General features: G+C 51.8%; 55 protein-coding genes and 1 tRNA gene (1 of these 56 running past the window's edge). 37 read left to right on the top strand and 19 right to left on the bottom strand.

Annotated features, from left to right (window positions below; translation table 11 throughout):
* From AB7C91_RS06680 to AB7C91_RS06665, 4 genes are all read right to left on the bottom strand, one after another.
* A protein-coding gene (locus AB7C91_RS06680) for an HD domain-containing phosphohydrolase (protein ID WP_428590048.1) crosses the window boundary here: on the bottom strand, positions 1-665 show its beginning. The gene continues 1,336 nt to the left of window position 1, outside the view; 665 of the gene's 2,001 nt are visible here — the first part of the coding sequence; the start codon lies at positions 663-665; its stop codon lies beyond the left edge, outside the window.
* A 9-nt stretch (positions 666-674) separates the two neighbouring features.
* A complete protein-coding gene (locus AB7C91_RS06675) occupies positions 675-1,583 on the bottom strand; it encodes a diguanylate cyclase (RefSeq protein WP_332447326.1) in 909 nt (302 codons plus the stop codon).
* Between the two features lie 123 nt (positions 1,584-1,706).
* Entirely contained in the window at positions 1,707-3,800 is a 2,094-nt protein-coding gene (locus tag AB7C91_RS06670) for a glutamine synthetase III (RefSeq protein ID WP_332447327.1), read from the bottom strand.
* Positions 3,801-4,309: 509 nt separating this feature from the next.
* Entirely contained in the window at positions 4,310-4,450 is a 141-nt protein-coding gene (locus tag AB7C91_RS06665) for a hypothetical protein (RefSeq protein WP_332447328.1), read from the bottom strand.
* 16 nt (positions 4,451-4,466) lie between these two features.
* Between AB7C91_RS06665 and AB7C91_RS06660 the strand changes: the two genes are divergently transcribed.
* The 14 genes from AB7C91_RS06660 to AB7C91_RS06595 all read left to right on the top strand — a co-directional run bounded on the left by AB7C91_RS06660 (position 4,467) and on the right by AB7C91_RS06595 (position 18,360).
* Positions 4,467-5,615 (top strand): hypothetical protein, encoded by a 1,149-nt coding sequence (locus AB7C91_RS06660; protein ID WP_332447329.1) that lies wholly within the window; start codon positions 4,467-4,469, stop codon positions 5,613-5,615.
* Entirely contained in the window at positions 5,584-7,089 is a 1,506-nt protein-coding gene (locus AB7C91_RS06655) for a glutamate synthase-related protein (RefSeq protein ID WP_332447330.1), read from the top strand. The genes AB7C91_RS06660 and AB7C91_RS06655 overlap by 32 nt, the downstream gene beginning before the upstream one ends.
* Positions 7,090-7,098: 9 nt before the next feature.
* The gene (locus tag AB7C91_RS06650) at positions 7,099-7,527 is read left to right on the top strand and encodes a 4Fe-4S dicluster domain-containing protein (RefSeq protein ID WP_332447331.1); all 429 of its coding nucleotides are present in this window, start codon (positions 7,099-7,101) and stop codon (positions 7,525-7,527) included.
* A 1-nt stretch (position 7,528) separates the two neighbouring features.
* On the top strand, positions 7,529-8,764 hold the full coding sequence (locus AB7C91_RS06645; protein WP_332447332.1) for an NAD(P)/FAD-dependent oxidoreductase: 1,236 nt from the start codon (positions 7,529-7,531) through the stop codon (positions 8,762-8,764).
* The gene (locus AB7C91_RS06640) at positions 8,761-9,486 is read left to right on the top strand and encodes a glutamate synthase (RefSeq protein ID WP_332447333.1); all 726 of its coding nucleotides are present in this window, start codon (positions 8,761-8,763) and stop codon (positions 9,484-9,486) included. The genes AB7C91_RS06645 and AB7C91_RS06640 overlap by 4 nt, the downstream gene beginning before the upstream one ends.
* Positions 9,487-9,501: 15 nt before the next feature.
* Positions 9,502-10,782 (top strand): glutamine synthetase family protein, encoded by a 1,281-nt coding sequence (locus AB7C91_RS06635; protein WP_332447334.1) that lies wholly within the window; start codon positions 9,502-9,504, stop codon positions 10,780-10,782.
* A gap of 8 nt (positions 10,783-10,790) precedes the next feature.
* Positions 10,791-11,363, top strand: a complete 573-nt coding sequence (locus AB7C91_RS06630; RefSeq protein ID WP_332447335.1) for an ANTAR domain-containing protein — start codon at positions 10,791-10,793, stop codon at positions 11,361-11,363.
* A 23-nt stretch (positions 11,364-11,386) separates the two neighbouring features.
* Positions 11,387-12,991 (top strand): CTP synthase, encoded by a 1,605-nt coding sequence (locus tag AB7C91_RS06625; protein WP_428590039.1) that lies wholly within the window; start codon positions 11,387-11,389, stop codon positions 12,989-12,991.
* A gap of 39 nt (positions 12,992-13,030) precedes the next feature.
* Positions 13,031-13,103: transfer RNA gene (locus tag AB7C91_RS06620), tRNA-Ala, on the top strand.
* A 126-nt stretch (positions 13,104-13,229) separates the two neighbouring features.
* A complete protein-coding gene (locus AB7C91_RS06615) occupies positions 13,230-13,904 on the top strand; it encodes an HAD family hydrolase (RefSeq protein WP_332447337.1) in 675 nt (224 codons plus the stop codon).
* Entirely contained in the window at positions 13,901-15,217 is a 1,317-nt protein-coding gene (locus AB7C91_RS06610) for a sugar ABC transporter substrate-binding protein (protein ID WP_332447338.1), read from the top strand. The genes AB7C91_RS06615 and AB7C91_RS06610 overlap by 4 nt, the downstream gene beginning before the upstream one ends.
* Positions 15,218-15,280: 63 nt before the next feature.
* Positions 15,281-16,168 (top strand): sugar ABC transporter permease, encoded by an 888-nt coding sequence (locus AB7C91_RS06605; protein ID WP_332447339.1) that lies wholly within the window; start codon positions 15,281-15,283, stop codon positions 16,166-16,168.
* Between the two features lie 13 nt (positions 16,169-16,181).
* On the top strand, positions 16,182-17,018 hold the full coding sequence (locus AB7C91_RS06600; RefSeq protein ID WP_332447340.1) for a carbohydrate ABC transporter permease: 837 nt from the start codon (positions 16,182-16,184) through the stop codon (positions 17,016-17,018).
* Between the two features lies 1 nt (position 17,019).
* Positions 17,020-18,360, top strand: a complete 1,341-nt coding sequence (locus AB7C91_RS06595; protein WP_428590033.1) for a phosphodiester glycosidase family protein — start codon at positions 17,020-17,022, stop codon at positions 18,358-18,360.
* On the opposite strand, the gene AB7C91_RS06590 is transcribed toward AB7C91_RS06595, so the two are convergent.
* Complete coding sequence (locus AB7C91_RS06590) at positions 18,339-19,523, bottom strand: MFS transporter (RefSeq protein WP_332447342.1); 1,185 nt, start codon at positions 19,521-19,523, stop codon at positions 18,339-18,341. The genes AB7C91_RS06595 and AB7C91_RS06590 overlap by 22 nt on opposite strands.
* 6 nt (positions 19,524-19,529) lie before the next feature.
* Entirely contained in the window at positions 19,530-19,820 is a 291-nt protein-coding gene (locus AB7C91_RS06585; protein ID WP_332447343.1) for a helix-turn-helix transcriptional regulator, read from the bottom strand.
* Positions 19,821-20,088: 268 nt separating this feature from the next.
* Here AB7C91_RS06585 and AB7C91_RS06580 point away from each other — a divergent pair, with 268 nt between their 5' ends.
* From AB7C91_RS06580 to AB7C91_RS06570, 3 genes are read left to right on the top strand one after another with little or no spacing between them, the layout of a single operon-like run.
* Positions 20,089-20,739 carry a hypothetical protein gene (locus AB7C91_RS06580; RefSeq protein WP_332447344.1) on the top strand — a complete coding sequence of 217 codons (651 nt, stop codon included), beginning with the start codon at positions 20,089-20,091 and terminating at the stop codon, positions 20,737-20,739.
* Between the two features lie 4 nt (positions 20,740-20,743).
* Positions 20,744-21,796, top strand: coding sequence for a lysylphosphatidylglycerol synthase transmembrane domain-containing protein (locus AB7C91_RS06575; RefSeq protein ID WP_332447345.1), 1,053 nt, complete (start codon positions 20,744-20,746; stop codon positions 21,794-21,796).
* A complete protein-coding gene (locus AB7C91_RS06570; RefSeq protein WP_332447346.1) occupies positions 21,786-23,999 on the top strand; it encodes a glycosyltransferase in 2,214 nt (737 codons plus the stop codon). Before AB7C91_RS06575 ends, AB7C91_RS06570 begins: the two co-directional genes overlap by 11 nt.
* 48 nt (positions 24,000-24,047) lie before the next feature.
* Here the strand turns inward: AB7C91_RS06570 and AB7C91_RS06565 are convergent, their stop codons facing one another.
* The 5 genes from AB7C91_RS06565 to AB7C91_RS06545 form a co-directional block, all read right to left on the bottom strand.
* Complete coding sequence (locus tag AB7C91_RS06565) at positions 24,048-25,331, bottom strand: TRAP transporter large permease (RefSeq protein ID WP_332447347.1); 1,284 nt, start codon at positions 25,329-25,331, stop codon at positions 24,048-24,050.
* Positions 25,331-25,819, bottom strand: coding sequence for a TRAP transporter small permease (locus tag AB7C91_RS06560; RefSeq protein ID WP_332447348.1), 489 nt, complete (start codon positions 25,817-25,819; stop codon positions 25,331-25,333). Before AB7C91_RS06560 ends, AB7C91_RS06565 begins: the two co-directional genes overlap by 1 nt.
* 216 nt (positions 25,820-26,035) lie before the next feature.
* Positions 26,036-27,061: a C4-dicarboxylate TRAP transporter substrate-binding protein gene (locus tag AB7C91_RS06555; protein WP_332447349.1), complete on the bottom strand. Its 1,026-nt coding sequence runs from the start codon at positions 27,059-27,061 to the stop codon at positions 26,036-26,038.
* Positions 27,062-27,085: 24 nt separating this feature from the next.
* Positions 27,086-28,114, bottom strand: a complete 1,029-nt coding sequence (locus tag AB7C91_RS06550; protein ID WP_332447350.1) for a zinc-binding alcohol dehydrogenase family protein — start codon at positions 28,112-28,114, stop codon at positions 27,086-27,088.
* 269 nt (positions 28,115-28,383) lie between these two features.
* Positions 28,384-29,028: a GntR family transcriptional regulator gene (locus tag AB7C91_RS06545; RefSeq protein WP_332447351.1), complete on the bottom strand. Its 645-nt coding sequence runs from the start codon at positions 29,026-29,028 to the stop codon at positions 28,384-28,386.
* Between the two features lie 294 nt (positions 29,029-29,322).
* Here AB7C91_RS06545 and AB7C91_RS06540 point away from each other — a divergent pair, with 294 nt between their 5' ends.
* Together AB7C91_RS06540 and AB7C91_RS06535 are read left to right on the top strand one after the other, a co-directional pair.
* The gene (locus AB7C91_RS06540; RefSeq protein ID WP_332447352.1) at positions 29,323-29,667 is read left to right on the top strand and encodes a PadR family transcriptional regulator; all 345 of its coding nucleotides are present in this window, start codon (positions 29,323-29,325) and stop codon (positions 29,665-29,667) included.
* The gene (locus tag AB7C91_RS06535) at positions 29,660-30,640 is read left to right on the top strand and encodes a hypothetical protein (RefSeq protein WP_428590024.1); all 981 of its coding nucleotides are present in this window, start codon (positions 29,660-29,662) and stop codon (positions 30,638-30,640) included. The genes AB7C91_RS06540 and AB7C91_RS06535 overlap by 8 nt, the downstream gene beginning before the upstream one ends.
* On the opposite strand, the gene AB7C91_RS06530 is transcribed toward AB7C91_RS06535, so the two are convergent.
* Positions 30,594-32,783 carry a DUF4954 family protein gene (locus AB7C91_RS06530; RefSeq protein WP_332447354.1) on the bottom strand — a complete coding sequence of 730 codons (2,190 nt, stop codon included), beginning with the start codon at positions 32,781-32,783 and terminating at the stop codon, positions 30,594-30,596. The two genes, AB7C91_RS06535 and AB7C91_RS06530, sit on opposite strands and share 47 nt — an antisense overlap.
* A 282-nt stretch (positions 32,784-33,065) precedes the next feature.
* Between AB7C91_RS06530 and AB7C91_RS06525 the strand changes: the two genes are divergently transcribed.
* The 7 genes from AB7C91_RS06525 to AB7C91_RS06495 all read left to right on the top strand — a co-directional run bounded on the left by AB7C91_RS06525 (position 33,066) and on the right by AB7C91_RS06495 (position 41,065).
* Positions 33,066-34,139 carry an alpha/beta hydrolase gene (locus AB7C91_RS06525; RefSeq protein WP_332447355.1) on the top strand — a complete coding sequence of 358 codons (1,074 nt, stop codon included), beginning with the start codon at positions 33,066-33,068 and terminating at the stop codon, positions 34,137-34,139.
* Positions 34,140-34,228: 89 nt separating this feature from the next.
* On the top strand, positions 34,229-35,227 hold the full coding sequence (locus AB7C91_RS06520; protein WP_332447356.1) for a LacI family DNA-binding transcriptional regulator: 999 nt from the start codon (positions 34,229-34,231) through the stop codon (positions 35,225-35,227).
* 40 nt (positions 35,228-35,267) lie between these two features.
* Positions 35,268-36,530, top strand: coding sequence for an ABC transporter substrate-binding protein (locus AB7C91_RS06515; RefSeq protein WP_332447357.1), 1,263 nt, complete (start codon positions 35,268-35,270; stop codon positions 36,528-36,530).
* 55 nt (positions 36,531-36,585) lie between these two features.
* A complete protein-coding gene (locus tag AB7C91_RS06510) occupies positions 36,586-37,458 on the top strand; it encodes a sugar ABC transporter permease (RefSeq protein WP_332447358.1) in 873 nt (290 codons plus the stop codon).
* Positions 37,455-38,273: a carbohydrate ABC transporter permease gene (locus AB7C91_RS06505; RefSeq protein WP_428590018.1), complete on the top strand. Its 819-nt coding sequence runs from the start codon at positions 37,455-37,457 to the stop codon at positions 38,271-38,273. Before AB7C91_RS06510 ends, AB7C91_RS06505 begins: the two co-directional genes overlap by 4 nt.
* Before the next feature lie 5 nt (positions 38,274-38,278).
* On the top strand, positions 38,279-40,327 hold the full coding sequence (locus AB7C91_RS06500) for a hypothetical protein (protein ID WP_428590015.1): 2,049 nt from the start codon (positions 38,279-38,281) through the stop codon (positions 40,325-40,327).
* 3 nt (positions 40,328-40,330) lie between these two features.
* Positions 40,331-41,065 carry an endonuclease/exonuclease/phosphatase family protein gene (locus AB7C91_RS06495; RefSeq protein WP_332447361.1) on the top strand — a complete coding sequence of 245 codons (735 nt, stop codon included), beginning with the start codon at positions 40,331-40,333 and terminating at the stop codon, positions 41,063-41,065.
* Between the two features lie 2 nt (positions 41,066-41,067).
* Here the strand turns inward: AB7C91_RS06495 and AB7C91_RS06490 are convergent, their stop codons facing one another.
* From AB7C91_RS06490 to AB7C91_RS06480, 3 genes are all read right to left on the bottom strand, one after another.
* Positions 41,068-41,781: a GntR family transcriptional regulator gene (locus AB7C91_RS06490; RefSeq protein WP_332447362.1), complete on the bottom strand. Its 714-nt coding sequence runs from the start codon at positions 41,779-41,781 to the stop codon at positions 41,068-41,070.
* A 65-nt stretch (positions 41,782-41,846) separates the two neighbouring features.
* Complete coding sequence (locus AB7C91_RS06485) at positions 41,847-42,806, bottom strand: zinc-binding alcohol dehydrogenase family protein (RefSeq protein ID WP_332447363.1); 960 nt, start codon at positions 42,804-42,806, stop codon at positions 41,847-41,849.
* A 40-nt stretch (positions 42,807-42,846) separates the two neighbouring features.
* Entirely contained in the window at positions 42,847-43,896 is a 1,050-nt protein-coding gene (locus AB7C91_RS06480) for a zinc-binding alcohol dehydrogenase family protein (protein ID WP_332447364.1), read from the bottom strand.
* Positions 43,897-44,123: 227 nt separating this feature from the next.
* Here AB7C91_RS06480 and AB7C91_RS06475 point away from each other — a divergent pair, with 227 nt between their 5' ends.
* From AB7C91_RS06475 to AB7C91_RS06465, 3 genes are all read left to right on the top strand, one after another.
* The gene (locus tag AB7C91_RS06475) at positions 44,124-45,140 is read left to right on the top strand and encodes a TRAP transporter substrate-binding protein (protein ID WP_332447365.1); all 1,017 of its coding nucleotides are present in this window, start codon (positions 44,124-44,126) and stop codon (positions 45,138-45,140) included.
* A gap of 69 nt (positions 45,141-45,209) precedes the next feature.
* Positions 45,210-45,740: a TRAP transporter small permease gene (locus AB7C91_RS06470; protein ID WP_332447366.1), complete on the top strand. Its 531-nt coding sequence runs from the start codon at positions 45,210-45,212 to the stop codon at positions 45,738-45,740.
* Between the two features lie 13 nt (positions 45,741-45,753).
* On the top strand, positions 45,754-47,052 hold the full coding sequence (locus tag AB7C91_RS06465; RefSeq protein WP_332447367.1) for a TRAP transporter large permease: 1,299 nt from the start codon (positions 45,754-45,756) through the stop codon (positions 47,050-47,052).
* 116 nt (positions 47,053-47,168) lie between these two features.
* On the opposite strand, the gene AB7C91_RS06460 is transcribed toward AB7C91_RS06465, so the two are convergent.
* Both AB7C91_RS06460 and AB7C91_RS06455 read right to left on the bottom strand, forming a co-directional pair.
* On the bottom strand, positions 47,169-47,888 hold the full coding sequence (locus AB7C91_RS06460; protein WP_332447368.1) for an SGNH/GDSL hydrolase family protein: 720 nt from the start codon (positions 47,886-47,888) through the stop codon (positions 47,169-47,171).
* 139 nt (positions 47,889-48,027) lie between these two features.
* Positions 48,028-48,630: a hypothetical protein gene (locus AB7C91_RS06455; protein ID WP_332447369.1), complete on the bottom strand. Its 603-nt coding sequence runs from the start codon at positions 48,628-48,630 to the stop codon at positions 48,028-48,030.
* A gap of 917 nt (positions 48,631-49,547) precedes the next feature.
* Between AB7C91_RS06455 and AB7C91_RS06450 the strand changes: the two genes are divergently transcribed.
* On the top strand, positions 49,548-49,901 hold the full coding sequence (locus tag AB7C91_RS06450) for a MarR family winged helix-turn-helix transcriptional regulator (protein WP_332447370.1): 354 nt from the start codon (positions 49,548-49,550) through the stop codon (positions 49,899-49,901).
* An 8-nt stretch (positions 49,902-49,909) separates the two neighbouring features.
* A complete protein-coding gene (locus AB7C91_RS06445) occupies positions 49,910-52,414 on the top strand; it encodes an FAD-dependent oxidoreductase (protein ID WP_332447371.1) in 2,505 nt (834 codons plus the stop codon).
* A gap of 7 nt (positions 52,415-52,421) precedes the next feature.
* Here AB7C91_RS06445 and AB7C91_RS06440 read toward each other — a convergent pair whose 3' ends face one another.
* Entirely contained in the window at positions 52,422-52,625 is a 204-nt protein-coding gene (locus tag AB7C91_RS06440) for a SlyX family protein (RefSeq protein WP_332447372.1), read from the bottom strand.
* A gap of 167 nt (positions 52,626-52,792) precedes the next feature.
* Here AB7C91_RS06440 and AB7C91_RS06435 point away from each other — a divergent pair, with 167 nt between their 5' ends.
* The 4 genes from AB7C91_RS06435 to AB7C91_RS06420 all read left to right on the top strand — a co-directional run bounded on the left by AB7C91_RS06435 (position 52,793) and on the right by AB7C91_RS06420 (position 55,207).
* Positions 52,793-53,761: a WYL domain-containing transcriptional regulator gene (locus AB7C91_RS06435; protein WP_332447373.1), complete on the top strand. Its 969-nt coding sequence runs from the start codon at positions 52,793-52,795 to the stop codon at positions 53,759-53,761.
* Between the two features lie 58 nt (positions 53,762-53,819).
* Positions 53,820-53,981, top strand: coding sequence for a rubredoxin (gene rd, locus AB7C91_RS06430; protein ID WP_332447374.1), 162 nt, complete (start codon positions 53,820-53,822; stop codon positions 53,979-53,981).
* Positions 53,982-54,058: 77 nt separating this feature from the next.
* Positions 54,059-54,547 carry a pyridoxamine 5'-phosphate oxidase family protein gene (locus AB7C91_RS06425; protein WP_428590004.1) on the top strand — a complete coding sequence of 163 codons (489 nt, stop codon included), beginning with the start codon at positions 54,059-54,061 and terminating at the stop codon, positions 54,545-54,547.
* Positions 54,548-54,628: 81 nt separating this feature from the next.
* The gene (locus tag AB7C91_RS06420; RefSeq protein WP_428590001.1) at positions 54,629-55,207 is read left to right on the top strand and encodes a nitroreductase family protein; all 579 of its coding nucleotides are present in this window, start codon (positions 54,629-54,631) and stop codon (positions 55,205-55,207) included.
* A 6-nt stretch (positions 55,208-55,213) separates the two neighbouring features.
* Here AB7C91_RS06420 and AB7C91_RS06415 read toward each other — a convergent pair whose 3' ends face one another.
* Positions 55,214-56,527 (bottom strand): MFS transporter, encoded by a 1,314-nt coding sequence (locus AB7C91_RS06415; RefSeq protein ID WP_428589998.1) that lies wholly within the window; start codon positions 56,525-56,527, stop codon positions 55,214-55,216.
* Between the two features lie 78 nt (positions 56,528-56,605).
* Between AB7C91_RS06415 and AB7C91_RS06410 the strand changes: the two genes are divergently transcribed.
* Positions 56,606-57,394, top strand: coding sequence for a nitroreductase family protein (locus AB7C91_RS06410; RefSeq protein WP_332447378.1), 789 nt, complete (start codon positions 56,606-56,608; stop codon positions 57,392-57,394).
* Positions 57,395-57,435: 41 nt separating this feature from the next.
* Positions 57,436-57,671, top strand: a 236-nt coding sequence (locus tag AB7C91_RS06405) for a response regulator (protein WP_428589995.1), incomplete at its 3' end; no start/stop codon positions are given.

Genomic DNA, 57,671 nt, shown 5'->3' with positions numbered 1-57,671 from the left:
CCGGTGGTGAGATTGGTAAGCGACATTCCGATCGGGGCCTGTTCAAACATGGTCTTGAACAATCGTTCGCTTTTTTCCAAAGCGGTGATGGCCTGCATGCGATGTGCTTGGTTGAACAGAAGCAGGCTCAACAGATAGGTACCCACCGGATAATAGACCAGAATAGGAAACGACATGGCCGAAATCACGGAAAACCGCAAGGGCGAAGGCATGAGCAGCATGCAGGCAAGCATGACCAAATGGGCGAACACCCCGACCATATAGTATTCTATCCCATGGCTTTGGTCTTCGGCCATGATGGACTCATACCGAATCCGGTGCCACATCACCCCGATGCAACTACTGCTGAGAATGGTGGCAAGACCGGCCCAAATTCCGCCTCCTCCATAGATGATGCGGAAGCATCCCATCATCACCGCCCCGATGGCAGTAGGCAGCAAGCCGAACACCATACCCGAGACGGTCAAAAGGATGGTACGAGAATCGAACACCACTCCTTCAAACAAGACAAAGGGGTTGAGCATCAATAGAATGCCCAAAAATCCTATGATGATGCCGATTGTGATCCGATGGGAGTTCAGGCGTTTCAGATTCCTGAAAGGATATGTGGCGAAGAACACACTCAAAGAGAGCAGCAAGGCAATATTGAACAATACATTGACCATGAGCCCTCCTTACTTGCTGATGAACATCCTCACCAAGTTTCTTCCCGCTTCCTTTGCCTGATAGAGAGCTCTGTCCGCATCATGGACCAATTCCGTCCCATCAAGGGTATTTCCATCGACCCGGGCGATACCGACGCTCATGGTGGCTCTGATTTGAAGATCCTGATACCGGAAGACATATTCCTGCACTTCGCTTCTCAAACGTTCCCCGAGATCCATCGCATCCCGGTCACTCATGTCGGTCAAGGCGACGACGAACTCATCGCCTCCGAAACGGGCGATGGTCTGGTTCTGCTTCAAAACCTTTTTGGCGATCGCCGCAAATTCCTTGAGCACCACATCCCCTGCCAAATGTCCGTACTGGTCATTGATGGATTTGAAATGATCGATATCACAGATCATGATATGCGCTTCAGACTTATTCAGAAGGTGCATCTGCACCCGTTCGAGAAAGTAGCGACGGTTATACAGACCGGTCAGCGGGTCGAGATAGGAAAGCTCCTGCAACCGCTTGTGGAGATTGCGCCGTTCGGTGATGTTGATCAGCATCACCGTTACCGCCCGTTTGCCCTGGTAGGGTTTCTCCAACGGATACATCCTGGCTTCAAACCACTGCACCCCACCCGGCCCCTCGAAGATCGGAAGCTGTACTCGATCGGTCTCCAATTTGTAATTGAACGTATTCAGGGCCTTGATTTGCATGGTGAACCGGACCTGCTCCATAAAGAAGTCTGCAAAGTCCCGGGGCATGAACGTATAGATGTTTTTGCCTTTCAGCGGTCTTCCGTCGTCATACAACGACCGCTCCGTCCCTCCGAACACCTCAAGGTAGGTTCCGTCCTCGCTGATCACGAAGAATGGGTCGGGGATAGTGTTGAACAATGAGAAGGTTAGACCGGCAAGATCGTCTTGGTACATGCCACCTCCTGAAATTTGCATGAAGACCTTCCCTACTCTAGCATGAATCCAAGTCACTGCAATAGGGAACCTCCCTGCAAATACGCAAGGAGGTTCGAGGAGGAGGAGTCGAGAGCGAGATAATTAGACAGAATACAGCAATTGTTCATAGGTCGGAATCGGCCAGAAGGCTTCACTCGTCATCAATTCCGCCGCATCACAGACCGAACGGACTTCAGCCATGGCAGGGATTACCTGCTCATGATAGAACCGGGCGGCTTCGGTAATCTGGCAGATCATCCTGGCTTGGAGAGTCTTCTCCTCCAAGGCAATCACAAAAGCCTGGAGGGAATCGGTGAGTCGACTCAACTCGGCGATACTCTGTTTCTCATAGGAGAGCGCCAAAGACGGTACCGCATTGAGTTTGTCGGTCACCGTTTTCGCCAATGCACCGGTAAAGGCACTGAGGGAAGGAAGAATCTGCTTACGGACCATGTCCACCAAAGTGAGCGCCTCGATGTTGATCGTCTTGGCATAGTTGTCCATGACGATCTCGTACCGGCTGTGGATTTCCGTTTCGCTTAGGACTGAGAATTTTGAGAAGAGTGCAATACTCTTCTTCGAGATGAATGCAGGAAGGGCATCGACGGTGGACTGGAGATTTGAAAGTCCTCTAGCCTTGGCTTCCTCCACCCACTGCGGTGCATAGTTGTTCCCATTGAATACGATGCGACGATGCTTGCGATAGGTATCCTTCACCAAGGAGGACAAGGAGGCGGAGAAATCCTTTGCACCTTCAAGCTGGTCGGCGAACAACGCAAGCTTGTCGGCTATGATCGTATTGAGCACAAAATTAGGACCGGAAACCGAGAAGGAAGAGCCAAGCATCCTGAACTCAAACTTGTTTCCCGTGAACGCAAACGGACTGGTACGGTTGCGGTCAGTGGTATCCTTGGGGAATGGAGGCAGCAGACTGACTCCCAACAGCATCGAAGTACGGGCCTTGTTGGGGCAATCGGTGCCTTCAGCCAAGGCATCCAAAATTCCTGTCAACTCCTCACCGAGGAACATGGATACGATGGCAGGCGGAGCTTCGTTTGCTCCCAAGCGATGGTCGTTGCCCGCACTTGCCACCGAGACTCTGAGCAGATCCTGGTATTCGTCGACTGCGGCGATGACCGCCACCAAAAACAGCAGAAACTGCGCATTGTCCTTTGGGTTGTCGCCCGGTTCAAGCAGGTTGAAACCGGTATCGGTGGAAATGGACCAGTTGTTGTGCTTGCCTGAACCATTTACCCCGGCAAACGGTTTCTCGTGCAACAGACAGACCAATCCATGGCGATCGGCAATCTTCTTCATCATCTCCATGGTCAACTGGTTGTGGTCGACGGCAATGTTGCTGGTGGTGAAGATGGGAGCAAGCTCATGCTGTGAAGGGGCGACTTCATTGTGCTCGGTTTTCGCAAAAATACCCAGCTTCCACAACTCCTCATCCAATTCGCGCATGAAGGCGGAGACCCTGCTCTTCAGGTTTCCGAAGTAATGGTCTTCCATCTCCTGACCTTTCGGAGGACGTGCCCCGATGAGGGTACGACCGGTATTGATGAGATCTTTGCGCTTCAGGTACAAGCTCTTGTCGATCAAGAAGTATTCCTGTTCAGGACCAACGGTAGTCACCACCCGCTTTACTTCGGTCTTGCCGAAAAGCTTGAGAATGCGCAGGGCCTGGGTGTTGATGGCCTCCATGGAACGGAGCAAGGGTGTTTTCTTGTCCAGGACCTCGCCGCTGTAGGAACAGAAGGCGGTAGGGATGCACAGGGTGTTTTCCTTGATGAATGCGTAACTGGAAGGGTCCCAGGCAGTATACCCACGGGCCTCAAAGGTTGCTCTGAGACCGCCGGAGGGGAAGGAGGATGCATCCGGCTCTCCCTTGATCAATTCCTTGCCGCTGAATTCCAGGATAGCCGAGCCATCCTTGGCCGGGGAAATGAAACCTTCATGCTTCTCGGCGGTAATGCCGGTCATGGGTTGGAACCAATGGCTGAAATGGGTGGCTCCCTTGCTCAGCGCCCATTCCTTCATGGCATGAGCGACCACATTGGCGATGGCAAGGTTGAGTTCCTTCCCTTCCTTGATGGTCTGCTTGAGTTCCCGGTAGGTATCTTTGGGAAGATACTGACGCATCATCGCATCGTTGAACACAGAACACCCGAAATACTGATCCACACGCTCTGTCATACATTTGCCTCCGTTTCCTTTGTTCATGAGCAGGGAGTTTTCGGCACCCCCGGCACAAAGCTTTCCGCCTCAGGCGTGCTGTGTACCAAGGTGCCCTCCAACTCACATTCGGCATGTTCCGGCCGAAAAAAGAGAAAGGCGCCGTAGCCCATAACGGACTACAGCGCCTTTGCTGATGGCACGTTGTACACCAAAGCACCAAGATATGTCAATCATTCCGCATTCATTTTTCCATACGAACACAAAGAAAATTTCGTTACTTGCATTTTTTGCATATATTTCCAAATTTTATACATAAAATACACAAACTTCATGGATGCGAAGATAGTCTTTTGAACATACATAGTATTAATATACTATAATATATATACTTATTATTATTTTGCAATCAAGATTCAGTATCGGTCTATTGCTAGAGTGACCATGTATCCTGTCTGATGGAATGGAAACATTACCTCCTTTTTGTATTTTTTATTTGAAAAATGCAATACAAAATGTACAATACGCAACTATTTCCCCACCAAATATTCTTCGACCTCGTGACAAACCTGCCCAACTTCGGTAAGATAGGCAAAAATTACCGGAAGGACAAAGGCGTCCACCAAACACAGCTTCCTGATCAAGCTGTCATTGGTGGACGCCTTTTTCATGTCCAGGGAGAACAGTATGGACGGCTATCACCAGCGAATGCCTTGGGAAGGGGAAGTGCGAATACCCAGCGGTTGTGCCATCAGCGGCATCATATCGCGCAGCGGCAAGCGCTTCTCAGGAAGGGAGGCCATCACCTCCATCTCTGTCATGCATGACCGGAGCAACGGCCTCGGAGGCGGGTTTGCAGGCTATGGCATCTACCCCGAATACAAGGACTATACCGCCTTGCATATCTTCTATTACGGGAGTGAGGCCAAACGATCGTGCGAGGATTTCTTGGAAGAGCACTTCGACTTGATCAACCTATCGAAGATTCCGACCAAGAAGCATCCATCCATCACTGATGAACCGTTGATCTGGCGATACTTCGTGACTCCGCTCCCGACCAAACTGGCTTCCAGCCAACTTGATGAGGATGAATACACCGCCCGGTGCGTCATTCATATCAATAAGGAGATCACCGGATCATACGTTTTCTCCTCCGGCAAGAACATGGGTGTGTTCAAAGCCGTCGGGTTCCCCGAGGATGTCGGCGAATTCTACCAGCTGGATGAATATGAAGGGTACAGCTGGACGGTGCACGGCCGCTATCCCACCAACACCCCGGGATGGTGGGGCGGTGCACACCCGTTCAGCTTGCTCGGTTACAGCGTCGTACACAACGGGGAGATCTCCAGCTACGATGCGAACCGCCGGTTCATCGAGATGTACGGGTATGCCTGCACCCTCATGACCGATACTGAGGTCATCACCTATATGATCGATTACCTGAACCGCAGAAAGGGCCTGACCTTGGAAGAAGTGGCGCATGTCATTGCCGCACCCTTCTGGTCGACCATTGAGGGCAAGGATGAGAAGGAGAAGGCACAGTACACATTTCTGCGCAATACCTTTGCCAGCATGCTCATCACCGGGCCATTCTCGATCATTCTCGGCTTCAACGGAGGTTTGATGGCGCTCAACGACCGTCTCAAGCTCCGCAGTCTTGTTGCAGCCGAAAAGGGGGACCGCGTCTACCTTGCCAGTGAGGAGGCAGCCATCCGGATCGTGGAACCGGAACCGGACAGATTATGGTATCCCAGCGGGGGAAAGCCGGTCATCATCACCTTGGACAGCGAAGAAGGAGGACAGCATGGCCATCAACTACCTGTATCCGGACTTTGAGGTCGTACGCAACCAGGACAGGTGCATCGCTTGCCGGGTGTGCGAACGCCAATGTGCGAATCTTGTCCATCATTTCGATGAACAGACCGGCCGTATGACGGCCGATGAAAGTCTGTGCGTCAACTGTCACCGTTGCGTTTCCCTCTGCCCCACCCGAGCCCTGAAAATCGTCAAGACAAACCACACCTTCAAGGAAAATGCGAACTGGAAGGGAGAAGTGATCCAGGACATCTACCGACAGGCGCAGACCGGCGGCGTATTGCTGGCTTCCATGGGTACGCCCAAGGACTATCCGGTGTATTGGGACAAGATGCTCATCAATGCAAGCCAAGTCACCAATCCTTCCATCGACCCGCTTCGTGAACCGATGGAAACCCGGACGTATCTGGGCAAGAAAAATACCAAACTGACGCGGAATGAGGAGGGAGGTCTCGTCACTGAGACCACCCCCCAGCTGAAGCTCGACATCCCGATCATGTTCAGTGCCATGTCCTATGGTTCCATTTCCTACAATGCACATAAAAGTCTGGCTATTGCCGCACAGAAGTTGGGAATCTTCTACAACACCGGTGAAGGCGGGCTGCATGAGGATTTCTACCAATACGGAGCGAATACCATCGTTCAGGTCGCCTCCGGCCGGTTCGGCGTCCACCCTCAGTATCTGAATACGGGAGCGGCGATCGAAATCAAGATGGGACAGGGCGCGAAACCCGGTATCGGGGGACATCTTCCGGGATCGAAAATTGGCGAGGATATCTCCAAAACCCGGATGATCCCCCTGCATGCCGACGCCATCAGTCCGGCTCCGCACCATGACATCTACTCCATCGAGGATTTGAGGCAGCTTGTCTATGCACTGAAGGAAGCCACAGCTTATACCAAGCCGATCATCGTCAAGGTGGCTGCGGTGCACAACATCTCAGCCATAGCCAGCGGCATCGCACGAAGCGGGGCGGACATCATCGCCATCGACGGGTTCCGCGGTGGCACGGGGGCTGCCCCTGCAAGGACCCGGGACAATGTCGGCATTCCCATCGAGCTTGCCTTGGCAAGCGTTGATGAGCGACTGAGGCAGGAAGGCATCCGAAACGACGTCAGTCTGGTGGTGGGAGGTTCCATTAGAAGCAGTGCCGATGTCATCAAAGCCATCGCCTTGGGAGCCGATGCCATCTATATTGCCACCAGTGCATTGATAGCCTTGGGGTGTCATCTGTGCCGAACCTGCCATAGCGGTAAATGCAATTGGGGTATCGCCACCCAGAACCCGGAATTGGTCAAGCGGCTCAATCCCGAGGTCGGCAGCGAACATCTGGTCAATCTGCTGACTGCCTGGAACCATGAGATCAAGGAGATGATGGGCGGAATGGGCATCAACTCCATTGAGGCACTGCGGGGCAATCGCCTGATGCTCCGCGGCATCGGCCTGCATGATTCGGAGTTGAAGATCCTCGGCATCAGCCACGCAGGACAGTAGGAGGACGACATGAAACGGATCTACGTCAACGAGCAATGGTGTCTGGGTTGTCATCTCTGCGAATACTATTGCGCCTATGCCAATTCCGGACTTCCCGATATGGTCAAGGCCCTGAAGGACAAGCAGGTCAATGCCCGCATCAAAGTCGAGCAACTGGGGACGATCAGTTTCGCAGTCAATTGCCGGCACTGTACCGAACCGCTTTGCATGAAGAGTTGTATTGCCGGGGCGATCAGTTGCAAGGACGGTTTGATCGTCATCGACCAAACCAAATGCGTGGGCTGCTATTCCTGCATCATGGCCTGTCCATACGGTGCCTTGATGCCCAGTGACCTCGGGGTGATGCAAAAATGCGAATTGTGCTCTTCCAATGCCCATGGAAGCCCGGTATGCGTACAAGGTTGCCCGAACAAGGCCATCGTATATGAGGAGCGTTAGGATGCACTACCTTATCATTGGAAACTCCATAGCCAGCGTAGGATGCATTGAAGCCATCCGCAAGCTTGATACCGCCAATCCGATCACCGTCATAGGTGAAGAGAGGTATGCCTGTTACGCCCGTCCGCTGATATCCTACCTGTTGCAAGGGAAAACGGATGAACAACGGATGGTGTACCGTTCGCTTTCCTTCTATGCAGAGAACAACGTGACGGTTCGTACCGGTGTCAAGGCAATCGGCTTGGATGCCGGCAAGAAGACGGTCACCCTCAGTGACGGATCCATCGTCACCTATGACAAGCTGTTGGTTGCCACCGGTTCCTCACCATTCATTCCTCCTATGAAAAACCTTGAATTGGTGAAGAAATACTTTACTTTCATGCAATTGGATGATGCAAAACAGTTGGAGGAAGCCATCCACAAGGAAAGCAGGGTCCTGATTCTGGGTGCCGGCTTGATCGGCCTCAAGTGTGCCGAAGGTCTGCACGGCAGGGTCAAATCGATTACCATCGTCGATCTTGCTCCACGCATTCTTCCCAGTGTGCTTGACGAACCGGGCTCGGCCCGGATTCAGGAGCATCTTGAGGCGGAAGGTCTGCATTTCATTCTTTCGGACAGTGTCCGGGAATTTACCAATGACGAGGCATTGCTTTCCAGCGGAAGAGTCCTGGGCTTCGACGTTCTGGTGGTAGCCGTAGGGGTGAGGCCGAACACCCACCTCGTCAAGGAAGCGGGAGGCGAAGTCAATCGCGGCATCGTGGTCGACCGAAGCGGAAAGACATCCCTCGATTCAGTTTACTCCGCCGGTGATTGCACCGAAGGATACGAGCTGATCAGCGGAAATCGGAAGGTCCTCGCCCTGTTGCCCAACGCCTTCCTCCAAGGGGAGACCGCCGGCAGGCAGATGGCTGGAGACCGTGAGGCGGTCTTTGACAATGCGATTGCCATGAACGCCCTCTCGTTGTTCGGTTTGCATGTGATCACGGCGGGCAGTTATGAGGGACAGGATTTGGAAATCCCATGCCAAAACGGCTACAAGCGTCTCTTTGTGAAAGACAACCATCTGGTCGGCTACATCTTGATGGGAGAAGCGGTGAATCGGGCGGGAATCTACACCTCCCTGATCCGCAACCGTACCGATCTCGATACCGTGGATTTCGCGTTGATCAGTGAACAACCTGTCCTGATGGCATTCGCCAAGACGGTTCGGAAACAGAAACTGGGAGGCAGTGTATGAAGCAGATACAGGTGGGCCTGCGACACTATGAGGAATTGAACAAGGAAGTCCGGTCCTGCAGGGAACAGGAGATCCTGCTCTCTGACGTGCATGGACAGCGATACATTGCTTCGGCTCTCTCGGACAAACAGATCACCATCACCGGAACGGCCGGCAACGCATTGGGTTGCTTCCTCGATGGAGCACGGATCACGGTCATGGGCAGCGCCCAGGATGCCACCGGCGATACCATGAATGACGGAAAAATCATCATTCACGGAAGTTGCGGCGATGGCACCGGTTATGCAATGCGAGGGGGATGCATCTATATCAGGGACAGTTCGGGCTATCGTGCCGGCATCCATATGAAAGCATTCAAGGAAAAACAACCGCTTTTGATCATCGGTGATCGTGCAGGCAGTTTCCTCGGTGAATATCAGGCTGGGGGCACGATCATCGTGCTGGGTCGCAACCAGGGGGGCAAAGCACCAGTCGGCTATTTCTGCGGAACAGGGATGCATGGTGGAATCATGTATCTTCGGTGTGATACACTACCACAGAGCCTTCCTCCCCAAGTGGCCTTCCGTGATGCCACCGAGGAAGACAAGGAACATCTTGGCGTATTGCTCGAAGAGTATTGTACGGTGTTTTCGTTTGACAAGAACGAGTTGCTTGCTTCCCATTTCTTTGTCCTGCAAGCAAACTCGGCTACACCCTACCGGATGCTGTACACACATGTATGAGAAAGGAGCGAGGGAATGACCAATACCCAACAGGAAGTGATGCAGTTCATCAAGGAACAGGACGTACGATTCGTCCGTCTGGTCTTCTGCGACATTTTCGGCCAGATCAAGAATATTTCCATTTCAGCCGATGAATTGGAGCGGGCTTTCTGCTGCGGCATTTCCTTTGATGCCTCGGCGGTAAAGGGCTTTTTGCAGATCGATGAAAGTGATCTCCTGCTCTTCCCCGACCCCGCCACCCTTTCCATCCTTCCCTGGAGGCCGGCCCAAGGCCGGGTGGTCCGGTTCTTCTGTTCAATCCGCCGCCCCGACGGGTCACGGTTTGAAGGCGACGGCCGTTCATTGCTGCAAGAGACGGTACGCAAAGCCGCTCTGCAGGGGTATACCTTCGGGGTGGGACCGGAATGTGAGTTCTATCTCTTCAAGCTTGATGAAGCAGGCAAACCGACCTATGAACCGATGGATCGGGGCACCTACCTGGATGTGGCACCTTTGGATAAGGGCGAGAACGTACGACGCGACATCTGCCTTACCTTGGAGCAAATGGGCTTCTACACCGAGCGAAGCCACCATGAATCGGGACCCGGCCAACATGAGATCGACTTCAAGTACAGCCCGCCTGTGGAAGCGGCGGACAATTTCATCACCTTCAAGTCGGTGGTAAAGACCATTTCCGACCGAAGTGGACTGTTTGCGTCGTTCCTCCCCAAGCCCTTGGTAGGAGAAAGCGGAAGCGGGTTGCACATCAATCTTTCCGTAACCAAGGATGGCCAACAAAGCCAGGAACTGGAGCAGCAGATGACCGCGGGCATCCTCAACCGCATTGCAGAGATCTCACTGTTCTTGAACCCGTTGGTGAATTCCTATGAGCGTCTGGGGGCCTTTGAGGCACCCAAGTACATCGGCTGGGGTCGGGCCAACCGATCCCTGCTCATTCGCATTCCCGAGACCAGCGGGGAATATCGCCGGTTGGAGGTGCGTTCGGCGGACCCGAGCTGCAATCCGTATCTGGCATTCACCCTATTGATCAACGCAGCGTTGGAAGGAATCGGCAAAAAGCTCACCCCACCGGATGAGTTCCTTGGTTCAGCCTATCAATTGCATGACGGGAAAACCCTGCCTTCCACACTCGGGGAGGCGATGAGTCTGGCAAAGGAGAGCGAATTCGTCACATCCATGGTGCCGCAGCGTCTCTTTTCTTATTTCCTTGACGCGAAGACGTCCGAATGGGAAGCCTACCATGCAGCGTTTGACAAAGGTGAAGCAAGCCGGAAACCGGTATTTTTCATGACGTAGGAGGCAGTATGCTACGAGCTCTGGTTGTATCATCAACCGAGAAAGGGTGTTCATCCCTTTGTTCCCTCATCAAAGAACATGAGGGGAGCGTCGACATCCTCCACTGCTATAGCGCCGCCGAAGCCCGTCGAATCATCTTGGACAGCGAATTGGATTTCGTGGTGGTGAATGCACCCCTTGCCGATGAATCGGGAGAGGATCTTGCCATCATGGTGACCGAGCAGAGCCTGGCCACTTCCATTCTGGTGGTACGTGTTGAGTATTTTGAGCAGACCCAGGCTCTGTACAGCAACCAAGGAATCTTGGTAGTATCGAAGCCTGTCATTCGGCAGATGTTCTTCCAAGCACTCAGTCTTGGACTTTCCCTGCGTCGACGACTTGGGGCAATGCATAATGAGAATGAAAAACTGCATCGTAGGATTGAGGAAATCAAACTTATCGATCGAGCCAAATGGACCTTGATCGAGAACCTTGGCATGGACGAGGGGCAAGCCCATCGACATATCGAAAAACAGGCAATGGATCTGCGCAAGAGCAGATATGACATTGCCGTTTCCATTTTGAAAACATATCAAAGGTAACCTTGACAGAGGAGAGTGAGTATATGGCCAAACATATTTTTGTGACTGGCGGGGTCGTTTCGGGCCTGGGGAAAGGAATAACGGCGGCTTCCTTGGGTAGACTGCTCAAAGCCCGAGGGCTGAAGATTGCAGCGCAGAAGCTGGATCCGTACATGAACGTCGACCCGGGAACCATGAGCCCGTATCAGCACGGTGAAGTTTTTGTGACTGAGGATGGGTCGGAAACCGATCTTGACCTCGGCCATTATGAGCGGTTCATTGATGAGGATTTGAACAAATTCTCCAATCTTACCAGCGGGAGAGTGTACTGGAACGTCCTTTCCAAGGAACGCAGCGGAGCCTTCCTCGGTTCCACGGTCCAGATCATCCCCCATGTGACGACTGAGATCAAGGACGCCATCTACTCGTTGGCGAAGAAGACCGAGGCTGATGTCGTCATTACCGAGATCGGCGGAACCACCGGCGACATCGAGAGCCAGCCGTTTCTGGAAGCAATCCGGCAGATCGGCCACGAAGTGGGCCGTACCCAGTGCCTGTTCATCCATGTGACGTTGGTTCCCTACCTGAAGAGCAGCGCCGAGCATAAGAGCAAGCCGACCCAGCATTCGGTCAAGGAACTGATGGCATCCGGTATTTTCCCTGATATCATCGTAACCCGCTCCGATGAACCGATCGAGCAAAGCATCAAGGACAAGATCGCGTTGTTCTGCAATGTGAAGCGTGACTGCGTCATTGAGAACAAAACGGTTTCGGTGCTCTATGAGGCACCGCTCATGTTGCATCAGGAAAACCTTGACGGCATTGTCTGCAGGGAGCTGAATCTAGAGACCCCACAGCCCGATCTGCTTGAATGGCAACAGATGCTGGACAAGATCAACCAAGCTTCCAAACAGGTCCGAATCGCCTTGGTAGGGAAATACATCCAATTGCATGATGCGTATCTTTCGGTCATGGAAGCCCTCAAGCATGCAAGCTGGGCCAATGGCGCCCAACTCACCATCGATTGGATCGATTCTGAGTTGGTGCACGAGGATTCGGTTGATGCACTGCTCAGGGATGCCGACGGCATTCTGGTGCCCGGAGGTTTCGGGGACCGTGGCATCGAAGGGAAAATCATTGCGGCCCGGTATGCCCGTGAGAAGCAAATCCCCTATCTGGGCATTTGCTTGGGTATGCAGATCGCCGTCATTGAATTCGCTCGGAATGTACTGCATTTCAATGACGCCCATTCCAGTGAATTCGATCCGAAGAGTGCACATCCGGTCATCGCCCTCATGCCCGACCAACGGGGAAACATCCCCAAGGGTGGCACGATGCGCCTGGGAACCTATCCGTGCGTGATCAGCGAGGGGACACAATTAAGCAAAGCCTATGCAGGCAAGCAATTGATTGGGGAGCGCCACCGACACCGCTACGAATTCAACAATGACTTCCGTCAAGTCTTGACCGATGCAGGACTGGTCATCAGCGGCACCAGTCCCGACGGACGTCTGGTGGAGGCGGTGGAACTGGGTGACCACCCATTCTTCGTGGGAGTACAGTACCATCCTGAATTCAAGAGCAGACCGAACCGTCCACAGCCTTTGTTCCATCGTTTCATCGCTGCTTCCTTGAGGAAAGAGAGTTGACAGTTTTGCTTCTCTGCGGTAGTTTTGTGTATGCAATTTGGGGCCATAGCTCATCTGGTAGAGCGACTGGTTCGCAATCAGTAGGTGGAGGGTTCGAGTCCCTTTGGCTCCAAGGATCATACAAACAAGCCTGTCACAGCAGTGTGGCAGGTTTTTTTAATTTTCTTTTCCATCGCTTTTCATGAATTTCTCTTCAGATTCTTATGATTTCACCACAAAGTAAGGTATACTGACGGTAATGAGAATCGTGTTTGATCTTGATGGGACATTGGTCGATAGTACCCCTACTCTGCTGGCAACGATAAACACAGTGCTGGCGGAGCATAATCTTGCACCCAGCAACCAAGACGAGAATCATAGATATGCAGGACACGGGCTCTTCTCCATGTTCGATTCCACCATACGCTCACGCGTACCTGATTGGGAGGAAAAGCAACGGACCGTCCTCGTGCAAGAAATGCTGGCCGATTATTCGCAACGCAGTACAATCGGGAATGTAGTGTATGAGGGGGTGCCTTCCTTGTTGGAGGCACTGCAACAGAAGGGATTCAAGCTGTGCATCATATCCAACAAGCTTTCGTCCCTGACCAAAGCCATCGTTGCAAACTCGTTTCCGACCATCCGTTTTGAACACATCTATGGGGAGGACTCCGGATTCGCACCCAAACCTGACCCAGGTTCCCTCAACCAATGCAGGACGCTCCTCAAGGACCAGGAACCGCTTATCTATGTAGGGGATACCGAAATCGACTATGAGACGGCAAGAAACGCAAAGGTGACCGTCTATCTGGCAACGTGGGGGTATCGTGGAAAGAAAACGCTGCTATCCTACGGAATTGCTGAGCATCTCTTGATCGCACATCCCATGCAGCTTGTTTGCATGATAGAACAACATAAGGAGAGAACGGTATGAAAAAACTACTCGTATGTCTGCTTGTTCTGCTTTTGGCAGGCTCCCTGTTTGCCGCAGGAAGTGCCGAGACCAAGACGGAGACAAAGAACATCACCTTGGAATGGTGGACCTGGGATCCTGAGATGCTTGAACAGAACAAGCAGATCATTGCCAAGTTCGAAGCGGAAAATCCCGGTGTAACGGTCAACAACACCATCGTAGGGACGAAGGAATACTGGACGAAGATCAGGATCCAGGCAAACCAGAACAAGCTGCCCGATGTCTTTACCATGAGCTCGGGGTATATCGAGGAATGGGCAAAGGCCGGTTTGCTGTACAACCTGGATACGTTCATCAAGAATGACGACACATTCAAGATATTCTACAAGTCGATCTTTGACACAAACAAGGCGATCAGCAACACCAACAGCTATTACGCCATTCCGTTCGCCTTGGTCACCACCGTCCTGTATTACAATAAGGATGCGTTTGACAAGGCAGGGCTTGCCTATCCCACCAATGACTGGACCTGGGAAGACTTCAAGAATGATGCCAAAAAATTGACGATCGACAAGAACGGCGACGGCAAGATCGACCAGTGGGGTTTCTGGTTCTACGGCAGGTATGCACACATCGAACCTTGGATCTACGCCAACAACGGCAAGCTCATCGATAAGGCGACCATGCAGTTCAAGCCTGATGCAAATGCAATGGATGCCATGAAGATGCTCACCAATCTGGTATTGGTCGACAAAGTGGCACCTCCCCAGAAGGATATGACCAGCTTCCAGCAACAGGATGTATTCCCCCAGGGCGCAGCTGCCATGTGGGTAGATGGATCCTGGTTCGTCGACACCCTGCGTAAGAACGTCGGCAACGACATGCGTTGGGGCATCGTTCGCGTCCCCAGCGGTCCGAATGGATCCAACTCACTTACCTACGGTTGGCCGGACAGCTATGCAATCGCCCCGAATACCAAGAATCCTGAGATGGCTTGGAAATTCGCACGGTATGTTGCAGGCGAAGGCATTGGATTGGATGTGTACATGGCGGGCAAGATTCCTTCCTGCATCAAGCTTGCAGAGGATCCGATGTTCGCAGACCCCAACCAGCAGCCGGGCAAGGACATGAACCTGCTCATCGACCAGGCCGCAGGCCCGATGACCACCAGTTATACCATGGGTTGGGGTGAATGGCGTGGGTACGGCGGGTCCGAATCCCTCGGTCTCAATGGAACCATCGACGCCATCATCAACAGCCAGATGTCGTTCAATGAAGCATTCCAGAAAGGAACGGACAGCATCAACGCGGTGCTCAAGCGCTATTACAAATAACGTATCGATTCTCGGGGTTGCCTGCCTTGCGGCGGGCAACCCGGTAAAAAAGGATCAGGAACTATGACACAACCATCCTATCGTTGGCATAGCCACCTCACCCCCTGGGTATTCATTCTTCCCACGGTAATCGGCTTGCTCATTTTCAGGCTCATCCCCATTGTTGCCTCTTTCTACCTCAGTTTCACCGATTGGAATCTGTTGGGATCTCCCCTGTTCATCAAATTCGGCAATTACATGGAATTGGTGAAAAGCGAAGAGTTCGTGCGGATTGTACTGAACACCTTTCAATTCTCATGCATCTATGTCATCGGATCGATGATATTCGGCTTGCTCCTTGCCGTGTTGATCAACACCAGAATCAAAGGCATCGCCTTCTTCCGTGCTGCAATCTATTTGCCGGTGGTCACTTCGGCCGTCGCCGTTGGCGTAGTCTGGAACTGGATGCTTGGTCCCACCTACGGGGTGATCAACAACCTCATAGAGGCCATCGGCCTCACCCCTCCCTACTGGCTGGGGGACACCAAGCTCGTATTGAATACCGTAGCCTTTGTACAGGTCTGGAAAATGTCCGGCTACTATATGATCATCTTCCTCGCCGGCCTGCAGAACATTCCCCGCGACACGTTGGAGTCCGCCCGCGTTGATGGGGCCAATACCGTGCAAAGCTTCTTCAGGATCACCCTGCCGATGCTTATGCCCACCCTGTTCTTTGTCCTGACCATCGCCATCATCGACTCCTTCAAGAATTTCGAGTTGATCTATGCCATGACCAAAGGCGGCCCGCAGAATGCAAGCAATACGCTTGTCTATGATGTATATCTGAACGCCTTCGTCTACTATCGCGTCGGCTTCGCCTCATCCATAGCATACGTACTGCTGATCTTTGTGGGATTGCTGACCATTGGGAATTTCTATATCAAGAAATACCTGGTGCAAAGCCTGGATTAGGGGGGGGAATGCAATGAAACAAGCACAAGCGAATCGAACACGGCTGATCATCATCGCCTTGGTGTCGATCATCTACATCTTCCCATTCCTTTGGATGCTCTCCAACTCATTCATGTCGGACAAGAATATCTTTTCGGTTCCTCCGAAATTCATCCCCGACCTGCTCTTCACCGGCCGGATGTTCGACAACTACAAGAACGTATTCACCCAATATAATTTCGGGCTGTATACCTTCAACAGCCTCTGGGTCTATACCCTGGCCGCCCTGGGCCAGATTCTGGTATGCTCGCTTGCCGGGTTCGCTCTCTCCACCATGCATTTCAGGGGCAAAGGATTGGTTTTCAGCCTCTTGATCTTCACCTTGATGATTCCGGTCCAAGTTACGATCATCCCCGAATACTTCCTGTTCCTCAAGCTCAACTGGATGGACACCTACCTTCCCTTGATCGTTCCCTCGTTCCTTGCCGGTGCATTCGGCACCTTCATGCTCAAGGAGTTTTTCTCCCAAGTCCCCCGACCGCTCTTCGACGCAGGCATCATCGACGGGGTGAACCCCTATCAAATGTTTCTGCATATCTATATGCCACAAGCCTCAAGTCCCATAGCAACCCTCTTCATCATCGCATTCATGAACAACTGGAACGACCTGTTGCGCCCGATGCTGTACATCTCTTCCCGAGAGCTGTATACGGTGACCATCGCCCTGTCGCTCTTCCAGAACCAGTACGGAGTAAAATGGAATCTGCTGCTAGCAGGCAGTGTGCTTTCCGTCCTTCCGTTGATCATCATCTTCGCCTTCAGCCAACGTTACATCATAGAAAGCACCATGAGTTCAGGAATCAAGGGATAATATGAGAAACAGACTTACCACCTATGTACATCCGAATGGGGAATTGCAGCGCTACCAGATTGTAGAAGCCTTCAACTGGAACCATGCCCGATTCGTTACCGCCGGGTTCGATCCTCGTTCGGTTACGGAGATTGCACGTCTGTACCGTATCAACATCGTACCGAAATTGCAGCAGTCAATCGGGTTGCCGGTATTTTTCCATGTTCCCCCGGACATTCCACTCCCGTTCCCTGTTGCAGACGAACATGAAGTGTATCATGACAGGAATGTAGCGGCTTCCATCCATCTCAACCGGCTTGCCCGGGAACATCACATCCGTTGGGAAGGCTCGCTGAAAGCCGATGCAAAGGAAATTGAAGCGTTCCTCTCCGCGTTGCAGAACCGAAACCTGCTGGAAGCGGTGGTACAGGGTACCAATCCGATACGATTCATTGCCTTGAACGAGAAGCTGGGCTTCCTTTCCTCCCACAAGAGCACATGCATTGTGGATACCCATTTCTTTCTGATGGACCCTACGGATCTCGATTCTCCCTACTGCGTATTGGGAACACCCCACGGATTGGCGCTGAAAGACGGGGTGATCCTCAACCCTCCCTTGAACCATCGCCCATGTCTTTTGGTTGATGAACACGGGACGGTGTCCATCGACGTAGTGGAATTGACCGATCTTTCGGTGGAAATCGACGGTACCAAGTATCGTCATGGGGACAATGCCGTCTTTCATTTCCGCCCGGAGGAACGGTTCACCCCAAAAACCGAAGGTACCGATCTCATCATCACCGAAGACAAGGTGGTTTCCGTACGCAAGGGGGGAGGAAGCACCATCCCCATGGCGGGATTTATCCTCTCGGTACCCGCCTCTCTTGACGTAGCCGATCCGAAGGTCGTCTACCATGGGCTGGAACACTATGCATTCGGCATCCAGGTAGGACCTCCGATGATGAAAGATGGACGGATCATCACCACGTTGGAATGTCCGTTCTACAACGCTGCAGTCGATGAAGTGCCCTATCCCTCGACGGTATACCCGCTCCCGTTTGAAACTGCTCGGGCGGCACGCATTGCACTGGGGAACAACAAGGAGGGGGAACCGGTCCTGATCTGGGCGGAAGGTGCGCCCAAGCTCTCCTACACCCCCGCTCAGGACAGCTGCGGGGCATCCTTGTTGGAGCTTGCCCAATTCTGTGAGCGGGAACAATTCCAAAGCATAGTGAATCTTGACGGAGGTGGCTCTGCACAGATCATCTTGGAAGGAAAGCGGAGCCTGCAGATCGCAGATCGGTACGCTTCAACCAATTTGGAGGCCGAGCGGCCGGTGCCTTACGGATTGTCCATCGTTTGAAAATCCGCTTGCCGCTCCTTGGTCCATACCTTTCGTTGCGTATGCAAAACCAGTGCGACACTACCAACCAGAATGATGCATAGCACCAATGCGGCCTTGAAGGAACCGGTTACATCGGCCATCCAACCACCGAAACCCGGGGCAAGGATGCCGGCAAGGCCGTAAAATAGAAAACACAGCGGGTACAACTGGGAGAAGTAGGCAACAGGGAAGACATGCGAGAGAGCGGCTGCATAGAGTACGAAATTACTTCCGAAGGAAAAACCCAACAGGAACACCGCCAACTGCAACAGGATCCGGTTCAAAGGGAAACACAAGGCAACAGCGGCTAGGACGAACAAGGCAAGGGAAGAGGGAATGCTTCGGATGCCCACGGTATCATAGAGATGACCCCACAGAATCCTTGCACCTGAGTTCCCGATGGAAAACAGCATGACCGAAGCAAGCGCATCGCTCTGAGAATATCCACCGGACCGTACCAATGGAACCAAATTCCCCACCACCAACAGACCGGCGAAAGTCCCAGCAAACATACCCAGACCGCTTAATCTCATCACCTTGCTTCTTTGTACGGTTTTCGGGACCAGTACTCGCTGCGTGTGCCTTTGGCCTGGTACGGAAAACAAGAGGGACGAAAGCACCAGCAACAGACCGGAAACAAGGCTGTAGGTTCTGAAGAACTGGGATAAGGAAGCTGAGCTTGCATGCCAAGCCTCAATGATCGCCGAGAGCAGGATCGCCCCTCCTCCAAACCCACCTACCGCCAGACCTGTCACCAGACCGGGATTGGCGGGAAACCAGGCAAGCGCGACGGACAGGGGGACCACATATCCGAACCCTATCCCGACGCCGGAAAGGATGCTGATGCTTACAAACAGCCGGGGAAACGATCCCTGGCTGAACGAGGCTGCCCAGTACCCTCCTGCAAACAGCAATGACCCGATGACTGCAGTGAAACGAGGACCTCTTTGGGACAACACTCGTCCCGAGTAGACCATCACCACGGTGAAAAGAAAGATGGTACTGCCAAAAATAAAGGCACTCTCTCCATTTGTAATTCCAAACTCATCATGCAGATACCCGGTAAGTGTGCTCCAAGCGTAGATGCCTCCCAAAACCATCTGCACGATTACAGAAGCAAGAAGTACAATCCATTTCCTCACCCGTTGCTACCCCTGTTGTTCAAGGGAAGCCAAACGCAGAAGCTCGGCCACCTGATGGTCGGCTTCCAAGGGATGCCGCAACGCTTTTTCCGGATGGGTTCGATATACGTTGCAGCGGCCCTGCCGCTCAACCTCAACGAACCCTGCTTCCATCAGATCATTGACAATGCCATGCACAGAACGTTCGGTAATACCCACCTTGACGGCAATCTCCCGGAGTTTCAATTGCGGATTATCGGCAATGCACAACAGCACATGGGCATGGTTGGTCAGAAATGTCCACTTCTCATTACGCATGGTAATTCCTCTTTGTATCTGTTCATTTGTATTGCAACAGTATAGGAGATTTGTATATATGTAGCAAGATTCATGAAAAAAATTTCTTAACAAATATCCCATACACGAACAATACCATGCAATTATATTCATCTAAATAAATTATATCATACAAAAACGAGTATCCTTCAGAGATAGGGAGCGTGGGGAGCGACATTTTGTGTTCCTTGCATGACTGCCTGTGGTATAGTAGGGCATACGCCTTTCATCGTGTGGGGGAGAGGATCAGGTGGAGCATACAAAGGATATCACTACCAAGGGACGCCTGTTTGCCGCCTTGTTGCGCTTGGTACGGAAAACCTGGCGGGTACGGATTGAGGGGCGGGAGTATCTGGACCAATATTACCAAAACGACAAGCGGTGTCTCATCGGATTCTGGCATGGCAAGTATGTTCCGATCTTTCCCTTGCTCGAAGGGTATGAGGCCTGCGTCATCACCAGTCTGTCGACCAGAGGGAGTATCATCGGAGAAATTTGCAGAAGCTTCGGATATCAGAATGCCCAGATTCCCGATGAACCACAGCTGGATACCTTCAAGCAAATGCTCAAGGATCTTGAGGGCGTCCAGGTATGTGGAACCGCACTTGACGGCCCCTTGGGACCCTATCACCAAACAAAATCCGGATTGATCAGGCTCTGTGGAATGCTTGACCTTGCGCTTGTTCCGGTTACCGTATACAACGCACGCCATCTAACGGCAACCAAACGATGGGATTGTTTGGAATTCCCCCTTCCCTTCTCCCGTATCTGCCTGATTTTCGGAAAACCCATCACCATTGCCCCACACTTGACCAAAACGCAACGCAACACGCTGTCCAAGCAGATAGACGATGAACTTGACGTTCTCCAGTTGAAAGCCGAAGCTATCCTGAGGAGGTAAGGAAATGCCCGACCTGCAACAAAAACCCAAAGTCTGGGGATACCTCGGCCTGGCGGTACTCTTCTTCGCGCTTTCCTATCTGACGGTGCTGTTCATGCATTCGTATGTTTCCGGGGGAAAGCTAACCCTTCCCCCTGCAGTGCTCAAACCTGAGACGCTGAGCATAGTGATCGGCCTCTTGCTTCTCTATTTTCTTGGTGATGCACTGCGTTTATACTGTGTTATCCGCGCCCTCGGAACCAAAATATCCTTCCTCTACATCATCAGGCTTGTCTTTGTGAATATCTTCATCTCCAATGTAACCCCCTTGGCAACCGGGGGAGGATTCATCCAAGTCTACTTCATGACGAAAAAGGGCATGTCGCTCGGACAGGCGACAGCGGCAACTTCGCTGAGGACGATGCTTTCCGCCCTCATCCTTTTCACCCTCGCCCCGATCATCATCTGGATCGATCCAAGTCAATTCAGCATGTTCTCCACCCATCATCTCCTCTATTTGATCACCATCGTATCGATAGGCTACCTCCTTGGATTCTGGGTCATCATATTCAGGATCAGGACCATGAAACGCTGGCTTTTTCAGCTGCTTCGTCTGCTGAGAAGCATGAAAATCCTTTCTCCATCCAAATTCAGAAAATCCTATGTCAAGCTTTCTGCAGAGCTTCGCAACTTCAACAAAGGGTTTCGGACCTACTTCCAAGGCAGTACCATCTGGGCGGTGCTTTCGGTTGTATTCACCGCACTCTTTCTGTTGATTCTCTTTTCGTTCTCCATCGTCCTGGTACATGCCATGGGGTATCATGCATCGGCATGGACCATGCTGGCATTCCAGATTGTCGTCACGTTCTTCATGTATTTTGCACCGACTCCAGGAGCAACCGGCGTGGCAGAGGGAGGCTACGGCCTTTTGTTCGCACAGCTGGTTCAAAAGCAGGATATTGCACCACTGGTTCTCAGTTGGCGGTTTCTGACCATCTACATCGGGGTGGTGATCGGTATGGTGGTGACCTTCTCGGAATTCTTCAGACGCGGGGAAAGGAGAAACAATGCACAATAAAGGCCGACTGACCGTAATTCTCATCCTTCTGCTGCTCTTGATGGCCGTCTTGATCGGATACCGGATCTATCTATTCGTTTATGAAGGGGACTACCAGAGCCTGAATGCGCAAAACATCAACCAGATCGAGAAAACCTTTGATGCGCAAAAAGGGTTTCAATTTGCCGTAACCGGAAACATACAGAATTCCATGCGATTGTTTGAACAGCGGATCATCCCCTTGGTCGAAGAGAATGAAACGGATTTCATGATTTCCCTGGGCAACGCAGTCTTCGACGGAGCCGAGGCTAAATATCGGCTGCTCTATCGGGGCCTGAAGAAACTTGACATTCCGAAAGTCATGACGATCGGCGATCATGAGGTGGAGGATTTCGGGTCCTCGCTGTTCTACCGGCATTTCGGACCGTACTTCTTCTCATTTCCCCTGCAGGATGCCTATTTCCTCTTTCTGGACACCACCGGCCAAACGTCCTGGACGTGGCAATACCGTTGGATTGAGCAAGAATTGAAGCATGCACAGCAGTATCGCCATCGCTTCATCTTCATGAACCGGTCGATGTTCGCCCTGCAATCCTATACTGCCCGTCATGTTCCTTCCGTCTTGGATGAACCGACATCTGAGCACCTGCACCAATTGTTCAAAACCTACGGGGTGACGGCAGTCTTCTCGTCAGGCTATCCGACCTTCTCCCAAACCCAACGCGACGGCATCCAATACATCATCAGCGGAGCGGCGGGCGGGTTGCTGCTGGAGCGTAATTCCCCCTACCAGATCGTTCGCGTCAACGTCGGTCCAGAGGGAGTCTCCTATGAGAATATTCTCTCACCCGACTCTCCTTCCCGGTTCAGTGAACGTATAGAACGGTTGAAACTGTTTTTGCATTCCTTCGTATACATGAGCCTGTTCAATCTCCTCATCTTCATTACCGCCACCGCCATCATCGCACTGCGGCTCTATACCCTCATCCTGAAACAGGAACATCTCTACCGTGATTTCAATGTGGACGAGCAGACACTGCCGAAAAGCCTTTCGGTGGTCATGTTCACCAACAATTACCTGCCTTTCATCGGAGGGGTGCCGCTTTCGATCCAACGGCTGGCTTCCGGCTTGAAGCAGCTCGGTCATCAGGTACATATTTTCGCTCCGGCCTATCCGGATGGTCCATCCGACGATGCAGAAAACCAGGTGATCCGCTGCCAGAGGTTTTTCCAGGCAAACCTCTCGGGCTTTCCGATCGTCAACCTGTTTTCTCCTCGAATTGCCCATACCTTCAAAGCCCTTGATTGCGACCTTGTGCACATCCATCATCCTTTCTGGCTCGGGGTGAAGGGCATGCATCTGGCACGAAGACGCCATATCCCGATCGTGTTGACCTACCATACCCGTCTGGAGCGGTATATACACTATCTCCCGATTCCGGGAACTGCATTGAAGAACTTGTTGGCCCATCTGAAGATCAAGACCGTGGCCAATCATTGCGATGCAATCATCACCCCCACACCATCGACGGAGGAATACCTGAGGAATCTGGGAGTAAGTGCATTGATAGAAACCATTCCTACCGGCATCAAGCTGGAAGAGTATGCATCATGGAGCAAAGAGGAAGTACTCTCCTGCCGGCGTACCTATGCAAAGGATGAAGAGCTGTTGCTCATTTCCGTCTCCCGTTTGGCTGAGGAAAAGAACCTCAACTTCCTGCTTGCGGGATTGGCGAAGGTACATGCACTTTCTTCCGTACCCTTCCGATGCGTGTTGGTCGGCGATGGACCGGAGCGGGCCCATCTGCAAAAAAGTGTCGTACAACTTGGCCTGGAGAAGGTGGTGACCTTCACCGGAAATCTGAATCCCCATGAGGTCACCCGTATGTATTGCGCTGCAGATCTGTTCGTATTCGCCTCAACCTCAGAAACCCAAGGCATGGTATTGGTGGAGGCGATGGCAGGAGGGTGTCCGGTGGTGGCGGTTCGTGCAAGCGGCGTCCATGATGTCGTGAAGAACGGGTTCAACGGTATCATGGTACCCGAAAGCACCGACAGCTGGGCATCGTCTGTTGCCGGTCTGCTTGCAGACAAGCAGCAACTCGCACGCTTGGCAGAGAACAGCAAAATCTTCGCCCAATCATTTTCCGAGCAGAACATCGCCCGCAAGGTGGAAGCACTCTATCAGCGGGTGGTTCTGCTCAATACTGCAAAACAAGCATGACAGGACAGGCTGCTCCGACATTGCCGGATCAGCCTGCCGCCCTGCATCCTAATATACCAGGTTTACCAGCGCTGTAGTGAAGGGTGGAACAAAGGTAAACAATACCAGATCCACCAACAGCAACAAGTAGAACGGAACCGCTTCCTTGATGAAATCCTTGGTCTTGCATCCGGTGATCGAGCAGGTAACGAACATCAAGGTCCCCATGGGAGGAGACAATGCTCCGATTGCATTGTTGAAGATGTACAGCATGGCGAACTGGATGTCGTCGATGCCATAGGCTCTGGCGACGGGAGCCAACAGGGGAACCAGGATGATCATCGAGGCGTTGCCTTCGACGAACATGCCGACGATCAACAGGAAGATGTTCACAAATACCAGAAACAGGTATTTGTTGTGGATGGTACCAACCATCCATTCCGTCAGTTGCTGGGGTATGCGTTCCCTGGTAAGAATCCAAGAGAACACGGTTGCCGCGGCAACAATGAACATGATGGAGGAGGTGGTCGTCACCGTTTCCTTGAATGCCCGTTTTACATCCTCCCACTTCATCTCGCGGTAGACCAAGCCGAGGATCAAGGCGAACAGAATGGCAACTGCCCCTGCCTCGGTGGCGGTGAAAATCCCGATCCTGATGCCGCCGATGATGATGATCGGCAGTGAAAGCGGAGCGAGGGCGGGCGGCACGACCCGTTTGTAATCAGTGGCTGTCATCCGAGTGGTGCGAATCGGTTTGTATCCACGTTTCTTCGAGACCACGGACACCAGAACCATCAAGGATGCACAGAGTACCGTACCGACGCCGATTCCCGAAACGAACAATTTCCCGATGGAAACGTCGGCGATGACTCCATAAAGAATCATGGCGATCCCGGGAGGGATCAACGGTGTGATCATCGAGGAAGTGGCGGTAACCACCGAGGAGAAGGGAAGGTCGAATCCCTTGTTCACCATTTCAGGAACAAGCATCTTCGACTCCATGGCGGCATCGGCCAGATTGGAGCCGGAGAGTCCTCCCATCAAAGTCGAGAGCAGGACATTGACCTGCGCCAGCCCCCCGGACATCCTGCCGGTGATGACCGAACAGAAATCCATGATCCTGCGGGTAACCCCGGTATAATTCATGAACGTGCCCGCACAGACAAAGAACGGAATGGCAAGCAACGCAATGCTTTCGGAACCGGAGATGAAACGTTGGGCGAATTGGATGGGATTGACAGCGGGGACCATGAGAAAATATGCGATCGAACCGCTGAGGATGGAGACGAATACGGGTACTTTCATAAAGAGAAATACAAGCAGCACGACTGCTGAAACAATGATTGGATTCATCAATTTGCCTCCTGGACAGCAACAGCGGGACGATATTCAGTAAGGAAATAACTGATCAGCATATCAATGCAGGACAGCGGGACAATGCCATAGATAAACCAATAGGGAATAGCCAGCATGCTGGTCGACCGGCCGCTGCGCAGAAACAGTTGGATATATCCGATGCTGCGTACAAAGAGATAGCCGAGGCTGAATACCACGATGATGTCGATGAGGATGGCGATGACTTTCTGCACCGTCTTGGGGAACATTTCCACCACCATCTCAATCGCTACATGGCTTTTTGTCCTGAAGGCAGCTCCTCCGGAAGCAAAGACGATCCAAACCATGCAAAACAGTTGGACCTCTTCCAGCCACGTGAGCGGACGGCTGAACAGATACCGCATGACAACCCCCCAAAGGGTCAATAGGATCAGAACCGCCAAGGAAACGCTGGCAATCCAGAGATCAAGATTGCTGATGATGGGAAGTAATTGTTTCTTTTTCATACCAGTGCAGTCGAAACCATCAGGTCGACCGACCCTCCTTATCCAGGGAAATATTGGAAAAGCGACCGACCCACCCCTCCCATGCAGAAAAAGAAGGAGCGGCCAGTACAGCATAACACGGGTTATTGCTCCGGCACATCAGCTGCCTTCGCAATACCCCGTGCAACATTCCCGCCCACCTTCGATACTCCGGTTGGGCGGGAGAAGACATGTGTGTTATTTGGCGCCCATTGCGGCTTTGACACGGTCATACAGACCAGCAGACCAACCGAAGGTTGCACCCTGGGCGTAGAATGCCTTGGAAGCTTCCTTGAGGTCCTTCTGCAGCTGTGCAGACATCTCAGTCAATACCACACCTTCATCAAGCATTTTCTTTAGGTATTCCTGTTCGGAATTCTGTGCAAGCTGATTGTTGTAGACACCCGCATCGTGTGCGGTGGAGAGCAACAGATCCTGCTGAGCCTTGGTCAAGGACTTGAAGAAATCAGCGGAAGTCACCAAGGTGGTGAAGTTCAGCACATGGCCGTCCATGAGCAGGTACTTGGCCACTTCGTGAAGCTTTCTACCGTACAGGGTGGACAACGGGTTTTCTGCACCGTCGATGGTTCCGGTCTGGAGGGCTTGGTATACATCGCCGAGGCTCATACCGGTGGAAGTTGCACCAAGTACATCCATACCGATGGACTGGATCTGGTTGCTGGGAACGCGGATCTTCATCCCTTTCAGATCAGCGATGGTCCTGATCGGCTTGGTTGTCAGGGTATGGCGTGCACCATAGATGTAGTTGGAAGCCAACAGCTTCAGACCTTTTGCCTCAAGGGCATCGGATTGCTGCTTGTACCAATCACTCTCGGTCAGGGTCCAGCATTGGTCCCAGTTGTCGAAGAGGAACGGCCCGAACACAATGCCGAAATCCTTTACGCCATAATCGGCATAGAAAGCACCATCGGCAAGGGTTACGACCGGTTCACCGAGCAACATGGAATCGATGAGCGAGTTCTTGTTGCCGAGCTGGGAATCGGGGAACAGCTCCAACTTGATCGATCCATCACCCTTGGCCGCAACCAATTCCTGCCATTTGAGGAATGCCTGACCGATGGGTTCGGACATTGAGTTTTCAAAACCAACCTGCACAACGATGGGAGCGGCAGCCTTGGGAGCAGCCTCGCTGCTTCCAGCAGCAAACAGCATCCCAGCAGTCAGAACCGACAATGCAAGCAAAAGAACCAGTGTCTTCTTCATAAGAAACCTCCAAAACTATCTTTCTTATTCCACCTGCGTGAAATCAAGTTCAACTTTCAGCATACTTCCGTTGCTTTGTGAGAAATCCCTGAACGCCGAAGCGGCATCAAGGAAGGAATAGGTATTGGTGATGATCTGCTCAAGGGGCACCCCCCCCTTGCGGACGACATCAATCAATTCCTCGAAATCCTCAGTCAATGAATTCCTGGAACCATATACATTGAGTTCCTTTTTCTGCAAGAGGGTGAAATTGAAGTCCGCATTCCGCTTTCCGACTCCTACTTGCACCACGCGACCACCAAAACAGGCAGCGTCAATGCAGTTGAGGAATGTGGAGGGGAGTCCCACGGCTTCGATACACACATCAAAACCATTTCCCCCGGTGATTTCCTTCACCCGCTCTCTGAGCACCTCATCATTGGTATTGAGGATCACCCCGTCAACACCCAATTGCAATGCATGCTCAAGCTTTGCAGGGGCGATGTCGGCGACGTATACCACAGCACCTTTGCTCTTTGCCGAGAATGCAGCGAGCATGCCGATGGTACCCGCCCCTACGATCAGGACGGTATCGGAGGGCCCTACATTCGCCCGTTTGACCCCATGATGACTGATGCAGAAAGGCTCGATCAAGGCCAACAAGCGGGCATCGAGTCCCTTCCCGTCTATGATCCGTTCAATCGGCATGGTGATGTATTGGCTGAAAGCGCCCTCACGCTGGACTCCCATCGTCTGATTGTCCATGCAGGCATTGACCAGCCCATGGTTGCATGAATAGCAATGATTGCAGTTGAAGTAGGGATTGCAGGTAACCACCATCCCTTCCTTCAATCCACGATCATTCGGTCCGATGGATTCGATTCGGGCGGAAAACTCATGCCCGGGAGTACGTGGGTAGGAAAAATAGGCAAAGGTACCATTATAGGATCCCAGGTCGCTTCCGCAGATCCCTCCGTACAGCACTTTGAGGAGTGCTTCCCCTTCTTTGGGAACAGGTTTCTCCTGTTCTCTGATTTCAACAACACCCGGTTGTTTGATTACTATGGATTTCATGCAATGAGACTCCGTTTAGGCTACTCTGATGTATACAACAGTATCCTAAACCCGTTATAGAACTCTGTCAATAAAAATCAAATGAAATTATAATGCTTATATCTTTATATTATATTTATATTTATTAATTTTATTATAGGATAATCCAGAGATTTGAAAAAATATAGTAATATACAACAGATAAATAAATCGCGAATTAACTGCGATTTTCAGGTAAAATGAGGGTATTTTTCAGAAATATACAGATACATGAAAGAGTGTTGTATTAATCAGTTTACGATAAATTGGGGGTTTGTTTCCAACACAATGGACAAAGCGGAATCCTTGGACTGTATGAGATGATGACGCATTGCATCAGCTGCTTCCTTCCAATTCTTCTTCAGACAGGCGGTGATGATTTCCTTGTGTTCGTCATAGGTCGATCGCAACCGCTCATGTTTGACCCCCGTCAGCCTTCTGAGCCGCTGGTTCTGGACGCTGATGGTGTTGTACGATTCCTCGATGTAATGATTCTGCGTAGCCTGCACGATTTGTGCATGCAACCGGTCATCATGGCCGAAGGATTCAGTCGCCGAGCCCGGTTCGGTCAGACATATCCGGTACTGATTGAGCAGGAACGTCTCATCCAGCCGATTCCCGTAATTCAACAGGGCATAGGGTTCGAAGACCATACGGATCTCAAAAATCTGGCTGATCTCATCGAAGGTAAGCGGAGAAATGAGAATGCCTTTCTTCGGCTTGATCACGATCAGGCCTTCCTGCTCCAGACGCCCGAGGGCATCACGAATCGGCGTACGGCTGATATTCAAGGATTGCCTGAGGATTTCTTCATTCACCATGGACCCAGGAGCATAGGTGCAGTCGGCTATCTTGGACTTAATGGCGACATAGGCGCTGCTTTTCAAGCTTTCCATGAATCACTCCTGTATTTCGGCTAGCCCATAGTACATAACAAACTTGAAGAAGTCAAAACCTTCCCACGCAATATGGAGGGAATCGGCATCCAAAAACCATGCATTCACCCGGCCATAATAAAACCCTCCGCCATGGAGGGTTCTTTGGCTACTCAGGGTTATTTCTTCGGTTATTCCCCTTCTTCGCCACCACATCTTTATCCTATCATCGAAGATTCGAACCGTCAATTTTTTCTTTGGTGGGCTGATGGTTTGTTCTTGACAATACTGTATATCACACATTATAGTACGACTATGGAAGACGATGAAATCCTGACCAATCTGGTAACCGAACTCAAACGGGGGAATCTCACCTTGAGCGTACTCAGTCAGCTCAAGACGCCGCAGTACGGTTATTCCCTGTTGCAAATACTTTCTGAAAAACAAATAGCCATCGAAGCTAATACACTGTACCCATTACTCAGGCGTCTGGAAACCCAAGGGTTGCTGGAAAGCACCTGGAACACAGCCGAGCCCCGCCCGAGGAAATTCTACCGACTCAACGAAAGAGGAAATGCTTTGTATGAAGCATTGAAGTCGGCATGGACGGAACAGTATGAACGCATTCGTGTGCTCATGGAGGAGGAAGAGCATGCATGATCTGATCGAGCGGTACATCAACCAAACCGTCAAAAAGCTGAACCCGAAGGACCGCGAAGAGGTTGCCAAGGAACTTGAGGCGAACATCCTTGATATGCTGGGCCCGAATGAGGATGAGCACACCATCGAGCAAACCCTGCTTTCTTTGGGATCGCCGTCCAAACTTGCCGACACCTACCGACTCAAACGCCGGTATTTGATCGGGCCGGAAACGTTTGACTTCTATTGGATGGTCCTGAGGATCGTCTGTTTGGTCATCACCATCGTCACCACTTCGCTTACCCTGCTGACGATATTCCTCTCGCCACAGCTGCCATCGGTGGTGGACATCATCGTCAAGATCGTTACCACCATCTTCTCCGCCCTTTCCGCATCATTTCTCTGGGTGACCATCACCTTCGCTTTGTTGGATTACTTCCAGGTCAAGACCGATACCGAAGCCTGGGACCTCAAGGCACTGAGGAGTCTTGAGGCGGTCCCCACCCGTCTCATCAAACGCACCGAAAGCATCGTCGACCTTGCCGGACTTTCGGTTTTCTTCGTCCTATTGCTTGCTTTCTATCTGAGGCCGCAATTATTGGCCGTCTACCGACGCGGATGGGAAAGCATGCCGGTGTTCATCACGGGTCTGGTTCGTCCCTACCTCATCGGCTGGATGGGTGTTACTCTCATCACCCTTTCGGTGGCCGTCATCAAGCTGCACCAAGGAAATTGGACACCAATCCTCTTCTCCCTCAGCGCCTTCTGCGATCTGTTGGGCGTCCTGTATTTCATCTTCCTCATCAACCGAAGCGAAATCTACAATCCGGAATTCTTCTCCATCTTCTCAGGAGGAATGCCTACATGGCAGACCATCGCCAAGGCCGCTTCGATCGCCTTGCTGCTCCTGACCTTGGTCAGCATCGCAGACGATGCCTACTCCACGTTCAAACGAACAAGACTGAACGAATCTGTGCAAGCACCTGCTCGGTGATCTGACGGGACTCCTGGATGAATGGGTTGTCATCCAGGCAGCCGAGTACGGCATCACGCTCGGCCAGATTGCGGTAGGTGCTCTCCCTGAACCGGTTGTTGAAGTCTTTCTCCTTGGTCTTGAACACCTGGCTCTCGATGGTGATCCTGATGGTCGACACTTCCTCGACCGCCTTCTGCCACTGCCCTTCGTTGAGCGTATCGCAGCCAAGCACCTTGTGCAGGGTGGCCATCGCATGCCGGGCTTTGTCCAGCTCATAGGAGGAGAACCACTGTTCGTAGTACTCGTGTACCTCATCCCAACTGTCTATCACCCGCCGCTTCAGATCCTGCTTGAGCTGTTCGACGCGGGACTCAGGAACCAACTGCCCCCCGACATTCAGCCAAGGCTGCAGGCTGCAGGAATGCGCCTCCTGGAATGCAGAGATTGAGATTTGATGGTCGTGGCAATAGGCGCTGATGGTCTTCACTGCATAATAACGCAGCATTTCCTGATACGCTTGGTAGGCTTCGACCGGCTTGAGGATTTCCACCGGCTCATTGCTGTTCTCCAATCCCCAGGCGAACACATGCAGGGAAAGTACCTCATGCGGCTTTGATACAAGCAAGCGTCTTCCCTGGGCGATCAGATCCGTCTCACCCAAGGAGGAGGCATGGGCACGGGTGTAGTTCTCGGCAACCCACCGGCAGAGCAGATCGCACCCATCGAAAATCTCATTGACCGTATCGGGAGCAAGATAGTCGGTTTCGATGTGCTGGCGAATCGCCTTGCGTTTGTCCCGCTTCCGGTACTTGTAGCTGTTCCGCTCCAGTGCATAGAGGTTGTACATCCACCAATAGGCAGGCATCAAGACCCTCCTTCCTTCCTTTGCATCACTGCTGAGCAAACTGAACGGTAGGGGGATGTTCAACTCGTTGGGATAGTTTCCCTTGGTGATCAAGACATAACTGGCGAACTTGCAATCGTATTTGAGCGTGCTGGACAAAGCGGGCCAGAAGCCACGACCGGCCACCATCTCTCCGTCATTGCCGCGGCTGTTGTGGTTGGACCCGATGTTCGCCCCGGCGGCCATATTGGACTGTCCCTTGATCAGGGAGGCGATCAAGAAGGAATTGTTGTGGTGCTGCTCATGGCCTCCAAAGATCAGGTTGCTCAGCAACTCACAGCAACTGACCGTTGAATTGTCCCCGAGGAAGGAGTGGATCAGACGAGCCCCATATTTGAGATTGCAATTATCTCCCATGATGAAACGGATGGCCTTGCACCCATAGAAGATCCGGGAACCCGAGCCGATGATCCCGTTTACCAACTCGACCCCTTCACCGATCTGCACGGGCTCTGCAAGCGTAGAACGAAGCATCAGGTTCTTGAGCTTGTTCGCCCCCTTGATGTAAGAACCGGGACCGATCCAGACGTCCTTGATGGTATCACAGGATTTGATGACGGATTGTTCGCCGACGAATCCATAATAGCCGCGTTTCGGGTCCACCGTCTGCTCGGTCAACTGTTCGAAACGCCTCATCAAGTCCTGGTCGTCCCGATAGGTGCCCCATAAAAACGCATCGGAGGGGAGCATGCCGTTGAATGGGCGGACGGTTCTTCCGCCTGCTTCATTCATGATGTCCATGGTGATGCGGACTTCTTCGCTTTCCCCTTCCTTGAGGATGCCGCTGCCGAACTTGGCATGGTTGGTGGTCTGCATCTCCCCGATCCTATAGAGAATGACCGTATTGGAAATGATGTAATGGCTCAGATATGCACAATCGAGAATCGCACAACCGTCCCCGATGTCACAACTGACCAACCGGCTGTTGGAGATACCCACCGGGATACCGAAGTCATGAAAACTGATGATGCGCTTCTCCATCCTTCCCAGACGGATCAAGCCATAGAATTCACTGTTGCGGATCAACGACGGGTCGAAGGGATCGGTGACCAATACATCCTCCCAGCAGGTTGAGGAATTGAGGTTCTCCTCAAGCGCTGCGACTTCGTCGGCTCTCAGATGCCGATACGAGGAAAGAGGGCGCTGCAGCTGTTGATTACGCAAATAATATTCATCCTGTCCTTCGCTAAGAAAGGGAGCGGTGATAAAATCATATCCGAAGCGGGATCGGTCAAGCATGGTTACGGTTTCACTCATGGCAAAAGTATAGCAACACTGTCCTATGCGCACAAGAAAACAGTGAATGCAAGTTCATCGATTTCATGCAGATTTCATTCACCGCCACTAGAAACCGCATTATGCTCACACTCAATTGGTTTTTGGTTTACGTCCAAGAAGATATAACCAAAAATCAAGAAGGAATTCACCGTTTCGCACTGGTCACGTATGCATAGATACACAATTTGAATACAAAAAGCAGGTACAGAAAGCCGCTTGCGACTTGCGCACTCCTAATGGATATACTACCATGTGACCACTATGGCTGACTATGATTTGTCTCCCAAGATGAAGCGGCTGGTCACCTTGATCAACAAGATTGCGGTTACCGATCCTGAAGGTCTGACCCCCAAGCGCATCGAGGAACTGAACGATATATCTATTCCGAATAATATTCTGATCCGCAAACTTCTCGGCAAGAGTGCGAGAAACATTGCGACCAAGACATTCATCATCCCTGTCACCGACGGGATGGTGACCGGCTACTTCTTTGAGAAGCAGGGATCTCGCACACTCAGTGACCTCACCCCCCTGATCATCTTCTATCATGGGGGCGGCTGGGTCTGGGGAAACATGGATTTGTACAATTTCCTTTGCGCACATCTGGCAGATATCACCGGAGCATCCGTGCTCTCGGTCGATTATCGCCTCGCGCCGAAATACAAATTCCCCACAGCGGTGGAGGACTGCTATGACACCTTGGTCTGGGCAGCAGCCGGCTGCAGGTATTGGAAGACCGACCCCGACCGGATCTACCTGGTGGGAGACAGTGCAGGCGGCAATCTGGCCGCAGTGGTAAGCCGCCTTTCCCGCGACCGCAAGGGTCCGGCTATTGCCGGCCAAGTCCTGCTGTATCCGGTGACCGACGGGCGCATGCGGACAAACAGTTATGAAAAATACAAGGATTCACCGACACTGACCGACAAGCAGATGGCCTTCTTCATCAACAACTATCAGAAAGAACCCAAGGACATCCTCAGCCCAAGCTTCTCTCCCTTGTTGGGAAAGGATCACAGCAGATTGCCACAGACATTGATCATCGGAGCCGAGTACGACCCTTTGCATGACGATGGGATGCTCTATGCCGATGCACTCGCCTCGGCCGACACCCCGGTCAAGTATTTGGAAGTGAAGAAAACGGTTCATGGGTTCATCAACTATCCGTCGGCAACCGGAACCGAGGAAACCGAGAGTGCAATCATCCAATTCATCGGAGGACGTCCGGTCGAACAAGTTGCGCTCATCAGCCGCAAGGAATGGGCGAAAGCACAGAAACGTGAGCTGAAAAAGATCAAGAAACAAAGCAAGCATTATATGGATGCACAGATCGGTTAGATTAACGTTAATCCTAATTTATCGGTATTTTCTTGGGTTATCACAGCCATTCTTGTTGATAACTCCCTTTTTGATGTTAACCTTAACCTATGAGTATCCTCCTCAAAGATATTGCCCAAGCTACTGGTTTCTCGATCAATACGGTCTCCCGGGCCATGCGTTCGGACCCGAAACTTTCAGAGGAAACCACTGCGCTCATCCAGAAAACAGCCCAGGAGTTGGGGTATATCCCCAATTCCGTGGCTGCCAGTATGCGCAGCAACCGTTCAAACATGGTGGGCATCATCAGTGCAGATTCAGCCAACCCGTTTTTCAGCGAGGTTGTGCGGGGCGTTGAGGAAGCTGCCACCAAGGCCGATTACCACATTCTCCTCGCCAGTACCGAGGAGTCGGTGAAAAAAGAAGCGGAACTGGTGAAGATGTTTCTCTGCCGCAAGGTCGACGGCATCATTTCCATGCCCGTTTTCGACAACAGCGCATCACACCTGGAACTCTACCGAACCTTGAGAATCCCGTTCATTTTCCCCGGACGCCGCCTGGAAGGATTGGTATCACACAGCATCCTGCACAGCGACCGTGACGGACAGAGGAAGGTCATCGAGCATCTGCTCTCCAAAGGGCACCGGAAAATCCTGTACATCGCAGGACCCAAGAAAGTCAGCAATACCATCGATCGTCTGGCAGGGGTTGCCGAAGCCTATGCCAACCAAGCCCTGGAACTCGATCCCGATTATATTGTGGAGGCATCAGGGCATATCGAGGATGGCTACTACCTGACCAATCTTGCCTTGAATCGCGGCCTGGGATTCACCGCGGTGGCATGTTTCAACGATATGCTTGCCATGGGTGTACTCAAGAGCCTGGGTGAGAACAATCTGAAGGTTCCCACCGATATTGAGGTCTTCGGCTACGACAACCTCTACATGTCCCAGTTCATGCAGCCAAGCCTCAGCACGGTCGATGTACCCAAATACCGTTTGGGGTATGTGGCTATGGAAACATTGTTGTCCCATATCCAGGATCCAAGCCTGGAATATTCGACGTTGGATTTCCCCACGAGATTGGTCTTTCGGGAGACCACTCGTTAGGAATAATGCATTACCTTGTGTTCCAAATAAGGAGGTACACATGAAAAAGATTCTTTTGGTTGCACTGCTTGCCCTCCTCGCCTCCGGCATGCTCTTTGCCCAGGCTGCACCTGAGCAGCAGAAAGCCCAAGGGCCGATCGAAATTACGTTCTGGTCCCTGTTCACCGGTGGAGATGGTGAGTTCTTCGACGCCATGGTCAAGGAATTCAACGCCTCACAGAATGACATCGTCATGAAGAATGACATGGTGAAATTCGATAACTATTACACCAAGCTGACCACCGCTCTGGCGGCGAAGACGGCTCCTGATGTAGTGGTCATCCACCAAGGAAACCTGCTGAATTACGTACCCAGCGGTTCCTTGCTTCCCCTCGATTCCTATCTTGACGCCGCAACGCTTGCCGACTTCCAACAGGCACCTCTGGACGCCTGCCGTTTCGATGGAAAGCTCTACTCCCTTCCGTTCGATGTCCATCCGATCGTCATGTACTACAACAAGGACCTGATGGCGAAGGCCGGGATCACCAAGGTTCCCCAGACCGCACAGGAGTTCATCGATGCTTCGCTCGCAATCAAGAAAGCCACGGGAAAATGGGGTACGGCGATTGACAACACCACCGGTGTCTACAAGGCTTACACCCTCACCCGTCTGTTTATGTCCATGCTCGCCCAACAAGGCGGAAGCCTGTTGACCGCCGACGCCAAGGCTCCGAATTTCAACAATGCCTATGGCGAGAAAGCGCTCAAATGGCTGGAAGATCTGGTGAACACCTATCAGGTCAACCCGACCGAGTTGGACTATGATGCAGCCATGAACCTCTTCAAGCTCGGGGATGCCGCCTTCTATTTCAACGGTGTCTGGGCAACCGGCACCTTGGAGAAGCAGCAAGGCCTGAACTTCGGCGCAGCCCCGCTTCCGCCCATCATGGGAGGCCAGGCGGCTTGGGCAGGATCCCACACGCTCGCCATCCCGGTCCAGAAGAACCAGGATCCCAAGAAAGTTGAAGCGGCACTGACCTTCATCAAATGGATGACCGCCCATGGTGAACTCTGGGCCAAGGCCGGACACATCCCCACCCGCAAGAGCGTTGCACAGAAGGACGCCATGAAGAGCCTGCCCTACCGCGCCGATTATGCGGCTGCCGCGGCCTTCGCCCTTCCGACTCCCCGCACCCCGGCTTGGGAGGAGATCTACGGAACCCTGAGCGACAAGCTCGAATTTGCGGTGACGAAGAACCAGGCACCGAAGGCGGCTCTTGCCGATATGGAGCAGACCGTCAAGGATATCATCGCAACGTATTGATTGCTCGACTCACTCGCCCCCCTCACAGGAGGGGGGTGGCTTTGGAGGATCCCATATGATACCAGGAAACAAGGATACCCGTGATGGAATCGTGTTTTCCCTTCCCTTTCTCTTCATCTATGTAGCCTTCATGATTTATCCCCTGCTGTCAGGATTCTCCATCAGCTTCTTCAAATGGGACATCCTTTCCTCGGCGTCCTTCATTGGCTTGGACAATTACCGGACGCTTCTCTCGGATGCAAAATTTTATTCTTCTCTCTGGCATACGCTGGAATTCGTACTTATGACCACGCCGACCCTCTTGGTGGTTGGCTTTTTAATGGCCTTGGCCATCACCGGAACCTCTCCCTTGAAACATGTGATGGAGAATGTGTTCTTTTTCCCCTATATCTTCTCCATGACGGTTGTCAGTACCTTATGGGCTTGGTTGATGCAGAAGGATTGGGGTATCTTCAACCAAGTGTTGCTCCAACTACGGCTGCAGCCGGTCAGTTGGCTTACCAATGAACAATTCGCCATGTGGTCGGTAGGCCTCACCACCCTCTGGTGGACAGCAGGCTTCAATATGATCCTCTTCGGTGCCGGCATCAAGCAGATACCCAAGGAGGTCTATGAATCGGCCTCCATAGATGGAGCTACCTATCTGCAGAGCGTACGGCACATAACCATTCCCTTGGTTTCCTCAACCACCGTGTTGTGCCTGATCCTTCAGATCATCGCGTCCTTCAACGTCTTCGGCCAGGTGTATGTCATGACCGGCGGCGGCCCTCATGGAACGACCCGTGTATTGGTCCAGTACATCTATGAAACAGGATTCAAGTATTACAAGATGGGCTACAGCGCTGCCATGAGCTACGTCCTCTTCGTCATTATTCTGGTGGTGAGCATCCTCCAGTACGTTCTGTTGTCAAGGAAGGAACGGGTATGAACCACACAAGGAAAGTAGTTTTCAGGATACTGGAGCTGATCTTCATTTTCCTCTGGATCTTCCCCCTGATCTGGTTGGTGATCACCAGTCTGAAACTGGAGGAAGAGGTCGTCACCAAGACGTTCACATTCTGGCCGCAAAACCCGACCCTGGCAAATTACGTGAAGGCATTCACCTCCACCTACATCGTCAACTGGATGGGAAACTCCTTCATCGTATCGTTGGGCGCCATGCTGCTTACCCTGCTGGTCGATGCTCCCATCGCCTATGCCTTTGCAAAGATCCGTTTCAAAGGGCGGAACATCCTTTTCTGGGCGGTAATGGGAGGCATGATGGTTCCCTTCCAGGTACTCATCGTCCCCTTGTACCTACAGTTCAACTCCTACGGTATGATCAACACCCTCTCTGCAGCTCTGCTGCCCAGAGTCGCCCTTCCCATCGGCATCTTCATCCTCAAACAGTTCTATGAGGGAATCCCCAACGACCTTGAGGAGGCGGCTTTCATAGACGGAGCCTCCCGCTACCGGATCTTTTTGAGAATCATCATTCCCTTGGGACAATCGGCAATGGCGACGGTGATCATCCTCTCTTTCATCAATGCCTGGAATGACTTCCTCTGGCCCTTGATCGTCATCAACGATACCATCAAGTACACCATCACCGTGGGGATCGCCAATTTCCAAGGAACCCATGGAACCCAGTATTCCCTGATCATGGCGGGAGCGGCCGTAGCCTCCATCCCTCAGATTTTCTTCTATATCTTCTTCAGAAAGAAGATTATTGCCGGAATAGCCACCAGTGGCATGAAAGGATAATGACCATGACACTCTACCGACATTCTCTGGAAAAGGTCGAACTGTGCGGTTCCCCGTTCTCCCTCTTCCTTACCTATACCCTCACCTTCGCAGGAAAGCGGAGAATCCCGACTGCAATCAGCATCAACGACCAAACGCTGCGCTGCGAATTCTCTGATGTAGCTGTCATTGAGGACACCTTTACAGAACAAGGCCCCTTGGTCATCATCGAGCGAACGTGGAAGTTGAACCAAGGCGGGCAATACCGGCTGCAGGCCTCCTTCGGGTATGACGATGCACAATTGGAAAACCGGTTGTTCATCCCTGCCGTTTGGTATCGTGACAACGAAAAGGGAACAGGGTGTTTCCCTTCCAAGCAAAAAGCGGAATATTGGTCATTCCTGGAAACCCGGATGAGCATTCCCTGCTGTGCCCAACTTTCCAACGGGAAACGGCTGTTCACCTGTGCAACCGAGCCGGCTGATGAAACACGATTCCTAGCATCGGTTGCCAATGAGCGGCATGGGATGATCATCAGCATCCCCGGTTCTGAATGGCCGTACAGCTATCGGGGAAAACACTCACTCATCGACACCTCCCAGGATACGCTTCCCACCCTCCTCGTTCCCGATGAAGGGTTGGTCTACCACCGGACCTTCTTTCTTTGTGCCCAAGAGGAAGAACAAAGCCTTTCCGGCTATTGTGCGTTTGTCCAGGCGCTACCTGGGGAAACTACGAGGCCGCACACCCCGTTGCCGAGCTGGGACGAATGGTTTGAGTACAAGCTCACCCGTCTGATCAATCTGGTGAAGAAGGACGAGCATGGACGTGCTTACCTGATCATGGGGGAAGGCAACGGAGAAGTCCAAAACGTATACGGCTTCACCGCAGCTTCCTTCTTGGTAAAAAGCCTGCAGGGGGCCTATGAGCTGGCACGTTGCTCCACCTATGAGCCGAAGCTCGCACCCCTGAGACAGGCGCGCAAGGCTCTTGCAAAAACCTTCGGTCTTCCCGACGATTCCTTGCTGCTGGCTTCGGTAGCCAAGCGCATCGGGGACTTCTTTCTGCAGGCGGAACAGTCGGAAGGGGTGTTCCAAGACAATTACGACCTGACCAACGACATCTGGGGTGGATATCTGGGAATCGGAGAACATCCCGAGTTCAAGTCCATGGTCAACAGTCGTTGCAACGGGGAGGCGATGCGCTCGTATATCCTCCTCTCGAAACAGTTGCATGCCTATGGCATGGAAACCGGTTCCTACATCAGCCTTGCCCGGAGGGTGGCCCGTTTCTATTGTGAGACACAGCTTTCCTCTGGATCTTTCGGACGATGGTGGACCGAAAAAGGGAAGCCTGGGGATATCCAAGGCACCAACGGCGCCTACATTGGCTCCTTCTTCTGCACCTTGCTTCCCTATCTTGATGATGATGATCCTCTCAAAAGCGACTTGCTCAGTGCTGTACACCAAGCCTATTCCTATTATTCTGAGCTCGCTTTTGAGGGGGCGTTTTATGGAGACACCCTGGACGCCGACTCCTGCGACAAGGAAGCCGGGGTTGCCTTGCTCTCCTTCTTCCTCGACCTCTATACCCTGGAGCAGGATAAACGACAATTGGAGAGTGCAACCCTTGCCTGCCAGTTCCTGGTCCAATGGATCTGGCAGCGGTCCTCCTTTCTTGACGCTGAGAGCCCGCTTGGCAACCTTGGATTCAGTACCAAGGGACTCACTTCGGTTTCCGTCGCCCATCATCATCTCGATTTCTACGGCATGGCCATCGCCTATGAATTCCTCCGGTACGCCTCCTTCGCCAATGATCCGTTCTATCGTGAACAGGCCGTACTGATGCTGCAATCCTGTCGCCAGCTGGTTGCAAGTGAAAAAAATCCGTTGGGCAGATCCGCCGCATTCATCGGTTGGCAGCCAGAACAGCTCAACCATACCACCTGGGAATACTTCGATCGATCGGAATTGATGAACGGCTACTATGACATCGACATCGCCTGGGTAACCGTTTTGACACTGGGCTCGTACGGGCTCATCAAAGCATCGTTTCCAACCATGTTGGAGGAATAAAGCATGCAGCGCATCAGTTTGGTTTCTTTGAATTTGTGGAATACCGAGCATTGGGAGCAGCGGAAAGAATGTGTCGTATCCTTCGTCAAAACCTATCGTGCCGACATCTACTGCTTTCAGGAAGTACGGGTTCAGACCCTTTCAGTCCTTGACGAAGCTCTGCCTGCATATCGGAGGATCGAAGGAACGGACCCAGGGTGGCAGTGCGAGAACAGCATCTATATCAAACAGGATTTGTTCTCCGTCCTGGACTTGGGCAGAGTGGATCTTTCCATGCCCGAACCTTATCGCGGGGTATTCTGGGTGAAACTGAAGACCATCGATGGTACGCAACTCCTAGTTGCCACCATGCACTTGACCCACCAACTGAATGCTGATGAACTGCGTACCGGAGTCGGATACCGGCATGCCGAAGCCCACAGTGCCGCACGAGCATTGCAAACGTTGGCTGAAGGGAATCCTGCGATCATTTGCGGGGATTTCAATGATCCGGTGCATCCAAGCAGGATCTTCTCGGAGGAAGCACATTTTCGTGATGTTTTCACCGCATTGGGGCTCTCTGCCCCGGTCACGTTCCCCTGCCCCTATCTGAGCAGTGAAGGATACTTGGTGGAAGCCATCGACAAGATCATGATACGGGGAACGATCAGACCGGTGTTGGCGACCAGTCCCCACTTCATGACCGTTGGAGGCGTACTTTCCGATCATTGGCCGGTTGCAGCCGTCCTGGAGGTGTAGGATTACAACGGAATGAACGAACCCATGCGGTTGGGTGACGGCTCTTCCCCGGTTTCAAAATAATCGGGGTATTCTTTCACGAATGCGTCGATCTCGTTCTCCAAGCGGTGCAGGTGGTTGCGTATATGGCCTCTGGCCAATTCGGCCAGATTCGATTCGATCTCAGAAAGAATCATCTCATGTTCGAGAATGGAAGCTTTTGCAATTTCCATATTCCCCAAGGTGACCAGCCTTACCCGGGTATAGTGGGTGTTGGTATCGGCAATCACCTGGGCGCTCAGTTCCTGCCCGCTCAGCGCGAACAGCATCCGATGGAATTCATTGTCGATGGTGAAGAACGCAAATCCATCCGGGTGCTCTTCGGCCAGAACTCGTTTCTGTTCCTCCAGATTCCTGTACAGCGCTGAGAAATCGTGCGGACCGCCTTTGCGGATGATCGCATCGATGTTGGCGCATTCAAGACTCTCCCGGATGAACCGTTCCTGCTGGATGCGCTTGAGGTTGATCCGGGAAATTACCGTTTCCTTCTGCGGATAGATATCCACCAGTCCGTCGCGTTGCAGACGGATGAATGCCTCGCGTACAGGGGTTCTGCTCACCGAGAGCTTGGTGGCGATCTCCTGTGTGCTCACTGCAGTCCCTGGCTTGAGTTGCAGGCACAAAATACTGTTTCTCAAAGCAGTATACACATACGCCTGCACGCTTGTGTTATCCATCCTCATTGCACCTTCCTTTGTTTGTATATGAATCAGATATACAATACAGTAAAGTAGGCAAATTCTCAAACAAGAACAACAACTTTCATGTATTTCCCCGGCATTTTTTCAATATCAGCAATGGTTTGGGGCACTTCGTCCAAGGTAATGGTCTTGGTAAGGATCTGCAGCATGTCCACCCGCTTCGATTGGATCAGAAGCAGAGCCTCCTCGAACTCCCCTGCGCTGGTTCGTGCACCGCGAATGTCGATTTCCTTTTTAGTGATCACATCCGTCGGAAGGCTTGTTTCCTTTTTCGGCCAACCGGTCAAGGTGATGCGACCTGCATGTGATACAAAGTCCAGGGTATTGCGGATGGATGTATTCGCTCCGCTGCATTCCATGACCAGTTGCGACATTGTATTGTGTGTGATCTCGGCGATTCTGGCAACCGGATCCTCACTGGAGGCGTTGATCACATATTCAATACCCAATTGTGTTGCAAAATCCAGACGTTCCTGGACAAGATCGATGAGAATGGCATGAGCACCGTATTCCTGGGCGATCATCCCGGCGACGAGGCCGATCGGGCCAGCACCGATGACCGTACAAAACTCACCTGCCTTCAACTGCCCACGATGGATGCCGTGCAGGGAAATGGTAAGCGGCTCTGCCATTGCTGCCTGCGTATAGCTCATCCCGTCGGGAATCTTCACCAGCATGGATGCGGGATGGCAGAAATACTCCGCCATGCCGCCATCGACATGGACACCAAGGACATGCAACTGGGTACAGCAGTTTGTACGACCGATGGAACAGGGATAGCATTGTCCGCAATACAGATAGGGATCGACGACCACACGATCACCAACCTTCAGATTTTTCTCATTCTCCGGTATCGAAACGATTTCCCCTGCAATTTCATGACCCAGAATCCGTGGATACGTCACCAAACCGTTGGCTCCCCGATAGGCACTGATATCACTGCCGCAGATTCCCACTGCCTTCACTTTGATGAGCGCCTCTCCTGCTTCAGGTTTTGGCATCGGCAGTTCAACACAGGATACATTCCACGGATTTACTAGTTTAATGGCTTTCATTTGTTTCCTTCTTCTCGTTTTCGAATGTGAGTACGATCTTCCTGATGGAAGGATCCTTTGTATCGATGAAATCAAACGCCTCCTGAGCCCGGGTCAGGGGAAATGTATGGGAAACACTGTGCGACAGGTCCAAGCTGCCGGATTTGATCAGCTCGATTGCCTTCCCAAACATATTGTTTTGGAGACGGGAACCCCGCACATCCAGTTCCTTGGAGGTGATGACGAATTGGTTTACCTCGGTCGGAGCGACCGAAAATCCCATGGTGATGACCCTTCCTGCATTGCCGGTAGCCTCCAAGAGGGACAACAGCGATGTCTTGTTGCATACGGCGTCGATGGAGACGGTGGCACCGTGGCCACCGGTATAGTCCTTGGTTTTCTCAACCAGGTTCTCTCGAGATACGTTGATCACCCGATCAGCTCCGTTTTGCAGGGCGATTGCTAGCTTCTCGTCATTGATGTCTGCGACGATGATGATGGCACAAAGCTGTCGGGCGATTTTCAGGATGGAGGAGCCCAAGGCGCCGGACCCGAACAACAGCAACATATCATCCTTCTGCAGCTGTGCCCGTGAGCAGGCTTGGATGGCGATGGTGGTTGGTTCGATCATCACCGCATCCTGGTCGGAAATGGAATCAGGAAGGACATAACAATCCTCTTCCGGTACTGCGATGAATTCGCGGTAACCGCCGTCTCTATGCACCCCCCGTACCTGCAGGAAGTCGCACACGTTCGGCCGGTTGTTTCTGCAAGGATAACACTGGCCGCAGCTGGTTACCTGGTTTACGATCACCCGGTCTCCTACCTGCAACGAGTGGACCGATGGTCCGATCTCTTCCACCCTACCCACGATTTCATGACCGATGATCCTCGGATAGGTAGCCGCAGCGTTCGTCCCGTGATAGATTCCAATATCGGATCCACAGATGCCCGCTGCAGTCATGCGTACCAATACGGTATTCTGTGCATCAATACTTGGTTTGGGGAGGTCGATGACACGCAAGGTGTTGGGTTCAAGAATTTGTACAGCTTTCATGGCAAGCTTCTCCTTGTTCAATGCAGGCGGGAATGGGCACAAGGGGACACCCTTCGTTCACCTCAACTGACATGTTAACATGTTAATACTACTTACAAGGACGTGTCAATGATTCTTTTATTGCAATATAGTTGTCTATTAGTACAGAATAATTTAATAAAATTTATGTTGACTGATTATAAATTGCATACTAGCATGTTAGTATCAAATCACAAAGGAGCATTCGTATGAGCAAGAATGTGAGAAGGGTTGTTGCAATTGGATTGGTTGTGCTGCTCGTGTCCGCAGGTATGGTATTTGCTGCCGGTTCGAGTGAGAAAGGGAAAACCTATACTATTAAAGTAGGTGACAACTGGGGAGCCACCCATCCGATGGGAAGAGCGATCAATGAAGTGTTCAAGACACAGGTAGAGAAGGCGACCAACGGGGCAGTCAAAGTAGACGTCTATTCCGACGGTACGCTCGGCAGTGAAGGTGATCTGTGGAACGGTGTACGCAATGGTACGATCGAAATGGCAATCATCGGGACTCCGTTCAATCAGGAATGGTCCAAGAGCCTCATTTCCGACTGGCCGTTCCTGTATCGTGATCTTGAACATGCCAAGAAGGTATGGACAGGCGAAATCGCTGATCAGATGAATGCGGAATTCCATGAGAAATTCCCCTCTGCCTACATGCTTGCCTGGGGCCCGAACAGCGCCCGTACGTTCAGCAGCAACAAAAAGCTGACGAGCGTCGCGGATTTCGTAGGCCAGAAGTTCCGCATGCCGTCCAATCCGATCCATATCGGCATCGCCCAGAACCTTGGAGCCAGTGCACAGGTTATTCCCTTGAATGAGCTGTTCTCCGCACTTGAGACCGGTGTCGTCGATGGGCAGGACAATGGCATGGTCACGATCCTGAGCCAGAGCTTTGACCAGGTCCAGAAGTATGTATACGAGACCAACCACATCATCGCAACTCTGGAAATCGTCATCAGCGCACCGTTCTTCGACAGCCTCCCCGCTGAATACCAGCAGGCCATCACCGCCGCTGCAAAAGCTACCACGGAGAAAGCTTGGAACGACTACATCGCCAGTGTCGACGTAGACCGCCAGACGCTGCGGGACAGAGGCGTTGTCGTCACTGCCTGCACGAAGGAAGACCAGGCTTTGATCATCCAGAAGATCCAGCCCCTGCTCGACACCTTGTATGCACAGAACGATTGGGCCAAGGACCTCACTACCAAAATCAAGAATTATTAATCATACTGCTTCATACGGCGATAGGGCGGAAAACGCCCTATCGCTTTGCTTGAAACCAGGGGGAATCGAATGAAAGAGACAATCGACAAATTATTCAAAGGCATAGAGATCCTTATTGCCATTTTCCTGATCGCAATGATAGCTCTGATGTTCATGAATGTTGTATTACGTTATTTCTTCAGCAAAGGCTTTGCTTGGTCTGAGGAAATCGCCCGTATCTGCTTCATCTATCTGGTCTATCTGGGATCAATCGAAGCAGCCAAAGACAATAGGCATCTTTTGATCGATTCTCTCCTGTTGAAGTTCAAGCCAGCGACACAGAAGTATGTATATGCCCTGATCCAACTCTGCATCATCTATCTGATGGGAGTCCTAACCGTAGGGAGTTGGGGCTTGATGAAATTGAACCTGCATGACAGGTGGGTGGCCACACACTTCCCGATTTACCTTGTGTATCTCTCCGGTTTTATTCTTGGGATTTCCATCATTCTGGTGTCACTCGCGAATCTTGTCCATTTGTTCGTTCAGAAAAGAAGTGTGTCGGAATTGATTGCGGTTCCTGCTGAAGAAAAGGACGACCTGTCGGCAAGCGCCGAATAAGGAGGGGGTGAATATGATTACGTTCTACAGCATCGTGTTTTTAGGCTCACTGATCGTCGGTATCATGTTCGGGTTACCCATCGCCCACTCCTTGCTCTTCAGTGCGGTTTCCACTTCGCTGGCAATCGGAGGGAGTGCAACCAACCCCCAGACGGTGGCTGCACAATTGATGCGGGGTACCGACTCGGTAACCATGATGGCGCTTCCTTTCTTCATTCTGGTAGGGGAACTGATGAACAGAGGCGGTCTTACCAAGCGCATCATCGACTTCAGCAACCTGTTTGTCGGCAGGGTGAAAGGCGGACTCGGGTACGTCACCATCCTTGCCTGTCTGATGTTCGCCAGTCTGGTGGGTTCTGCGGTGGCGAGCACCGCAGCCCTCGGCGCAATCCTGATTCCCATGATGGTCGATTCCGGATACAACAAGGAAAAGGCGGCGGGATTGCTGGCCAGTGCAAACCTGGTTGCTCCCATCATGCCACCTTCTGTCCCTATGATCGTCTATGGGGTAACCGCCGGGGTTTCGATCAAATCCTTGTTCCTGGGAGGAATCGCGCCGGCCGTATACCTAACGCTGATCATGAGCATCACATGGTTCTTCGTGTCCAGAAAGGATGGGATCAAAACCGAGATGCCGCCGCTCACCCTCAAAGCGGTGTTGCACAGTTTCCTTGATGGAATGAGTGCACTGCTGCTTCCGGTCATCATCCTCGTCGGATTGAGAAGCGGGGTGTTCACAGCAACCGAAGCCGGTGTCGTGGCAGTCGTCTATGCGTTGGTCATCGGGTTGTTCGTGTACCGGGAGATGACGATGCAAGATATCTTCAAGGCCTTCATCGCCGCCGCAAAGATGTCGGCTGTGGTCATGTTCCTTGCTGCCGCCGCCCAGGTAGCCGCCTATACCCTGACGATCTCAAGGATTCCCCAGTTGGTAACCGAATCGCTGCATCCGCTGATCGCCCACCCGATGCTGCTCAACTTCATCCTGCAGGTCATCATCATCCTGATGGGAACCTGTGTCGACGTCACCCCGACGATTTTGATCATGACACCGATCATGTTGCCGCTTCTGAAAGCTGCACACATCGATCTTGTGTATTTCGGGGTTGTCTTCACGCTGGCCAACGTACTGGGCTTGACCTCTCCGCCGGTGGGTCCGGTTCTCAACGTGGCCTGTGCAACGGGAAATGTGAAAATGGACAAGCTTATACCGAAGGTACTGCCGTATTATATCCCGCAGGTCATCCTGGTCTTTCTGCTGATTTTCATTCCCCAGCTCATCACCGTTCCCCTTGGATGGATCAACGGATAAGCGACAAGACATACCAAGGAAGTCCTTTTCGATTCTTTGGATGAAAATCCATCATGGCATTGATGCAACACCCGTTGTTCAATGCCATGTTTTTACTGAACATGCAATCTGCAGGTTCAGCGTTTGAGAAACGGGAACCTGAGGGTACGGTGAACCGGCTTGGCAGGCTCCTGGGCAACCTCAACAACCCGGGTCTCCGGTTGCAGGCCGAAGAGAGATCGTATGACAGGCGCCAAGGCTTCACCAAGTGCCCGGTGGCCGTCCTTGTCCATATGCAGTTGGTCGGTCTGACTCGCTGATGCAACGGTGCTTGCATCAAAGAACAGGAACCCTTCCTGTTCCGCCAGTTCCTTGATCGCCGGTCCGAGCTTTCTGCTCAAAGAAACCGACGAACCATCAAATTCCACATACTGCGTGTTCTCGATCGCTTCCCCGATATAAATCGGTGCCATTACCAATACCCGGGGGATGGGATACCCTTGGCCATAGGGATACATCCTGACTAATTGTCCAAGTTGCATCAGGGCTTTTGCAATGATGCGTTCGTTGGCGTGAAAGAAGGATTTACAGTCATTGGTACCCAGACTCAGGATAACCAAATCCAACGGTCGATGGCTGTGCAGGACGAGCGGGAGGTATTCCTTCCCACACCGCATGTCTTCCAAAGGGTCGGAGAACACGGTGGTCCTCCCCCCCAACCCTTCCTCGATCAGATGCACGGATGGACCGAGCAGTGCGGAAAGCACACCGGTCCAGCGTTCTGCAAAATCCCACCTTCCCCCGTTGGGGTTGGTACCGAATGTATTGGAATCCCCATAACATAAAATCGTATGCATGCTGAGCAGTCTACCAAGCAAAAGCCATCAGCGAAAGTAGGTTTGCAGGTTTTCCGCAGTGTTGGTTCCTGCAACCATGCAGACACAACAAAGGCCGTCCTTGCCGGACGGCCCCAAGTAAGCTGTTGTCGTTTCCAGATCAGCTTGCAGAGAAGGTGAAGGTTACGATTCCCACGTAGTTGTCCTCAGGAGCGTTGTCATAACTGACGGTGTCAAGCGCTGCACTGACAGGGTAGCTTTCCATGAAGATCGACTTGGGAGCCGCACTCTCATTGGCGCTGACGAACAGGATGTTCTGGGAATCGGAATTGGTGTCGAACGTCTTGTTGTTGACGTTGACTTTGTAATCGATCGTATAGGTGTTGGATGCATTGTCAACGGACTGCATCTTCTCGGCCTTGAAGTACACAGCCACACCGGTGCGCTTGTTGTTGATCAGGTTGATGAAGGCAAGGGGTCCTTCATCGACGGTCACTGCCTTGTCAAGCTGCTTCGCGTTGAACTGGTTCCATTCCTCTACCGTGGTTCCGGTGAATTCCTTGTCGGTGATTGCAATGTAGTTCAGTCCGTTGACTGCGGTTGCAAGGTCAAGGGTGACGGAGGAATCGCTTCCTGAGAAAGTAGTGGGGGATTTGGTATCGGAGAAGAAGGAATCTGATTCTTTGTCACCCTTTTCGGTGGCGAATACGGAAAGCGTGGATACTGCGAGTACCAGAAGCAAAGCGGCGGTGAATTTTTTCATGACATTCGTCCTTTCAGGATGCATCCGCATCCTGGTGCAAGTTTTATTTTTGTGCCGTTTCCCTCAGCACAGTTGTACTATAATCGTAACTGTGGACTTATGTCAACAGAAATCATTATAATTTTAAAAAAATTTTTGTTATTTTAAATAATATTTATCAATTTTTTATTTTATATAGATTTAAGTAAATTGTACTAATAAAAACATATGACAAGTACAGGGAACATGGTAGAGGTATGTACAAAGAAATTCCGATGTATTTTCTTTAAGAATGAATAAAAACAAAGAATTACGTAATAAGATTGACATAAGACATACTTATCAGTCCGCCTACACCACATCCAAATGGAGATGCGACATTCACACTGATCGAAAGAACTCAAGCGTGTCAGGTAATAAAAGAGGCCAGTGAGCGGGAACTCTCACTGGCCCAAGGGAATCGTGTTGCAGAAACACTAAGAAGTACAAATTACAAGCAGGAAGCAATGCAACAACGAAAGAGGAACATACCCATCAGATGTAGAACTGAAGATGCAATCCAAGGGCGGGAACGAAGTGTTGTCATCCCTCACAACCGTACTTCTACATCCCTCTTCATCATATCCCTTCCTGTTTGTAGCATACGCACAATTGTGTAATATTGTCAATTAGTAAGGATTTATACTATTATCGTATATAATTTTATAGAATCTTTTTAGCATTATCTTATTACTTTTCAATCCCAAGTCCCTTCTATATGAGCATTTGCTTAAAATCGTTGAAACATCGAGAGTCTTTTTGGGATGAATAATCTCGCTATCCGTCCAATCTCTCATTTTTTATTCAATCTTTTTTTATCTACATATTGACCAAGATTGGGCATAAGCCTATATTTGTCCTTGGCAATAATTGTCTATCCAAATTAAATGGAGGTTTGCATGATTGACCTATGCGCCATCCGAAAGTTGCAGACTTCCCTGCGTAACCTTGAGGATCAACTGAAAAAACAAACCGGGCTGTCGTTCAATGACGCCCTACTGCTTTGTGCTGTCAACAAAGGGATTTATGAACCAGGTGCCCTTGCAAAGGAACTGGAGCTTTCCCCATCCCGCCTGACCAGGGTCCTGGACAGCCTGGAAGAGCGGAATCTCATCAAACGGACCCTAAGCAGTGCTGACCGCAGAAGTCTGACGATCAGCTTGACGGAAATCGGAAATAGTGTGGTGCAAACGTATAGCTGCTCCGAAATGAATATTCCAGAGGATCTAGCTTTCACCCAAGCCAATACCTAGGAGGAATCATGGCTACATATCTCATTGTTGGAGGAGTCGCCGGTGGTGCAGGAACCGCTGCAAGACTCAGAAGAAGAGACGAGAACGCTCGGATCGTCATGTTCGAGCGCGGTGAATACATCAGCTACGCAAACTGCGGGCTGCCCTACTATGCAGGCAATGTCATAACCGAACGCTCCAGACTTTTCGTCATGACGCCCGAGCGGTTCCTGGAATCCTTGAATGTGGAAGCGAGAATTCTCTCCGAAGTGGTCTCCATCGATCGCAAGGCGAAAACCATCCATGTGAAGGACCTGAAGAACAACACCGAATATGATGAACGGTATGATACGCTCATCCTCTCCCCGGGTGCCAGTCCTGTACGGCCTCCCATCCCAGGCATTGCACATCCTTCCATCCTCTCTTTGCGATCAGTTTCCGACATAGACAAAATCAAGGAAAAGGTGGACAGTCCCACCACCAAACGTGCAGTGGTCGTCGGTGGTGGTTTCATCGGTTTGGAGATGGCTGAGAACCTCAAGGAACGAGGCCTGCAGGTTTCCGTCGTGGAAGCTTTGGAGCAGGTGATGAACATCATCGACTACGACTTGGCCGCCGAAGTGCAGCAGCACCTCCGTGCCAAGGGAGTGAATCTCTTTGTGAAGGACGGTGTAGCCGCATTCGAGGATCATGGAAGCATCGTCACCGTGCGTCTCGCTTCGGGAACTTTGATCGATGCGGATTTGGTCATCCTTTCCATCGGTGTCAGACCCGACACGGCATTCCTCAAGGAAGCCGGCATCGAACTGGCAAAGAACGGGGCCATCAAGGTGGATGAGTATTTCACCACCAACGACAAGTACATCAAGGCGGTCGGTGACGCCATTGAATTCACCAGCCCCCTGACCAAGCTGCCCAGTACCGTACCCTTGGCAGGACCTGCCAACAAACAGGCCCGTTTGTGCGCCGACGCCATCATTGACGGCAACAAGAAACCCTATGAAGGGACGATTGCAACCAGCATCGCCAAGATTTTTGATATGACGGTCGCTTCCACCGGATTGACGGAAAAGGGGTTGAAGAAAGCGGACCTACCCTACCGGTGTGCAGTAACCCACGCAGGAAACCATGCCGGATACTATCCGAACTCCCGCCAGTTGACGTTGAAAGTCCTCTATCATCCGGAAACCGGAAAGGTATGGGGAGCCCAGGCAGTCGGATTTGACGGGGTGGACAAACGCATCGATGTGATATCCGCCTTCATCGGAAAGGAAGGGACCGTATACGACCTCGCAGAGTTCGAGCAGGCCTATGCACCACCCTTCTCCAGTGCGAAGGATCCAGTGAACATGGTCGGTTTCATCGCCGTCAACGTGCTGGAAGGCTACAGCGACACCATCAGCTGGGAGGAGGCGGAGAATTCCCGCAAGGACGGAGCCTTCATGCTTGACGTCCGCTCCGAAGAGGAATTTGAACTGGGCGCCATCGAAGGGGCCGTCAATATTCCCCATACCATTCTCAGAACCAAGCTCGACAAGGTGCCGAAGGACAAGCTGGTCATCATCAACTGTGCCATCGGATTGCGCGGGTACCTGGCTGAACGGATTCTCAGACAAAACGGATACACGCAGGTCAAGAATCTCACCGGCGGATTCAAGACCTACGACAATGCCATCCGTGAACGGGAACTGCTCGAAAACAAGCAGAAAGTCTCGTTCAAGGATGTGGGAGGAAACATCAACCACCTCAACGAGGATGGATCACCGCGCAAAAAGAGCGAGAACAAGATCTTCAAGGTTGATGCATGCGGTCTGCAATGCCCCGGCCCGATCATCCGCCTGAAGAAGGAGATCGACAACCTTGAGGAAGGCGATAGGATCGTCATCAAGGCATCCGATCCCGGCTTCTCCGTCGATGTCCAATCCTGGTGCAAGCTCACCGGCAATGAACTGGTTTCAGTCACCACCAACGACGGATTGATCGAGGCGGTCATCAGCAAGGGCAGCGATACGATATGCAACATGCCTTCCAGTGCCGGCGAGAAGCCTGCGATCTGCGATCCTGACAACGGGGCTACCCTGATCGTCTTCTCCAACGACCTGGACAAGGCTTTGGCCTCATTCGTCTTGGCCAATGGAGCTGCAGCCACCGGAAAGCCGGTCACGATGTTCTTCACCTTCTGGGGCTTGTCCGTCTTGCGCAAGAAGAACGCTCCTCCGGTCAAGAAGGACTTCATGGGCAAGATGTTCGGCGCCATGTTGCCGAAGGGCATGACCGACCTCAGCCTCTCTTCGATGAACATGGGTGGAATGGGTGCCAAGATGATGAAGGGCCGCATGAGGAAAAAGCATGTCGACCAAGTCGAGCAGATGTTCGAGGAAGCTCGCAACGCAGGAGTCCGTATGGTCGCCTGCCAGATGTCGATGGACATCATGGGCATCACCAAGGAAGAGCTGCTTGAGGGCGTAGAAATCGGAGGGGTCGCCACCTACATGGGTGCAGCATCCCAGAGCAAGATCAACTTGTTCGTATAAGCAATTTCTAATAGTGGGGTGGCCGCTGATCAACGATCATGCCATCCCGCTCTTCTTCAACCAAGTCGCTGATTCGCTTCTCCAGCATCTCCAGTCGACTTTTCAGGAGTACGATTTCCTTGGCTTGCTCCGTCACCACCGCATCAAGGGTAACGATCGTCTCCTCCGCGTAGGCAAGTTTCATTTCCAGCTTCGTCAGACGTTCTTCCATAGTAGTCGCTCCTTTCCTATTCATCGTATCATGACCATTGAAACTCGACAACAGGCCCGTTTGTTGCAAAATTCATCCAGATTGTGCAGTTTTCTCTTGTCAGATGTCCTTGGTATGGTATACTGATTTGTATTTTGTTGCAGAATGGTGCAAATAAGAGGCAGAGCATGAAAGGTGAACGTGTCGCGCAACTAGAATTGCTGTTGCATTCCCATCCGGAAGGGTTGAGAAGAGCGGAAATTGCACGGCGGCTAGGGGTCCATCGATCGACGATAAGCAGATATGTCGATGAACTGAAACAGTATATTGATATCTATGAGGAAAACAGCCTCATCAAGGTACAGGACAGGGAAGAGGATGAGAACATAGCCCTCAGTGTCTATGAAAGCCTTGCATTCAACCTGTCCGCCGAAATGCTGGCCACCAGTACGGAATATCAGAATCCACATCTGGCCTCCGGACTTAGAAAAATCGCGATGAATATGCGTTCCTATGCTCCCAAAATCAGCGAAAACATCGTAGGGCTCGCTGAACAGATCGACAAACAGGTGCAAGAGAGAAAGGAAAGCGGTAAATTCAACACCATCCTGGAAGTACTCATCGATTCCTGGGTCTCCGGACGCATCGTTCGGATTGTGCAGAGCCTGAAGGGCTTTGACCCGATCGAGACCGAACTTGCTCCCTACTTCATCGGCTTCAGGGAAGAGGATACGGGAGGCCGGCATCCGATCAGTGTGACCGGAAGACTGCGTCATACCACCGAAATAGTGACAATAGACATCAGCACGATCACCAGTGCCACCATCCTTGATGAAACCTACACCATCCCGGACAACCTCAAGCCATTCAAGTTCCCGGAAACCAGTGAGCGGTACGAAACCATCGATATGATTCCCTTGAGCCTCAGGCTCAAGGAACGGTCGGCGATGAATGTCTTCCGTTCAGTTGTGCATGGAACTCCGGTTTTTGAGAAACAACGCGACGGAATGCTTGTCTGCAACATGGATGTGGAGAACTCGATCGAGTTGTATCTACGGATTATCCAGTGTGGTGATTCCGTTGAGATTCTTGGCCCTGAGAGCTTCAAAAAGAAGTTCTGCAAGATGCTCAACAAGATACTGGCACTGTATCAATAAGATTTTCCTTGCCCCACGGCATGAATATCGGTATGCTACTTAGCAGGAGGAAACGACAATGAAAGAGTATGAATGCGATCTTTGCGGGTATGTCTATGACCCGACGGTAGGCGATCCCGACAATGGAATCAAACCCGGAACAGCCTTTGAAGACCTCCCCGATGATTGGGTATGCCCTCTCTGCGGAGCTCCTAAGTCTGACTTTTCACCCCGCGACTAACATATTTGTTGCGGAAATAGGGGACGAGGAAGGTACACCCTGCCTCGTCCTTTTTCTTGGATAAAGGAAACACATCCATGGCTTTCAGACCCATGCGTAGAATACGGCAGATGCTTTCGGAACAACGCATCCAGGAAGTCCTGGATCGGGGCAGATACGGGGTGTTGGCCTGCCTTGGCGATGACGGGTACCCCTATGCCGTTCCACTCAATTACGTATACTTTAAAAATTGCATCTATTTCCATGCTGCGAAGACTGGACACAAGCTCGATGCCATCAGCAACCACCCGAAAGTCAGTTTCACCGTCGTGGATCAGGATACGATCGTAGCAGAGGAATACACGTCTTACTTCCGAAGTGTCATCCTGTTCGGTACTGCAGCCATTGCAGAGGAGCCAGAATGGAGGGAAGCGTTTCCCGCCTTGGTTGCAAAATATTGTGCGGACATCCCTGCCGAACAACGGCAGCAGACGATCGATGATTGCACGCAAGCAGTTGGAATCGTGGTGAAAATCGACCATTGCACCGGCAAGGAAGCCAAGGAACTGGTCAGGGCACGAACCTAGCAACGCGCATCGGAAAGGAAGGTTCTTTCTACCCGAGCAGGTGAATTTGTAGTACATTGAATCCAGCAATGGAGGAACTGTATGGCAATGTTACCAGCAATTGAGGACAGAAGAGCGTTCCGCGCCCTTGATACGAAACCCATCCCGTCGGAAGTGTTGCTCCGTTTGGTCGAGGCAGCGCGAACCGCCCCGTCGGCGATGAACAACCAACCATGGCGGTTTATTACCGTTACCGAAGCAAAACAGCTTGCAACCTTGAAGGAAACCCTATCCCCGGGAAATTATTGGGCGAAAAAGGCTCCTGCCCTTGTGGCGGTGGTGACCAACAACCAATGGGGGATGACCCTGGGCGAACGTCACTACGCTCCATTTGAACTGGGTATGGCTACGATGGCTTATCAGATCCAGGCGGTGGCAGAAGGCCTGCATGTCCATCCGATTGCTGGATTCAATGCCGATGAGGCAAAGAAGGTGCTCGCAATCCCTGCTGAGGAAACCTTGATGATCCTATTGGTGCTCGGGTATCCCGGCGATACCACCGGCTTGAACGAGAAGCATCTGGCAAGCGAAACCAGCCTTCGCATCCGCCTGCCGATTGAACGCATCCATGCCTTCGACAGCTGGAACGATACGATCAAACCAGAACCCAAGATGGCATGACATCCATCACTGCAGATGGACGATTTCCTGTTCAATGACTTCCTTCAGCCGCTCTTCCTCGGTGATGATCAACTCGCTTTCCTTGAGAAAGGAACTGCCGATCATGGAAGCCACCAGAAGGGCGGCAAGGCTGGAAAGCAACATCATGGAATACCGTTCGCGCGAAGCCAAGCTGATCATGAGGATGATCGCACAGGCAGCTTGGCTGAACAGCAGCAACAAGCTTTGGATTACTTCTTCGCTGATTCCCTGCCCCAACTCGGCCGCATACTGTGAACCTATGGGAATGGAGGCCAACAAAGAAAGCCCGATGATGGAAGAACCGATTAAGGCGATGGCTTCACTACCCAGGAACATCGCTCCAATTTGCTGACAGAAAACCAGCAAAAGGATACCGGGAATCGAACAGACATTACAGAAGACAAAGAAAAGCTTGCGCCGTCGAAACCGATCCGAGAGTGCCGGCAGCAGGATGGCGCCGATCATCCCGCCTGCAAACATGGCGATTCCCAGGAATCCATTGGAATCGGAGAACCCAAGCAGTTCGCTGATCGCATCTATTTTGATGAACAGCGTCATCAACACCCCCCATCCGATGGAGAATATGATCATAAGACCCCGCAACGAGGGTATCTGGTTCATCGCCTTGAAGGATGAGAAAAATCCTTTGTTTGGAGGCGAAGGCAAGGCCGAGGAAGGAGTCGGGGGATTCTCCCGAATCAGGAATGCGGGGATCAAGGCGGCGACGGTACTGAACAACGCCCAGAAACGCATCAGATTCTCAAACCCGTTTCCCCATGCCGGATTACCGGCTTGGTTAACCACCAAGAGAGGGGAAAGAATCATTACCAAAGCCAACGAAAAATACTGGCTTGCCGAGGTGATGCCCACTGCCATCCCCCGTTCACGAACGGGAAACCAACGCGAGACAATCTCGGTGATGCTCGTAAGCACCAATGCCTGGGACAACGCAAGGAAGAATTGACCCAGCAATACGATCGAATATTGCTCAAGATACAGCCATTTGGTGAGGGATCCGAAGATGGAAAAAGCACTGGCTATCCAGACTAACCATCGAATACCCAATCGGCGCAACAAATAGGAAGCAGGAAGACTTGCTATGACAAATACCACCAAATATACAAGACTGAGCAGATCCACAGGATTCGCATACGAAACGGAAAATTGGTCTTGATAGAAACGGTTGGCCACGCGTCCTACCGGAGCAAGGTTCAGCCACTGTATCTCCACCGAGAAAATCATGAGCACCAGGGAAAGCAGAATCAAATATCTATATCGGTACGCCTTTACGCTTCTCATAGATGCCAGCATAGCTGATGCGGACCGATTTGTATATCTTCTCTGGAAGAATCGACACATTTGCCCTATACTCGACTTATGTACGAAACCTTACACCTATTGAATCAACGCCGTTCAATCCGTTCCTTTGAGCAACGTCCCATTGAAGCAGAACAGCTTCGCTTGCTCAAGGAAGCCACCTTACGCGCACCGAGTGCCGGCAATATGATTCTCTATTCCATCATAGAGGTGCATGACCCGGCGAAGAAAGAACAGCTTGCCGAAATCTGCGATAACCAGATGATGATCACCAAGGCTCCTCTGGTCTGGGTCTTCCTTGCAGACATGCAGAAATGGGTGAACTACTTCAAGGAAAGCGGTGCGGTTGACCACGCTATGCAGCAAAAGGACATCCCCTTCCGCAAGCCGGGCCTTGGGGACCTGCATCTTTGCATGCAGGATGCCATTGTCGCTGCGCAGAATGCCGTAGTAGCAGCACAAGCCCTTGGCTTGGGTTCCTGCTACATCGGAGACGTCATCGAGCGCTTTGAGGATCTGAGACAACTTCTTGATCTCAAGCAATACACCATTCCAGCATGCATGCTGATCTTCGGATACCCCAAGGGAAAGCAGCAGGCGACCAAGCTTACCCCGCGCTGTCCGGCATCCTCCGTGTTCATGCTGGACACCTATGCAGAACCGCATCTCCCGGATATGGAGAGGGCGTATCAGGAGCATGAACAGGACCGACGCAGGATGCAAGGCCTCCCCTATGACAACACCGGCACGCTTGCCGACTACTATTACCTGCGCAAGCATACCAGCACCTTCATGCAAGAGATGAACCGATCGGTACAAGTGATGTTCGAATCGTGGTGCGATGGTTAAATTCCTTGCGTCCCTTGCGCTTTCCGACTACCATGTGAGCTATGCCATATTCGATACTTTTGGTGGACGATGAGTCAGCAGTACGGGAAGGAATCCGCTCCCGTACACCGTGGGAACGGTACAACTTCTCGGTAATCGGTGAAGCCGGCAATGGGATCGAAGCCCTTGAACTCGTCGAGGAACTCCATCCCGATGTTGTTATCACTGATATACGAATGCCCTATCTTGACGGGATGGAATTGATCCAGGAAATCAGAATTGCCCATCCCGCCACTAC

This window comes from Sphaerochaeta sp., assembly GCF_050256055.1.
Classification (GTDB): domain Bacteria; phylum Spirochaetota; class Spirochaetia; order Sphaerochaetales; family Sphaerochaetaceae; genus Sphaerochaeta.
Note: the sequence above shows the minus strand (reverse complement) of the source record. Positions and strands in the feature narration are given on the sequence as shown.

What these genes read in the sequence shown, in the direction of transcription:
- AB7C91_RS06675 (WP_332447326.1), bottom strand. Translation starts at nt 1,583, where the DNA reads ATGTACCAAGACGATCTTGCCGGTCTAACCTTCTCATTGTTCAACACT.
- AB7C91_RS06670 (WP_332447327.1), bottom strand. Translation starts at nt 3,800, where the DNA reads ATGACAGAGCGTGTGGATCAGTATTTCGGGTGTTCTGTGTTCAACGAT.
- AB7C91_RS06665 (WP_332447328.1), bottom strand. Translation starts at nt 4,450, where the DNA reads ATGAAAAAGGCGTCCACCAATGACAGCTTGATCAGGAAGCTGTGTTTG.
- AB7C91_RS06660 (WP_332447329.1), top strand. Translation starts at nt 4,467, where the DNA reads ATGGACGGCTATCACCAGCGAATGCCTTGGGAAGGGGAAGTGCGAATA.
- AB7C91_RS06655 (WP_332447330.1), top strand. Translation starts at nt 5,584, where the DNA reads ATGGCCATCAACTACCTGTATCCGGACTTTGAGGTCGTACGCAACCAG.
- AB7C91_RS06650 (WP_332447331.1), top strand. Translation starts at nt 7,099, where the DNA reads ATGAAACGGATCTACGTCAACGAGCAATGGTGTCTGGGTTGTCATCTC.
- AB7C91_RS06645 (WP_332447332.1), top strand. Translation starts at nt 7,529, where the DNA reads ATGCACTACCTTATCATTGGAAACTCCATAGCCAGCGTAGGATGCATT.
- AB7C91_RS06640 (WP_332447333.1), top strand. Translation starts at nt 8,761, where the DNA reads ATGAAGCAGATACAGGTGGGCCTGCGACACTATGAGGAATTGAACAAG.
- AB7C91_RS06635 (WP_332447334.1), top strand. Translation starts at nt 9,502, where the DNA reads ATGACCAATACCCAACAGGAAGTGATGCAGTTCATCAAGGAACAGGAC.
- AB7C91_RS06630 (WP_332447335.1), top strand. Translation starts at nt 10,791, where the DNA reads ATGCTACGAGCTCTGGTTGTATCATCAACCGAGAAAGGGTGTTCATCC.
- AB7C91_RS06625 (WP_428590039.1), top strand. Translation starts at nt 11,387, where the DNA reads ATGGCCAAACATATTTTTGTGACTGGCGGGGTCGTTTCGGGCCTGGGG.
- AB7C91_RS06615 (WP_332447337.1), top strand. Translation starts at nt 13,230, where the DNA reads ATGAGAATCGTGTTTGATCTTGATGGGACATTGGTCGATAGTACCCCT.
- AB7C91_RS06610 (WP_332447338.1), top strand. Translation starts at nt 13,901, where the DNA reads ATGAAAAAACTACTCGTATGTCTGCTTGTTCTGCTTTTGGCAGGCTCC.
- AB7C91_RS06605 (WP_332447339.1), top strand. Translation starts at nt 15,281, where the DNA reads ATGACACAACCATCCTATCGTTGGCATAGCCACCTCACCCCCTGGGTA.
- AB7C91_RS06600 (WP_332447340.1), top strand. Translation starts at nt 16,182, where the DNA reads ATGAAACAAGCACAAGCGAATCGAACACGGCTGATCATCATCGCCTTG.
- AB7C91_RS06595 (WP_428590033.1), top strand. Translation starts at nt 17,020, where the DNA reads ATGAGAAACAGACTTACCACCTATGTACATCCGAATGGGGAATTGCAG.
- AB7C91_RS06585 (WP_332447343.1), bottom strand. Translation starts at nt 19,820, where the DNA reads ATGCGTAATGAGAAGTGGACATTTCTGACCAACCATGCCCATGTGCTG.
- AB7C91_RS06575 (WP_332447345.1), top strand. Translation starts at nt 20,744, where the DNA reads ATGCCCGACCTGCAACAAAAACCCAAAGTCTGGGGATACCTCGGCCTG.
- AB7C91_RS06570 (WP_332447346.1), top strand. Translation starts at nt 21,786, where the DNA reads ATGCACAATAAAGGCCGACTGACCGTAATTCTCATCCTTCTGCTGCTC.
- AB7C91_RS06565 (WP_332447347.1), bottom strand. Translation starts at nt 25,331, where the DNA reads ATGAATCCAATCATTGTTTCAGCAGTCGTGCTGCTTGTATTTCTCTTT.
- AB7C91_RS06560 (WP_332447348.1), bottom strand. Translation starts at nt 25,819, where the DNA reads ATGAAAAAGAAACAATTACTTCCCATCATCAGCAATCTTGATCTCTGG.
- AB7C91_RS06555 (WP_332447349.1), bottom strand. Translation starts at nt 27,061, where the DNA reads ATGAAGAAGACACTGGTTCTTTTGCTTGCATTGTCGGTTCTGACTGCT.
- AB7C91_RS06550 (WP_332447350.1), bottom strand. Translation starts at nt 28,114, where the DNA reads ATGAAATCCATAGTAATCAAACAACCGGGTGTTGTTGAAATCAGAGAA.
- AB7C91_RS06545 (WP_332447351.1), bottom strand. Translation starts at nt 29,028, where the DNA reads ATGGAAAGCTTGAAAAGCAGCGCCTATGTCGCCATTAAGTCCAAGATA.
- AB7C91_RS06540 (WP_332447352.1), top strand. Translation starts at nt 29,323, where the DNA reads ATGGAAGACGATGAAATCCTGACCAATCTGGTAACCGAACTCAAACGG.
- AB7C91_RS06535 (WP_428590024.1), top strand. Translation starts at nt 29,660, where the DNA reads ATGCATGATCTGATCGAGCGGTACATCAACCAAACCGTCAAAAAGCTG.
- AB7C91_RS06530 (WP_332447354.1), bottom strand. Translation starts at nt 32,783, where the DNA reads ATGAGTGAAACCGTAACCATGCTTGACCGATCCCGCTTCGGATATGAT.
- AB7C91_RS06525 (WP_332447355.1), top strand. Translation starts at nt 33,066, where the DNA reads ATGGCTGACTATGATTTGTCTCCCAAGATGAAGCGGCTGGTCACCTTG.
- AB7C91_RS06520 (WP_332447356.1), top strand. Translation starts at nt 34,229, where the DNA reads ATGAGTATCCTCCTCAAAGATATTGCCCAAGCTACTGGTTTCTCGATC.
- AB7C91_RS06515 (WP_332447357.1), top strand. Translation starts at nt 35,268, where the DNA reads ATGAAAAAGATTCTTTTGGTTGCACTGCTTGCCCTCCTCGCCTCCGGC.
- AB7C91_RS06510 (WP_332447358.1), top strand. Translation starts at nt 36,586, where the DNA reads ATGATACCAGGAAACAAGGATACCCGTGATGGAATCGTGTTTTCCCTT.
- AB7C91_RS06505 (WP_428590018.1), top strand. Translation starts at nt 37,455, where the DNA reads ATGAACCACACAAGGAAAGTAGTTTTCAGGATACTGGAGCTGATCTTC.
- AB7C91_RS06500 (WP_428590015.1), top strand. Translation starts at nt 38,279, where the DNA reads ATGACACTCTACCGACATTCTCTGGAAAAGGTCGAACTGTGCGGTTCC.
- AB7C91_RS06495 (WP_332447361.1), top strand. Translation starts at nt 40,331, where the DNA reads ATGCAGCGCATCAGTTTGGTTTCTTTGAATTTGTGGAATACCGAGCAT.
- AB7C91_RS06490 (WP_332447362.1), bottom strand. Translation starts at nt 41,781, where the DNA reads ATGGATAACACAAGCGTGCAGGCGTATGTGTATACTGCTTTGAGAAAC.
- AB7C91_RS06485 (WP_332447363.1), bottom strand. Translation starts at nt 42,806, where the DNA reads ATGCCAAAACCTGAAGCAGGAGAGGCGCTCATCAAAGTGAAGGCAGTG.
- AB7C91_RS06480 (WP_332447364.1), bottom strand. Translation starts at nt 43,896, where the DNA reads ATGAAAGCTGTACAAATTCTTGAACCCAACACCTTGCGTGTCATCGAC.
- AB7C91_RS06475 (WP_332447365.1), top strand. Translation starts at nt 44,124, where the DNA reads ATGAGCAAGAATGTGAGAAGGGTTGTTGCAATTGGATTGGTTGTGCTG.
- AB7C91_RS06470 (WP_332447366.1), top strand. Translation starts at nt 45,210, where the DNA reads ATGAAAGAGACAATCGACAAATTATTCAAAGGCATAGAGATCCTTATT.
- AB7C91_RS06465 (WP_332447367.1), top strand. Translation starts at nt 45,754, where the DNA reads ATGATTACGTTCTACAGCATCGTGTTTTTAGGCTCACTGATCGTCGGT.
- AB7C91_RS06460 (WP_332447368.1), bottom strand. Translation starts at nt 47,888, where the DNA reads ATGCATACGATTTTATGTTATGGGGATTCCAATACATTCGGTACCAAC.
- AB7C91_RS06455 (WP_332447369.1), bottom strand. Translation starts at nt 48,630, where the DNA reads ATGAAAAAATTCACCGCCGCTTTGCTTCTGGTACTCGCAGTATCCACG.
- AB7C91_RS06450 (WP_332447370.1), top strand. Translation starts at nt 49,548, where the DNA reads ATGATTGACCTATGCGCCATCCGAAAGTTGCAGACTTCCCTGCGTAAC.
- AB7C91_RS06445 (WP_332447371.1), top strand. Translation starts at nt 49,910, where the DNA reads ATGGCTACATATCTCATTGTTGGAGGAGTCGCCGGTGGTGCAGGAACC.
- AB7C91_RS06440 (WP_332447372.1), bottom strand. Translation starts at nt 52,625, where the DNA reads ATGGAAGAACGTCTGACGAAGCTGGAAATGAAACTTGCCTACGCGGAG.
- AB7C91_RS06435 (WP_332447373.1), top strand. Translation starts at nt 52,793, where the DNA reads ATGAAAGGTGAACGTGTCGCGCAACTAGAATTGCTGTTGCATTCCCAT.
- rd (WP_332447374.1), top strand. Translation starts at nt 53,820, where the DNA reads ATGAAAGAGTATGAATGCGATCTTTGCGGGTATGTCTATGACCCGACG.
- AB7C91_RS06425 (WP_428590004.1), top strand. Translation starts at nt 54,059, where the DNA reads ATGGCTTTCAGACCCATGCGTAGAATACGGCAGATGCTTTCGGAACAA.
- AB7C91_RS06420 (WP_428590001.1), top strand. Translation starts at nt 54,629, where the DNA reads ATGGCAATGTTACCAGCAATTGAGGACAGAAGAGCGTTCCGCGCCCTT.
- AB7C91_RS06415 (WP_428589998.1), bottom strand. Translation starts at nt 56,527, where the DNA reads ATGAGAAGCGTAAAGGCGTACCGATATAGATATTTGATTCTGCTTTCC.
- AB7C91_RS06410 (WP_332447378.1), top strand. Translation starts at nt 56,606, where the DNA reads ATGTACGAAACCTTACACCTATTGAATCAACGCCGTTCAATCCGTTCC.